Origin of the sequence: Streptomyces sp. NPDC091682, from assembly GCF_044756625.1 — a bacterium.
Taxonomy (GTDB): domain Bacteria; phylum Actinomycetota; class Actinomycetes; order Streptomycetales; family Streptomycetaceae; genus Streptomyces.
The window spans coordinates 1-55,194 of the sequence record NZ_JBIVTH010000024.1 but is presented as its reverse complement, the minus strand read 5'-3'; the positions used below and the strand labels follow the sequence as shown (position 1 = coordinate 55,194).

Below are 55,194 nucleotides of genomic sequence, written 5' to 3'. Positions count from 1 at the left end.
ATGTAACCGACCACCGGTTCCGCACTGACGATCCGCTCGCCGTCCAGGACGAGGCGCAGGCGCAGCACGCCGTGCGTGGAAGGGTGCTGGGGGCCGATGTTGAGCACCATGTCGGTGCTCTCCGCCGCTCCGCCGATACCGACCGTGGTCTCCGTCATGCGGGCATTGTCTCAGCCCTAGGGTGGACGCATGGAAACGGGGACGATGAGTGAGATGAGTGAGACGGGCGAACCCGCATGGGTCGGCCTACCGGGCGGGCTGCTGATTCTGCGGCGGACGCTGTTGCTGATATGGACGGTGCTGCTCGCCGTCGTGACCACCGTCGTACTGGGGCTGACGCTCGGCCTGCCGTGGGCTGCCCTCGGGGCGTTCTGGCTCGCGGTCCTGGCCTGGGGCTGGGTGCTCCTCGGCCGGAACTGGCGGTCCTGGCGGTACGCCGAGCGCGCGGACGACCTGCTGATCAGCCGGGGCGTGCTGTGGCGGAAGGAGACCGTGGTGCCGTACGGGCGGATGCAACTGGTGGAGGTCACCTCCGGTCCGCTGGAGCGGCGCTTCGGTCTGGCCTCCGTGCAGCTGCACACGGCCGCGGCCGCCACCGACGCCAAGATTCCCGGGTTGGTGCCGGTCGAGGCGGAGCGGCTGCGAGACCGGCTCACCGCCCTCGGCGAGGCAAGGTCGGCGGGCCTGTGAGCCCCGCCCCGGCCGACGGCGCCGGCGTACCCGCCACGGGCGGTCCTGCGGGCAGTCCCGCGAGCGGTTCCACAGTCGACCCCGCCGCCGATCCCACCACCGACCCCACCACCGACCCCACCACCGACCCCGCGAGCGGTTCCGTCGTGGAGCGCCGGTTGCACCCCTTCACCCCGCTGCGCCGCGCCTGGGTGCCGATCGCCGCGACCGTCGGCGTGATCGCCCAGCAGGGCGACCAGGCCGGGAGATGGGTGGCCGACCTGTCCGCCCTCCTGCGGGTGGCGGCGGTGGTGGGCCTGATCGTGGTCTTCGGCGCCTACGGATTCCTGAGCTGGTGGTTCACCCACTACGCCATCACCGACACCGAACTGCGCATCCGCAGCGGTCTCTTCTTCCGCCGCACCGCGCACATCCGCCTCGACCGGCTCCAGGCCGTGGACGTCACGCGCCCCCTCCTGGCCCGGCTGACCGGAGTCGCCAGCCTCCGGCTCGACGTCATCGGCACCGAGGACAAGGACCAGCTGTCCTTCCTCAGCGAGAAGGAGGCCGTCGCCCTGCGCGCCGAGCTCCTCGCCCGCGCGGCCGGTTTCGCCCCCGAGGAAGCCGTGAGCCTGGGCGAGGCCCCCGAGCGCGAACTGCTGCGGGTGACCCCGCGCGAGCTCCTCGTGTCCCTCTTGCTCAACCTGGGTGCCTGGGTCCTGCTGGTCCCGGGGCTCACCGTGCCGGTCGTCGTGTGGTGGCTCAGTTCCAGCCCGTGGGCGGCCCTGGTCTCCGTGCTCCCGATGCTCGGCGCGGTCTGGGCGGGCACCGCGGGCCGCTTCCTCACCGAGTACGACTGGCGGGTCGCCGAGTCCCCGGACGGGCTGCGGCTGGACCACGGCCTGCTGGACCGGGCCCACGAGACCGTGCCGCCGGGGCGCGTGCAGAACGTACGGATCGTGGAGCCGCTGCTGTGGAGGCGGCGCGGCCTGGTCCGCGTCGAGCTGAAGGTCGCCGGCTCGGACAACACGGTCCTGGTCCCGGTGGCCTCGCGGGACGCCGCCACCGCCGTCATCGCCCGGGTGCTGCCCGGGGTGGACCTGGCGGCCCTGTCTTTCTCCGGCTCCCCGCGGACCGGGTCCCGCTGGGTGGTCCCGGTGTGGTGGAAGGGCTACGCCCTGGCGCTCTCCCCGGAGGTGTTCGCCGCCCGGCACGGCCGCCTGTGCCGGCGTACGGACCTCGTCCCGCACGCCAAGGTGCAGAGCGTCCGCCTCACGCAGGGCCCCTGGTCCCGCGCCCGCGGCGTCGCCGACGTGCACGTGGACACCGGCGCGAACTGCACGGTCACGGCCAGGCTCCGCCCGGAGCCGGAGGCCGCGACCCTGCTGCACGCCCAGGCCGCCCGCTCCCGCACCTCCCGGGCCGCAGCCCGTCCGGACCGCTGGATGACGGGGGCGGGCGCGGACGCCTGAACCGGCGCCCGGCGCCGGGTGGCGACCGGATGGGCCCGGTAGTACGCTTTTTGTCGCCGAATTCGGGGATGAAGAACCGGGCCCAGGCCGCCCACCGTGGCCGTACACCTCGGGCCGCCTCTGATCGCGATCAGCACGCAGGGTGCCGTTGTGAATGCCATCGACAAGGCAATCGGAGCAGAAGCCCACTGGTTGATGGGTCGCGTCATGCCCCGCAGGTTCCTGGGCGAAGTCCGCAAGCACCTCCACCACGTGGCGCCCGATCGCGAGGACGAGCTGATCGACGCGATCCGCGCGCGGGCGAAGGAGATCGCCGACGCGGACGAGGACATGGCCACCGACGGACCGTCGAAGGGCGCGCTGCTGATCGGTGCCGTGGTACTCGCCGCCTTCGAGACGCTGGTCCCCCTGTTCGAAGGGGACCGCAGGCGCACGATCCGCTATCTCCAGCACGCGATGAGCCCGGTGCTGAGGCGCCCCTACGACATGGCCTTCTCGACCCTCAACGAGAGGGACCACGCGCTCGACAAGATCGAGAAGACCTGCCGAGTGATGGTGAAGCTCTACCCCGCCCACTTCGAGTTCGACTTCCAACGGCCGGGGCCGGGGCTCTTCGAGATGAACGTCAGACGCTGCTTCTGGCGCGACTTCTTCGCCCGTCACGACGCCACGCCCGTCACGACGGTGATGTGCGCGTTCGACGTGAACTTCATGAAGGCGATCGACCCCGCCGTCAGCGGACTGCGCGCCGAGCGCACCTCCCTGCTGTCACTCGGTGACAGCAGGTGCCGCTTCGCCGTCCTGGAGACCGACGACCCACTGAACGGCTACAGCGACGCGCTGGAGACGCGGTTCGTCGACGGCGGGGAGCGGGGCGGCTGACGGCCGCCGCGCCGCCCCCTCGATCACTCCCTACCCGGCTCCGCCGCCGCCCGCGCGGACCAGGCCCGTTTCGTACGCAAGGACCACCACCTGGACCCGGTCGCGCAGCCCGAGCTTGGTCAGGATGCGGCCCACGTGGGTCTTCACCGTCGCCTCCGACAGGACCAGCCGGGCCGCGATCTCGCCGTTCGACAGGCCCTGAGCCACCAGCAGCATGACCTCGCGCTCGCGCTCCGTCAGCCGCTCGATCTCCTTGTTCTGCGGCTCCTGCGTGGTCGTCGGCAACATCGGCGCGAAGCGGTCCAGCAGGCGCCGCGTCGTCGACGGGGCCACCACCGCGTCCCCGCTGTGCACCGATCGGATGGCTGCGAGCAGCTCGCCCGGCGGGACGTCCTTCAGCATGAATCCGCTCGCGCCCGCCTTCAGGCCCGAGAAGGCGTACTCGTCCAGGTCGAAGGTGGTCAAGATGATCACCTTCGGGTGCTCCTCCGGCTCGCAGATCCGCCGCGTCGCCTCCACCCCGTCCAGCCGGGGCATGCGGACGTCCATCAGCACCACGTCCACCTTCGTGGCCCGCAGCACCTCCAGCGCCTCCAGGCCGTCGCCCGCCTCGGCGACCACTTCCATGTCCGGCTGGGCGGCGAGCACCATACGGAAACCGGTGCGCAGCAGCACCTGGTCGTCGACCAGCATCACGCGGATGGACATCAGTTACCTCGTCCTCGTCATTTCTTCTTCAGGGGCAGCAGTGCGCTGATCCGGAAGCCGCCACCGGGCCGCGGCCCCGCGTCCAGGGTTCCGCCGACCATACCGATCCGCTCGCGCATGCCGATCAGCCCGTGCCCGGCGCCGTCCGCGCCGCCGTCCTCGTACAGCTCGTGGGCCGCGCCCCGGCCGTTGTCCTCGACCAGCAGGCCGAGCCCGTCGTCGAAGTAGACCAGCCGGACGGTGGCCTTCGCGTCGGGGCCGCCGTGCTTGCGGGTGTTGGTCAGCGCCTCCTGCACGATCCGGTACGCCGTCAGCTCGACCCCGCTGGGCAGCCGCCGCGGGGCGCCCTCGACCTCGAAGTCCACCGCGAGCCCGGCCGTCCGGACCTGCTCGACCAGGACCTCGATCTGCTCGACGTCCGGCTGGGGCACGTAGTCCTCGGACTCCTGCGGCTCGCCGGTGCGCAGCACGCCCAGCAGCCGCCGCATCTCGGCCAGCGCCTGGCGCCCGGTGCCGGAGATGGTCTGGAGGGCTTCCTTGGCCTGTTCGGGGGCCGCGTCCATGACGTACGCCGCGCCGTCCGCCTGGACCACCATCACCGAAACGTTGTGCGCGACGACGTCGTGCAGTTCGCGGGCGATCCGGGCGCGCTCGGCGGCCACGGCCACCTTGGCCTGGGCCTCGCGCTGGTTCTCCAGGCGCTGGTTCCGTTCGACGAGCTGGGCGTAGTAGGCCCGGCGGGTGCGCAGGGAGTCGCCCAGTACCCAGGCGAGGGCGAAGGGGACCATGGCGAACAGCGTGAAGAGGACGTTGTCGCGGAAGCCGCCCCTGTCCACCTGGAAGCGCAGGGCGTACAGGGGGGAGGCGAGGAAGCCGATGGCGAGCGCGGTACGGGACATCCGGCGCGAGACCTCGGCGGAGGCGGCGACCGTGTACAGGATGATCAGCATCGCGAGGTCGGCGTTGTTCACCTCGGTATGGGTGATCAGCTTGTAGACGCCGGTGCCGACGGCCAGCCAGAACATCGGCTGCGTCCACTTGCGGCGCAGGGCCACCACGAGGCTCATCGCGACCACGGCGGGGACGGCGAGCAGCCGTGCGCTGGTGCTGCTGAAACTGTCGTCGGCGACTTGCAGCATGCCGATCCCGAAGAGGAAGACAGCCCAGAAGCTGTCGACGCCCGTCGGGTGTCTGCGGAAGAAGTCGTAGAGGCGCTGCACGTAACCCAGAGTAGGGAACGCAGATAGGTGCTGGAGTCAACCAGAGGTTCGAACCTGACGCCGGGGGCGTACTCCCCAAGGTGGACGGAAGCTTAGCCTTTGTCCGGTGAGCTCTCAGGGTGAAGGCGTGACTCCGGTCCGGTGGCGCAGTGCGATGGAGGCCGCGTTGTACGGGCCCGACGGCTTCTACGTGCGGCCCGGCGGGCCGGGTCCCGCCGGGCACTTCCGTACCTCCGTGCACGCCTCGCCGCTGTACGCCGCGGCCGTGGCCCGGCTGCTGCACCGGGTGGACGCCGAGCTCGGGCACCCGGCGGAACTGGACCTGGTCGACGTCGGGGCGGGGCGGGGGGAGCTGCTGGTCGGGGTGCTCGCCGCGCTGGATCCGGGGACGGCCGCGCGGGTGCGCCCGTACGCCGTGGAGCGGGCGGAGCGGCCCGCCGGGCTCGATCCGCGGATCCGTTGGGTCGCGGCCCCGCCCGAGGGGACGACGGGGCTGCTCTTCGCCAACGAATGGCTGGACAACGTGCCGCTGGAGGTCGCCGAGGACGGTCGCTACGTGCTGGTCGCCCCGGACGGTACGGAGAGCGCGGGCGGCCCGCTGGAGGCCGCGGACCGGGCCTGGCTGGAGGAGTGGTGGCCCGGCGGCGGCCGCGCCGAGATCGGCCGGGCCCGCGACGAGGCCTGGGCGGCCGCCGCCGGGACCCTGGCACGGGGCCTGGCGGTGGCGGTGGACTACGCCCACACCCGGGGCGCAAGGCCCCCCTACGGAACCCTGACGGGCTTTCGCGGCGGTCGGGAGGTCCCGCCGGCGCCGGACGGCTCCTGCGACGTCACCGCCCACGTTGCCCTGGACTCCTGCGCGGGGCCGGGAGCCGTCCTGCTGACCCAGCGCGAGGCCCTGGCCGCGCTCGGCGTCTCGGGCGCCCGGCCCCCGCTGGCCCTGGCCTCCACGGACCCGTTGGCCTACGTACGGGCCCTGTCCTCGGCCGGCGAGGCGGCGGAGCTCACGGACCGCGCCGGGCTGGGCGCCTTCATCTGGCTGGTCCAGCCGGCCGGCATCCCGGCCCCGGCGTGGCCGGTCGCCGCGGGCCGGGCCTGATCGACGGGACACCCGGCCCGGCCGGCCCGGACTAGCTCGGCCCGGGGGGTGGGGTCGGCGGCGGCGAGGACCCGACGCACGGAGGGCCGGGATCCGCTGCGGGATCCCGGCCCTTCTGTTGATCTGCCTGCCCGCGCGCCTACTGCGTCAGCTCGTCGTGGCCCTGGTGCAGGCCGCCACCGCTGCCCGTGCCGCCCGTCGGCTGCGAGACGACCGGCTTCGACAGCGGGGCCAGGTCGAAGGCGTAGTGGCCGACCGCGTCCGCGATGACGTCGACGTTGATGTCGAGCGCCTTCTGGTCGATGTTGGTGATGTCGTCACCCTTGCCGTGGTAGTTCACGTCGTAGGCGACGCCCGCCTGGCCACCGAACTTCGCGGCCTGCTCCGCGGTCTTGATGCCCTCGGCGCCGGTGAAGGTGCCGCCGGACGGGATGCCCACCTCGATGAAGGGGCCGTAGTCCGAGCGGCCCGAGAAGTCCGTGCCCTCGTGCGGGATCTTCTTCGAGTCGAGGAAGTCGTTGATCCCCTTCTCCAGCTGGGCGGAGCCCTCCGGGCCGGGGCCCGCGCCGGTCGCGTCCGAGTCGTCGCCGTCGTAGACGAAGTACGCGGCGTTCGGCGAGGCGATCATGTCGAAGTTCAGGTACAGCTTGATCTGCTTCTTCTGCGCGTCCGTCAGCCCGGCGACGTACGCCTCGGAGCCGAGCAGGCCGAACTCCTCCGCCGACCACCAGGCGAACTTGACCTTGTTCTTGATCTTCGACTGGCTGCTCGCGAGGCGCTGCGCGACCTGCAGGATGCCGGCCGATCCGGAACCGTTGTCGTTGATGCCGGGGCCGGCCGCGACCGAGTCGAGGTGCGAGCCGAGGAAGACGGTGTTGTTCTCGTCGCCGCCCTTGGTCTCGGCGATGACGTTGTACGTCTTGCGGTTCTCGCGCAGCTGCCGGATGTCGAGGGTGACCTCGACCGGGCCGGCCGCGGCCTCGGCCGCGAGCTTCTCGCCGTCCTCCTGGGTGATGCCGCCCGTCGGGACCTTGCCGACGTTCGGGTCACCGAGGGTTCCGTTCAGGGCGCCCGCGGTGTTGTTGTAGATGATCGCGCCGACCGCGCCGGCCGCCGCCGCGTTGGCCTGCTTCGCCGCGAAGGTGCAACCGCCGCGCTTGACCAGGGCGATCTTGCCGGTGAAGGTGCCGGAGGCGAAGTCGCCGGGCTCGCAGCCGTTCGTCCCGTCCGCGTCGACCGGGGCGACCGCGACGCCGGCGGTCACACCGCCCTCCGGGCTGTTCGCCGTGTACGACATCAGGTGGATCGGTACGTCGCGCTGGTTCGCGCCGCCCACCGTCAGCTTCTCCTCGATGGTTTCGACGTACACGAAGTCGAATTCGTTCTTGGTGACCTTGTAGCCGGCCGCCTTCATCACGGCCTCGATGTACTTGGCCGACTGCACGTGCCCCTTGGACCCGGCCGCGCGGTTGCCGTTGTTGTAGTCGGCGAGCGACTGCAGGACCTTGAGGTGGTTGTAGGCGCCCTTGCCGGTCGCTTCCTTGACCAGCTTCTTGGCGAGCGCGTCACCCCGGGCGGCGTCGCTCTGCGGGCTTCCGGTGGCTCCGGCCGGTCCGGCCAGCAGCAGCGGCGAGACGAGGGCTGCGGCTGCCAGGGCGGCGGTTGCTGCGGCTATACGGCGTGAGGGCATGAAGGTCCTTCCACGGCAAAGGCGAGCAGGGCAGGGCGGAGCAGGGCACAGCGGGGCGGAGCGTGGTGGTGCGCGTGAGCAGAAGTGGTGCGCGTTACGTGGGGGATCGGTGGACGCACGTTAGACAGCAAGTGGCCACCATGGCCAGAGTTTTCGCCGATTCCGGTTTATGAATTCCGTATATCGGTGAGTCTGGGCCGCCCAAATCAAGCCAAACGAACGCCGGTTGGTCCTAGCGGAGGATGCCCTCGATGAATTCCGATCCGATGCGTGCGACCGCCGGCAGGTCCAACTGGTGCTGGGCGTAACGGCCCTGACGCCGGGTGTGCATCAGCCCGGCCTTCTTCAGGACGGCCAGGTGGCGCGAAACCTCCGGCGCGGTGATCCCGTACACGGTCGCCAGCTCGCTCGTCGTGAACGGGGCCCGGGCCAGGCTCCGGCACAGCATCATCCGCATCGGGTGCGCCAGCGCCTCCATCCGCCGCTGGAGCAGCTCCACCGAGCCGGGCTCGGAGGCCAGTTCGGGGGAGCCGAGCGGATAGTGGACCACCGGCCGCCAGCCCGGCGCGTGCAACACCAGCAGGTGCGGCCAGCCGAAGTTGGTCGGTACGAAGACCAGGCCGGCGCCTATTCGGGGATCGGTCGCGGTCGTCGATCCGTGGACCATCTTGTCCGCGGTGATGGTCGTGCCGCCCGCGTCGACGCTCAGCGCCGCTGAGACCTCCTTCAGCACGGCCGGCAGCCCCTTGCGGCGCAGCACCTCCGTCTTGTGCCGGGCGTCGGCGCTCTGCCCGGGCTCGACGCGCTTCCACGTCTCGGCGAAGAAGGCCTCGTCGCAGTCCTCCAGGAGGCGTCGCACCCACACCCGGACGGCGGCCGTGTCGTCGAGGAGCCGCATGGAGAAGTCCAGCTGGCGCGGGCCGCGCGCGGCGGCCGTCTCCAGCGCCTTGGCCCGCGCCGCCGGGTTGGCCAGCGGCGAGGAGGACGGGCCGCCCTCGTTGTAGAGCGCCAGCCAGCACTGCTCCAGGGCGGCCCGCACGAACCGCTCGTCGTCGAGGCGGTCGAGCACGTCCAGCGCCTCGGCCAGCGTCGCGGCCGGCCGCCCGGTTCCGCCGGGCAGCCCGGCGAAGGGCATGAAGATGTCGGAGAACGAGCTCCGCCACATGAAGTCGGCCTCCAGCAGCCGGTCCGCGAGGCACGGATCGAGCGAGGCGGTGGTGGCGGTGGTCCAGGAGGCCAGCCCCGGGTGGTGCGCGGGCTGGGAGAGCGCGTGCAGGGCCATGCAGAGCTCGGCGAGCGGAGAGGGCGCGAAAGTGATCCGCTCGGTGGGCAGGCCTGCGATGTCGATGGTGACGCTCATCAGGCCATTCTGTCGTTCCGCGCGCGCCGGGGACGCCGGGGCGACCTGCCGGGCCCTGCCGTACGGGTGGCCGCGGTCGGTTCGGCGCGGCGGCCGGACGAGTGATCGTTTGTGGCCGCGGGGGCGCTTTAGGGCCGTCGATTGACGGGGAACGTTAATTGTCGTGCGCGACGCCGCCGACGGGGTGAGGCTTGGTTCATGACCGCCATCGAGCAGTACATGATCGACACCTACCGGGCCTCCCAGCAGGGCGCCCCCATGCCCCCGCCGCCCGGGCGCGACGACGTCGCCGTCGTGCGTTCGCTGCGCACGTACGAGCAGGCCAGAGCCGTCCTGGACGGCAGATCGGGTCGCCACCCCTGGCGCGCCGCCCTGCGCCGGATATTCGTCCGCCCGCGGGCGTGCTGACCCCCGGGCGGCCTCCTCCCTGCATCTTCATAGACTCCGGACCACCCGAGCCCTGCCTTGCGTGCGGAAGCCGAGCGCGTGGCGATAGATCTCGGGCATGCGGTAACGCCCGTCGATGTCTCGGGCCAGTACACCCCACTGCCCCAGGGCTTCGACGTCGTCGGCCGTCAGTTCCACGTCCGCCGCGTCGAAGGGCATCTTCACGGAGTCCGAAAAAGTCGACATGCGCCTCAGCAGCGCTCCGAGCAGCGGATTCTCCTGGTTGATCTCCTCTACCTTCGCACGGCTGCACGCGCTCAGGGCGCGCCGCATGGCCACCGGGGTCAGCAATCTGTCCGGCCATTTCGCATCGCCCACGGAAGCGAGCGCCGCCTCGCGCACGAAGCGGACGACATCGCGAGCCTGAATCTGTTCGTTGAAGTCTCCAAGGGCGACCGGAACCCATCGTTCGGTCCACGCCTCGCGGGAGTTGTCGGTCCCGAGCTTCGCGCCCCAGAGGGGGAGGAGTGCCTGGACGATCTCGTCGTAGCCCATGTCGGCGATCGGAAGATCGGCGGTCGGCAACGCCTCAGCGTTCATCGCCAGCCACAGTGGCAGCCGGAGGGCGTCCTCGGTGTTCCAGCGCAGCTCATAGGGTGCGTAGCGGTCGAGGAACTGGCCGAAGTTCTGCCTGATCGCCGCGCGTACCAAGTCTTGGCGGACGAAGATCACGAGGCCGAGCGAGCGATGGCGAAGCCGACGGAGCCAGGCCGGAACCTCGATCAGCAGCGTCCGCAGCGCGATGCGCCTTGGTTCCGCCTCCAGTGACTCCAGCCAGTCCTCCAAGCCGTCGATGACGAAGAGGCAGGCCCCAGAGGGGTCCAGAGTCCGCTCGATGAGGAATTCCTCAGCGGGTTCACCCCGTTCGGCGCCTGCCGACCATGCCAGACACTCCAGCCAGCGCAGCCGCCAGAACTCCGGATCATCGGAGCGCTTGTCCTTGAGTGCGGCGTTCAGGTGGCTTCGGATCTCGTCCGCGGTGACGCCTGGCCCCCGTGCCGCGCGGTCCCTGAGCTCCTGCGGCGACACCACTCCCGCCTGAGGCTCAGCGATGTTGGCCGGGTCCAGAACAGGGATCACGATCGCTCGCCGTTCCACGTTCTGCCCGTTCTCCCGGGCGAACGCCTCCCAGGTCCCCGCAGTGCACATCCTGGCGAAGGTGAACGTCTTACCCGCACCTTTCGCGCCGACGACGACCGCGATCGGAAGGTCGGTGCTGTGATCCGCGATAAGTCGGCGTACCGGCTCGGTGGTGAGGAATCCGAGCCCCGAATCCATACCGCGCTGCTCGGCGAAGACGAGTCGGCGTGCGGTGCTCTCCAAGGCACGCCGTCTGTCGTCCAGCGTGGCCCGCCCCTCGGAACGAGGCGGGGCGGTCGGCACGACGCTTGGGGTGAATTCGGTGAGCAGACCGGGGAGACCACAGCGCCGGATCACCTCCACCACAGCGTCCCAGCTGCGGGGAAGCGCCAGCAGCTCCTCGCGGAACGGACTCAGCACAGGCTCGGTCAGGACCTGCTCATCCACTGCCAGATCCTCGGGCGTGTACTCGTCAGAAATCATGCCGGGCAGGACGATCGTGGACGACAGCGCTGCGGAGAGTCCCCTGCGGGCTTCTTCGGCATGGGCGTCATGGATGTCGAGCCGGTACTGCGTCACGATCGCGGCAGGGGTGGGATCCGTTCCCACCACTGCCGGGGACTGAGCCCCGAGCTGCTGGATCATGGCTTCGGTGCCTTGCAGGGACTGACTGCTGATCGTAGTGACGAACACCCGCATCACACGGGGGTCCAACAGGATGGGCGCTGCGAGCTCCGAAGCTCCGGCACGGAGGTCCAGTACGACGGTGTCGGCCTCGGCGGCGTTGGCGAGGGCTACCAGGGACTCACTGAGGAAGTACGGCGAGCGGTCCTCGGTCAGCAGGTCGGCGGGCCCGATCCGGGGCGGACCGAGCCGCACGCGCCGACTGGCCGGAAGGACTGTCACGCGTCCTGTCCCGGGATAGCGCGAGACCCGCTGGTTGGGCAGGTAGGCGGCGGCGATTTCCACCGCCTGCGTGGGGTCGCCCTGCCGTGAGGAGTGCAGGAGGGCGAGGAGGTCCTCGTACGCGATGTCGCAGCGGCCCCCTTGCGCCTGGTACATCCAGGTGATGCCAGGCGCCTCCAGGTCGGCGTCGACGAGAAGGACGTGCTGTCCTTGGGAAGCGAGGAGATCGGCCAGCGCCACCGCGTGCAGTGTGCGTCCCACGCCGCCCTTGAAGGAGTGGAAGGCGGTGAGCTGCTTGCCACCGGCGAACTGTGAGACCTCCGGGCGGGGGAGCGCCTCGCTCAGAGCCGAGGTGACACGGCGCTCGCTGAGCTTTGGGCGGCGGTGGGGGAGTACGCCGGAATCGGCGGCTTCGACCAGGCGCACGGGAAGGGACTGGGGGGCGTTGGCCGTCGGCCGGTCCAGGGCGAGTTCCAGGCCCATTCCGTGTTCGGCAGTGGATCCGAGGCCGAACTGTCCGTCCAGCCATTCGTGTACAGCGGCGGTCCCAGTACCCGGGAGGACTGTCAGCTCCAGCCCATCCCACCAGGCGTCGACCTCCAGCAGCCACTGCGGCCACTGGCCCTCCACAGCAGCTTCCGTAAGTCGGGAATCGATGTCGACCCAGGTGAAGAGCTTGCCGGTCATAGCGCTCAAGATCCCTTCCTGGCGTCCTCCACCAGTGACTTCAGAGCTTCCACCGCCGCTTTCTGATCATCGGCGCGCAGTTCTGCACCATAGCGCCATGCTTCATGCAACTCGTGGCTCTCGATCCAGGCGCCGTTCTTGTGCCGATGGCAGCGCAACGGGTCCGGCCCAGGGGCGGGGTCCTGGAGGTTCAAGGCCTTGGCCAAGCGGCGCAGATTGTGCGTCCGCAGGTCGCTGGGTAAGGAGGAAGTGTCCTCGCAGCGCAGAACCCAGCGCAGCACCTCAGCCTTCAATCCGCACTCGGCAGCGTAGAAGAGCAGCAGGCCGCTGACCGCGTTCTCCCCCGCCTGCTCGGCGGCCTCCCCCTGCTTGGCGAGTCGCTCGCGACTCCGGCGCAGCTCGCTCACGCCCACGTCCACCATCGCGCCAGGCTACTTGCGGTGAGTGAAGAGGCGGGCAGGTTTCTCGAGATCCTTCCTCAAACGGCGCCGGGGTTCTTCATGGCTTGGAGGAAGGCCGACCAGGCGGCCGGGGAGAGAGTGAGGAAGGCCTCGCCGGGATCTGCGCTGCCGGCCACGTTCACGGCCGCGCCGGGTCCGGCTGTCGCGACGTGTACGCAGGCCTCGCCGGTGCCGCAGTAGGACGACTTCTGCCAGCTGGGAACGGACATTGAGGTCTTCCCTTCACAGGGTGCGCAGGATGTTGTGGATGAACTGGCTGCTCTCCTCCCGGCCGAGGGTCATGGCCTCCATGCGGTCGAGGAGGAGCCGGTATCCGCCCAGTCGAGCCTCGGCATCCACCAGTGCCGGACCGTGGGACTGGTCCAGGTGGACCGTGTCGAGCTGTGGCACGGGACCGTGGGCGTAGTAGATCGACTGGCCGGCACCGGGGAACGATCCTGCGTCGAAGGGGATCACCAGGATGCGGACCTGGCTTCGTTGCCCCATCTCCATGAGGTGGGCGAGCTGCCCCTTGACGACGGTGCGTCCGCCGAACTGCATGCGCAGGGCCGCTTCGTGGATGATCGCGGTGTAGGGAATGGGGTCGCTCCGGTAGAGCACGTCCTGCCGCTTGATCCGGTGGGACACCCGGTGCTCGACCTCGGGTGGGGTCAGCTCCGGCACCACCTGTCGGAAGACTTCCCGTGCGTGGTCCGCTGTCTGCAGAAGGCCCGGGACATGAGCGGTGTAGGCGGCGCGCAGCGCCAACGCGTGGTGCTCAAGTTCGGCCAGGTCGAGGAGGCTGGGAGGCAGGGCCTCCCGGTATTGGTCCCACCAGCCGTTCGTGCGGTCGGCTGCCATTGCGGCCAGCGCCTCCACGAGCTGAGGGTCGCAGACCGAGTAGACGCGTGCCATCGCACGAACGCGGTCAGGGCTCACTCCGAACCTGGCCGTCTCCACATTGCTCAGCTGGCCCGAGCTCGTGCCGATCGAGGCCGCGGCCTCGGTGGCAGTCATACCGGCCCGCTCGCGGAGTTTGCGCAGCTCAGCCGCCAGCCGGGCACGACGGGCCGTCGGGGCGGGGCGAGCGACCATGTTTCACTCCTCACTCACACGAGGGAATTCCGGATCGAAGACCTTGGATTCACGCAAAGAATCTTTGGCGCCCTTTAATCTGGTGCGCAGGCCACCTCACCCGGAAGTACCCCGTTCGACGGAGCGGCGCGGTCACCGGGCAGCAAGTGCAACGCGACCAACACCCCTCCGTGATCGGAGACTTCCATGCCTGCCACCGTATCTCCGGCGTGGGCCTACAGCCTGCAACTCCCGCAAGATCCCCGTGCTCCCGCCCTCGCCCGCCAGACCCTGCGCGCCGTGCTCCGCACCCACGCGATGGGTGAACTCGTCGAGACGGCCGAGCTGTTGGCCGGGGAGCTGATGGCCAATGCCTACCTCTACTCCGACGGCCCGTACACACTCCAGCTGCGGGCTATGGGGTCCACTCGGCTGCGGGTCAGCGTCTGGGACAGCAATCCGCACATCCCGCCGCCCTTCGGAGCGGACTCCCCCGGCGGCACACCGCCGCCGGACGCCGAGCGAGGCCGCGGGCTCTTCCTCGTACAGGCGTACGCCGCCAACTGGGGCGGGTATCCGCTCGGCGGGACGGGGCTGTACGGGGACGCCGGGGGAAAGCTGCTGTGGGTCGAAGTCCATGCCTGACCGGGCCGGGACCGTACGAACGGAGTACGGCCCCTCTCCCGGTACCGGTCTACGCGAAATTCGGCGCGTTGCGCTCGTACACCAGCCGCAGCCCGATCAGCGTCAGCCACGGCTCGTGGTCGTCGATCACCGAGGACTCGCCCAGCACCATCGGAGCCAGCCCGCCGGTGGCGATGACCCGCACGTCGTCCGGGTCGCCGTGCGGTCCCGCCAGCTCCTTCGCCATCCGCGTCACGACCCCGTCGACCTGCCCCGCGAAGCCGTAGACCACGCCCGACTGCATCGCCTCGACCGTGGACTTCCCGATCACGTTGCGCGGCCGCGCCAGCTCGATCTTCCGTAGCTGGGCACCCCGTACGCCGAGCGCCTCCATCGAGATCTCGATGCCCGGGGCGATCACCCCGCCCACGTACTCACCCCTCGCGGACACCGCGTCGAAGGTGGTCGCCGTACCGAGGTCGACCACGATCGCCGGGCCCCCGTAGAGCTCGACCACCGCGACCGCGTTCACGATGCGGTCCGCGCCGACCTCCTTCGGGTTGTCCATCAGGATCGGCACGCCCGTCTTGGTGCCGGGCTCCACGATCACCGCGGGCACGTCGCCGTAGTAGCGGCGGGTCACCTCGCGGAGCTCGTGCAGGACCGACGGCACCGCCGAGCAGATCGCGATGCCGTGGATGCCGTCGCCCAGCTCGCTGCCCAGCATCGGGTGCATGCCCATCAGCCCCTGCAGGAGCACGGCCATCTCGTCGGCCGTGCGCTGCGGGTCGGTCGAGATGCGCCAGTGCTCGACGATCTCGGCACCGTCGAACAGCCCCAGGACCGTGTGGGTGTTGCCCACGTCGATGGTGAGGAGCACGGGTTACACCGCCTCGCGCAGATCGAGCCCGATGTCCAGGATCGGCGAGGAGTGGGTCAGCGCGCCGACCGCCAGGTAGTCCACGCCGGTCGCCGCGTACGCGCGGGCCGAATCCAGGGTCAGGCGGCCCGAGGACTCCAGCACCGCGCGGCCGGCCACCAGGGCCACGGCCTCGGCGGTCTGCTCGACCGTGAAGTTGTCCAGCAGGATCAGGTCGGCGCCGGCCTCCAGCACCTCGCCGATCTGCTCCAGCGTGTCGACCTCGACCTCGATCGGAACCTCGGGGAAGGCCTCGCGCACGGCCTTGAACGCCTGGGCGACACCGCCCGCCGCCACCACGTGGTTGTCCTTGACCAGCGCCGCGTCCGCGAGCGACATCCGGTGGTTGACGCCGCCGCCGCAGCGCACCGCGTACTTCTCCAGCGAGCGCAGGCCCGGCGTGGTCTTGCGGGTGTCGCGGACCTTCGCCGAGGTGCCCTCCAGCACGTCGGCCCAGCGGCGGGTGGCCGTCGCGATGCCCGACAGCCGGCACAGGATGTTCAGCGCGCTGCGCTCCGCCGTGAGCAGGTCACGGGTGCGCGAGCGCACGGACAGCAGCAGCTGCCCGGCCACGACGGAGTCGCCGTCCTCCGCGTGCCGCTCCACCTCGAAGGCCTCCGTGCAGACCACGGAGAACACGGCCTCGGCGATCCGCAGACCGGCCACGACACCGTCCTCGCGCGCGACGAAGTCGGCGACGGCCTCGGCCTCCTCGGGCACGGTCGCCACCGTCGTCACGTCCACGCCGCCGTCCAGGTCCTCGGACAGCGCCATGTGCGCGATGTCCTCGACCTCGATCGGGTCCAGGCCGGCGTCGGCGAGCAGCTGCGCCAGCGCCGGGTCCAGGCCGCTCTCCTCGCCGTCGCCGCAGGCGCAGTCGTCGCCGCAGCCGCCGTCGTTCTGGTCGATCAGGGGAAGTTCGGGGGTGCTCACGGTCACTGCTCCAGGCTCGGGGTGCTCAGGGGGTGCACGGACGGGAAGTCCGCGGAGTCGGTGGGTACGACGACCAGGGCGCGCTTCTCGGTCGCCGAGAGCCGGACGACGAGATGGCGGCGCCAATGGGCATCGTCCCGCTCGGGGTGGTCCTCGCGCCAGTGGCAGCCGCGGGTCTCCACGCGCCGCTGCGCCGCGGCGACCAGGACCCGTGCCACGCACAGCAGGTTCGTGGCCTCCCAGGTGTCCACGCCCGGCTCGGCGGTCTTGCCGTGCGCTTCGAGGTCGTTCAGGGCGGTGGCGTACAGCGCTTCGAGGGCGTCGGCCGCGGCACTGAGCGAGTCGGCGGAGCGGAGCACGCCCGCGCCCTCCGTCATGATCCGCTGGACCTCGTACCGGGCCGCGCCGGGCTGCAGCGGGCCGGTCGCCGGGACCGGTATGCCCGGGCCGCTGCCCGCGGGCCGCTCGGCGACGATGTCCTCGGCGATCCGCTCGGCGAAGACCAGACCCTCCAGCAGCGAGTTGGAGGCCAGCCGGTTCGCGCCGTGCACACCGGTGCAGGCGACCTCGCCGCAGGCGTACAGGCCGGGGACGGTGGTCCGCCCGTGCAGGTCGGTGCGGACGCCGCCGGACGCGTAGTGCGCGGCGGGCGCCACCGGGACGGGCTCGGTCACCGGGTCGATGCCGTGGGAACGGCAGGCGGCCAGGATGGTCGGGAAGCGCTGCTCCCACATCTGCGCGCCGAAGTGCCGGGCGTCGAGGTACATGTGCTGCGCGCCCTGCTCCAGCATGCGGCGCATGATGCCCTTGGCGACGATGTCGCGCGGCGCCAGCTCGGCGAGCTCGTGCTGGCCCTGCATGAAGCGCACGCCGTCCGCGTCGACGAGGTACGCACCCTCGCCCCGGACCGCCTCCGACACCAGCGGTTGCTGTCCCTCGGCGTCCGGGCCGAGGAAGAGCACCGTCGGGTGGAACTGTACGAACTCGAGGTCGGAGACCTCGGCGCCGGCCCGCAGCGCGAGCGCCACGCCGTCACCGGTGGACACCGACGGGTTGGTGGTCGCGGAGAAGACCTGGCCCATGCCGCCGGTCGCGAGGATCACGGCGGGCGCGTGCACGGCGCCCACCCCGTCGTGCTGGCCCTCGCCCATGACGTGCAGGGTGACACCGGCCGTACGACCCTGCGCGTCTTGCAGCAGGTCCAGGACGAGGGCGTTCTCCACGGTCTCGATGCCCGCGGCCTGGACGGCCTCGACGAGCGCCCGGGAGATCTCGGCGCCGGTGGCGTCGCCGCCCGCGTGCGCGATCCGGCGGCGGTGGTGTCCGCCCTCGCGGGTCAGCTCTATCTCGCCGGTCTCCGTCGAGGTGTCGAAGACCGCGCCGGCGGCCATCAGCCGCCGTACGGCGTCGGGGCCCTCGGTGACGAGCAGCCGGACGGCCTCCTCGTCGCACAGGCCCGCACCGGCGACCAGCGTGTCGTCGAGGTGCTGCTCCGGGGTGTCGCCCTCGCCGAGGGCCGCGGCGATACCGCCCTGGGCCCAGCGGGTGGAGCCGTCGTCGAGCCGGGCCTTGGTGACCACGACGGTACGGCGGCCCCCGGCGGCGCAGCGCAGCGCGGCCGTCAGGCCCGCCACGCCGGAACCGACGACCACGACGTCGGCGTCGAGGGACCAGCCGGGGGCCGGGGCGTGCAGCCGTATGCCGGTGCCTTCGCCTGCCCCGTCCGACGGGATGCCTCTGCCTGGGGTGCTCACGAGTGTGCTCCGAATTCCAATGGGATGTTGTCGATCAGCCGGGTCGAGCCCACCTTCGCGGCGACGGCCAGCACGGCCCGCCCGGTGAAGTCCGGACCGGTCTCGGTGAAGTCCAGCGGGTCCACCAGCGCCAGGTAGTCCAGCGCGAGCGGCGGCTCGTGGCGGCCCGCCTCGTCCAGGACGTGCAGCGCGGCGGCCCGTACGGCGTCCGGCAGACCGGCGCTGGCCACCGAGACGGCGTGCGCGTCGGCGGAGGCGCGGATCTCGCCGAGGCGGGCCAGGGCGGTGGCCCGCTCGTCGCTGGCCGGGGAGGCCTCGGCGCGGGCGCGCAGCGCCGCCTGCGCGGCGAGCCGGTCGCGGCCGGCGAACAGGGCGCGGGACAGCGCCAGGGCGGTGTGCCGCTCCGCGGGGGAGAGGTAGCGGTTGCGGGACGACAGCGCGAGCCCGTCCTCCTCGCGGACGGTCGGTACGCCGACCACCTCGACGGGGAAGTTCAGGTCGGTCACCATCCGCCGGATCAGGGCCAGTTGCTGCGCGTCCTTCTGGCCGAAGAGGGCCAGGTCGGGGCGGGTGAGGTGGAGCAGCTTGGCGACGACGGTCAGCATCCCGTCGAAGTGCCCCGGGCGGGTGGCCCCTTCGAGCCGCTCGCCCATCGGGCCGGCGCTGATCCGCACCTGCGGGTCGCCGCCCGGGTAGACCTCGTCGACCGCCGGGGCGAACACGGCGTCGGCACCCGCCCCTTCGGCGATCCGCAGATCGGCATCGAGGGTGCGGGGGTAGCGGTCGAGGTCCTCGCCGGCCCCGAACTGCAGGGGGTTGACGAAAACGGTGACGACGACCTGCCCGCCCGGCCCGGCCTGTTCGCGGGCCGTGCGGATCAAGGTGGCGTGGCCCTCGTGAAGGGCGCCCATGGTCATCACCACGGCCCGGCGGCCGGTGCGCGACAGCTTGTGCAGCTCCTCAGCGGTGTGCAGCAGCAGGTCGGTCACTGGTCGCCCCCGTCGGACTCCGTGTCGGCGAGCACACCGAGGAGGTCCTCGGCGAGCTCGGGCTTGAGCAGCCCGTGCGCGAGGGCCCGGTCCGCGGTCGTACGGGCCATCGCCAGGTACCCGGCGACCGCGGCGGGCGCGTGCCGCCGCAGCTCCGAGACGTGCGCCCTGACCGTACCGGCGTCCCCGCGGGCCACCGGCCCGGTCAGGGCGGCGTCACCGGAGCGCAGGGCGTTGTCCAGGGCCGCGCCGAGCAGCGGGCCGAGCATCCGGTCGGGGTGCTCCACCCCGGCCTTGGCCAGCAGCTCCATGGCCTGGGCGACCAGCGTGACCAGGTGGTTCGCGCCGAGGGCCAGGGCCGCGTGGTAGAGCGGCCGGTTCTCCTCCCGGATCCACTCGGGCTCCCCGCCCATCTCGATGACCAGGGCCTCGGCGGCCAGGCGCAGCTCCTCGGGGGCGGTGACCCCGAAGGAACAGCCGGCGAGCCGCTGCACGTCGACCTCAGTGCCGGTGAAGGTCATCGCCGGGTGCAGGGCCAGCGGCAGGGCGCCCGCGCGGCGCGCGGGGTCGAGCACGGAGGTCCCGTACCGTCCCGAGGTGTGCACCAGCAGCTGTCCCGGCCGGACCGCGCCGGTCTCGGCGAGGCCCTCCACGAGGGACGGCAGCGCGTCGTCGGGGACGGTCAGGAGCACCAGGTCGGCCAGCTCCAGCACCTGCGCGGGCGGTACGAGCGGCACGTCGGGCAGCATCCGCTCGGCCCGGCGCACGGACGTGTCGGAGACTCCGGAGACGGCGACGGGCCGGTGCCCGGCCTGCTGGAGCGCACACGCCAGCGCGGGACCGACGCGGCCGGCACCGACGACGCCGACGGCGAGCCGGGCAGGGCGTGGCTGCTGTGATGAATTCACGCGGGGGAGGCCCTTCCGTTCCAGTCCGCGGGGGTACCGGACGATACGCCGCCATGCTAGCTCCTGGGGCAGTTGGCCGGTCGGCGGCGACAGGAGCGAGGATCTTTCCCCATGAGTGATGACAGCGAGGACACCGAACGTACGAAGCGGCTGGTCGCGGCCTGGCGCGGGGCGGAGCGGAGGCTGTCCCGCAGCCTGCTGGAGCCCACCGTGGGGGAGCTGCTCGGCTCGCTCGCCGATGCTCCGTACGACATGGACGGGCCGGCCGATGTCTACGGCGACGGGGTCGTCACCGCACTGGAGCGCAAGGTCGCCGAGCTGCTCGGGACCGAGGACGCGGCGTTCTTCCCCACCGGCACGATGGCCCAGCAGATCGCGCTGCGGTGCTGGGCGGGCCGGACCGGGAACCCGGTGGTGGCCCTGCACCCGATGAGCCATCCGGAGCGGTGGGAGGGAGACGCCCTGTCGACGGTCTCCGGGCTGCGGGTGACGCACCCGACCACGGAGGCCCGCCCGCCGTCGGCCGCGGACGTCGAGGCGCTCCGGGAGCCCTTCGGCACGCTGATGGTGGAGCTGCCCCTGCGGGAAGCGGGCTTCCTGCTGCCCACCTGGGAGGAGCTGGAGGCGCTCACCGAAGCGGCCCGGGAACGGGACGCGGTCGTCCACTTCGACGGGGCCCGGCTGTGGGAGTCCACCGTCCACTTCGGCCGCACCCTGCCCGAGATCGCGGGCCTCGCGGACTCCGTCTACGTCTCCTTTTACAAGTCGCTCGGCGGCCTCAGCGGGGCGGCCCTGGCGGGGCCGCGGGAATTCGTGGAGGAGACCCGGGTCTGGCGGCACCGCTACGGCGGCCAGATCTTCCGGCAGTTCCCGCAGGCCCTCTCGGCGCTCGTCGGACTGGAACGGGAACTGCCCCGGCTGCCGTCTTACGTGGCCCAGGCGCGGCTGGTGGCCGGGGCGCTGCGCTCGGCGTTCGCGGATTCGGGGGTCCCGTGGGCCCGGATCAACCCGGAGGAGCCGCACACCCACCAGTTCCAGGTGTGGCTCCCGTACGAGGCGGACCGGCTGACGGAGGCGGGCCTGCGACAGGCCGAGGAGACGGGCACGGTCCTCTTCCGCCGCTGGTCCGCCGACGGCCCGCCGGGCCTCGCGGTGACGGAACTGGAAATCACGCAGCCGGGACTGTCCTGGACGCAGTCCGACGTCCACGAAGCGGTTTCGGCCTTCGTGGCCCGCATCTAGGGGGCGCCTTGCGGATCCGGCCCGGAACCCCAGCCTCGCCGGCGTTTGAGGCGCGGGGTCCGGGGCGGGGCCCCGGGAAACGGCGAAAGGGCGGGGCGGGGACGAGCCCGCGCAGCGGTACCCGTCCCCCCCCGGGAGGGAAGCGGCGAAACACCGAATTCCCGAAAGGCACCGGCGCGAGCCGGCCGCGGCGTTACCGTCATTGACGGCAATTACCGGCCACCGTGCCCGGAGGAGACACCATGACCGCTCAGCCCGCGTGGCGGAAGTCCTCGTTCTGCAGCGAGGGCGACGCCTGCGTCTACGTCGCCACCGCCCCCGGAGCCCTCGTCAAGGTCGCCGACCGCGCCGACCCCGCGCACCTCGTGCTCGCCACCACCCAGGCCGCCTGGGCCGACTTCCTGCGGGCGGTCAAAGAGACCGGCTGAGGTACCCGCCGAGCGCGCCACACCCGCAATACAGGGGATTTTGTCCGATTAGCGCGTATCTTCGGCCCATGCCCACGCCCTACGGATCCCGCGGCGGCATGGCGTTCAGTGCCGCTGAGCTGCACCTGCTCAGGCGCCTCCTCGCCCACGCCCTTCAGTCCTCCTCGGCCCCCCTGGCGGCCGAGGAGGTCCAGGACTGCCTGCGCCTCGCGCAGTCGGTGGACGAGGCGGTCCAGGAGGCGGGTCGGCTCAGAGCGTTCCTCCTCGCGGACCTCGCCCGCTACCGCGGCGCCCTGCCCGGCAGTCTCTCCGGCTACCTGGAGCTGCTGCAGGACGCCCTGGCCGCCGGGTACGAACCGGAGCCCGACGACCTCGCCGCCCTGCGCGCGCTGCGCGCCAATCCGGTCGCCGCCGCCCTACTGGAACGGGTCCGGACGGTCGCGGAGCGCTCCGTGCGCAGGCGGCTGTCGACGGCCCCGGCGCCCCGCACCCGGCTGCTGGCCCTGGCCGGCGGCAAGGAGCAGGACGAGCCGCCGGCCCGCCCGGCTCCGCACCCCAAGGAGCCGCCCCGCCCGGAGCGGCCGATTCCGACCCCTGGTGAGGTGTTCCCGCCGCGCCGCAAGCCCAGCCCGCCCCCGGCGGCCGGGCTGGCCGCCGGGTAGCTACGCTGTGGGGCATGGACTATGTCTCCGCGCTCGTGCCCCCCTTCGTGATGGCCGTGTTCTTCATCGCTCTCGTCATGACGATCGTGAAGAGCCAGGGCGGTTCCAACAAGGCCAAGGAGGACGCGGCGGTCGATGCCGTGCTCGCCCGGGCCGAAGCCACCCAGCAGCAGCAGAAGTAACCTTCGGGGCGTACGGCTTCACTGGCCGTGCGCCCGTTTTTCTGGCGCGTTGCCGAGCGAGTAGCCAGGCAATTCAGCACAAGCCGCACTATCGTGCTGGTGTGCCTCGCCCCCTGGGAGAACTCGAAGACGCCGTCATGACGCGGGTGTGGCAGTGGAACCGCCCGGTCACCGTGCGAGAAGTACTGGAAGACCTCCAGCAGGAACGGTCCATCGCGTACACCACGGTCATGACCGTTATGGACAATCTCCATCAGAAGGGCTGGGTGCGCCGGGAAGCCGAAGGCCGCGCCTATCGATATACGGCGGTCTCCACCCGCGCCGCCTACTCGGCCGCACTGATGAACGAAGCCTGGTCGACGAGCGACAACCCCGCGGCCGCCCTCGTGGCCTTCTTCGGCATGATGTCCGCGGAACAGCGGGAAGCCCTCCGGGACGCCGTGCGGGTCGTCCAGTACGACGACGAGTCGGGCGCCGACGCCGCCCCCGAACCCCCCGCTCCGCCCGTGGCCGAGGGGGAGTCCGACGAGCGCCCGCAGGAGCCGGGGCGATAACGTCCGCAGCCATGGGAGAGTTTTCCACTGCACATGCAGAAACAGTGACGATCCGCCGTGCCCGGACGCGTGATGTTCCCGCGCTGCGCCGCCTCCTCGACCAGTACGTGCAGCAGCGGATCCTGCTCGACAAAGCTCCGGTCGTCCTTTACGAGGACATCCAGGAGTTCTGGGTCGCGGAACGCGACTCCGACGGCCAGGTCGTCGGCTGCGGCGCTCTCCACGTGATGTGGGAAGACCTTGCCGAAGTGCGCACTCTCGCCGTCGATCGGGGCTTGAAGGGCGCCGGAGTCGGGCATCAGGTACTGGAGCAGTTGTTGCGCACCGCCCGCACCCTCGGGGTGAGCCGGGTTTTCTGCCTCACCTTCGAAGTCGAGTTCTTCGCGAAGCACGGCTTCGTCGAGATCGGCGAGACACCGGTCAAGACCGATGTCTACATGGAGCTGCTGCGTTCCTATGACGAGGGTGTCGCCGAGTTCCTCGGTCTCGAACGAGTGAAGCCGAACACCTTGGGCAACAGTCGGATGCTTCTGCACCTCTGATCGATGGCCTCAGCTTTTCCGGCGCTCTGCGCACCTGTGGCCTATGTCCGAATCGCGTACGTTTCCCGCCCTGTTGCGGTCTCGAACCTCTCACCGGGGGTTTGTGTTTTCCAGGCAAAAGCGGTTTCCTTTCCGCGTACTGCTTTTCGATGAAAGGAAATCCCGGTGGCACAGAAGGTTCAGGTCCTTCTTGTCGACGACCTCGACGGCGGCGAGGCGGACGAGACGGTGACGTTCGCTCTGGATGGCAAGACCTACGAGATCGACCTCACCACCGCCAACGCTGAAAAGCTCCGCGGTCTGCTCGACCCGTACACCAAGGGCGGCCGGCGTACCGGTGGCCGCGCGTCCACCGGCCGCGCCAAGGGCCGCACGGCCGTGGCGTCCGGCAACCCGGACACCGCGGAGATCCGCGCCTGGGCGAAGTCCCAGGGCCTCAGCGTCAACGACCGCGGTCGCGTGCCGCAGGAGATCCGCGACCAATACGAGAACCGGGGCTGACCCGTCAGGGACTGACCCGGCCGGCCCGCGAGGGAGGCCCGGCCACGGCGCTCCGCAGGGGCGTACGGCGCCGGAGCCGCGCGCGGTGACATTCCGTCGCCGCCGCGGAGACCAGGCGCACGAGATCGGGCCCGGCGCCCACCCGCCCGGGACCGGCGCCCTGTCCGGGACCGGACAGGGCAGGCAGAAGTGCCTCGCACCCCTGCTCGGGGGGCCGTAGCCACACGGCGGCCCCCCGGGGACTCCCGTCCCGTACGCAATGCCCCGGCGGCACCGGGGCGGTGATCCGGCCACCCGCACCCAGGGCGGCGAGATCGAGGGCGACCCCGCCCCACTCCAGCCAGTCGAGCAGCCCGTCGAGCTCCTCTGCGCTCCCCGCGGCCACCAGGAACCGCATCCGGCGCCCCATCAGGGCCACCGGGCCCGTGGCGACCGGCCTGCGCAGCAGGGCGGCCCCCGCGTCGGACGGCAGCTCCAGCACGTCGAACCGGCTCCCGGTCGCGAGCTGGGCGGGCGGCCCGCCCAGGACGGTCCAGCCGAGCACTCTCCGGTACCAGGAGGCGCACGCGTCCTCCTCGGGCGCCGGGCGGGGCGGCGGCACGGTCGACGGGGCGAGCGACGGGACGGTTACGGCCATGTCCGGAGCAACTTCCGAAAGGCCGCAGGGTTACGCTCAATGTGACACACCGCACTCACCGTCATGCGGAGCGTAAACATCCGTGGAGTACGGAGTCCACATTCGAGGCGCAACTGTGTTCGCCCTTAGCTGAGGGAACCGGTGGCGCCCGCATGGAGTGTCAGTCCTTACGGGTAAGACATTCCTAGTGGATCGGGGCGACACGCTGATTTGACGGGCATCCGTTCGCCGTCGGCGTACACGCATGACGGGTATCTGCCTGGCCTGCGGGAACATCGTCTCGCACCATCGAGTTGGAGCAGTTGTCGGCTCTTCAAGCCGGTTTTCCCGCTGATGCAGGGGTGAGCCGCGGACGGATGTCGGCAGTTGGAATGAGCTGTCCCGCCCCGCGGGACTAGCATGCGGAAGGACAGGCGGGGACCGACCCCGAACTGCCCGACCGCTCTGAGGAGCGATAAACGATGTTCGAGAGGTTCACCGACCGCGCGCGGCGGGTTGTCGTCCTGGCTCAGGAAGAAGCCCGGATGCTCAACCACAACTACATCGGCACCGAGCACATCCTCCTGGGCTTGATCCACGAGGGTGAGGGTGTCGCCGCTAAGGCCCTGGAGAGCCTCGGGATTTCGCTCGAGGCTGTTCGCCAGCAGGTTGAGGAGATCATCGGTCAGGGGCAGCAGGCCCCGTCCGGCCACATCCCCTTCACCCCGCGGGCGAAGAAGGTCCTGGAGCTGTCGCTCCGAGAGGCCCTCCAGCTCGGCCACAACTACATCGGCACCGAGCACATCCTGCTCGGCCTGATCCGCGAGGGCGAGGGCGTCGCCGCCCAGGTCCTCGTGAAGCTGGGCGCCGATCTCAACCGAGTCCGGCAGCAGGTCATCCAGCTGCTCTCCGGCTACACCGGTGGAGGCAAGGAGTCGGCCACGGCCGGCGGCCCGGCCGAGGGCACGCCCTCGACCTCGCTCGTCCTGGACCAGTTCGGCCGCAACCTCACCCAGGCTGCTCGCGAATCCAAGCTCGACCCGGTCATCGGGCGCGAGAAGGAGATCGAGCGGGTCATGCAGGTGCTGTCCCGCCGTACGAAGAACAACCCGGTCCTCATCGGCGAGCCTGGCGTCGGCAAGACCGCCGTCGTCGAGGGCCTGGCCCAGGCGATCGTCAAGGGCGAGGTTCCCGAGACGCTCAAGGACAAGCACCTCTACACGCTTGACCTCGGCGCCCTGGTCGCCGGTTCCCGCTACCGCGGTGACTTCGAGGAGCGCCTGAAGAAGGTGCTCAAGGAGATCCGCACCCGCGGCGACATCATCCTGTTCATCGACGAGCTCCACACCCTCGTGGGTGCGGGCGCCGCCGAGGGCGCGATCGACGCCGCCAGCATCCTCAAGCCCATGCTGGCCCGTGGTGAGCTCCAGACCATCGGTGCCACGACGCTCGACGAGTACCGCAAGCACCTCGAGAAGGACGCGGCCCTCGAGCGCCGCTTCCAGCCGATCCAGGTGGCGGAGCCTTCCCTCCCCCACACGATCGAGATCCTCAAGGGCCTGCGCGACCGCTACGAGGCCCACCACCGCGTCTCCATCACGGACGAGGCCCTCGTCCAGGCGGCGACGCTGGCGGACCGGTACATCTCGGACCGCTTCCTCCCGGACAAGGCGATCGACCTGATCGACGAGGCCGGCTCCCGGATGCGCATCCGCCGGATGACCGCGCCGCCGGACCTCCGCGAGTTCGACGAGAAGATCGCGGGCGTGCGCCGCGACAAGGAGTCGGCCATCGACTCCCAGGACTTCGAGAAGGCGGCTTCTCTCCGTGACAAGGAGAAGCAGCTGCTGGCGGCGAAGACCAAGCGCGAGAAGGAATGGAAGGCCGGCGACATGGACGTCGTCGCCGAGGTCGACGGCGAGCTCATCGCCGAAGTCCTCGCGACCGCGACCGGCATTCCCGTCTTCAAGCTCACCGAGGAGGAGTCCTCGCGACTGCTCCGCATGGAAGACGAGCTCCACCGTCGGGTCATCGGTCAGAAGGACGCCATCAAGGCGCTCTCTCAGGCGATCCGCCGTACCCGTGCGGGTCTGAAGGACCCGAAGCGCCCGGGTGGCTCGTTCATCTTCGCCGGTCCGTCCGGTGTCGGTAAGACCGAGCTCTCCAAGACGCTCGCCGAATTCCTCTTCGGTGACGAGGACGCGCTGATCTCCCTCGACATGTCGGAGTTCAGTGAGAAGCACACGGTTTCCCGCCTCTTCGGTTCGCCCCCCGGCTACGTGGGCTACGAAGAGGGCGGCCAGCTCACCGAGAAGGTGCGCCGCAAGCCGTTCTCCGTCGTTCTCTTCGACGAGGTCGAGAAGGCCCACCCGGATATCTTCAATTCCCTTCTCCAGATCCTGGAGGACGGTCGTCTGACCGACTCCCAGGGCCGGGTCGTGGACTTCAAGAACACGGTCATCATCATGACGACCAACCTGGGTACCCGGGACATCTCGAAGGGCTTCAACCTGGGCTTCGCGGCGCAGGGTGACACGAAAAGCGGCTACGAGCGGATGAAGGCCAAGGTCAACGAAGAGCTCAAGCAGCACTTCCGGCCCGAGTTCCTCAACCGTGTCGACGACACGGTCGTCTTCCACCAGCTCACCGAGGAAGACATCATCCAGATCGTCGACCTCATGATCGCCAAGGTCGACGAGCGCCTGAAGGACCGCGACATGGGCATCGAGCTGAGCGGCGACGCGAAGCTCCTGCTCGCCAAGCGCGGCTACGACCCGATCCTGGGTGCCCGGCCGCTGCGCCGGACCATCCAGCGCGAGATCGAGGACATCCTGTCGGAGAAGATCCTCTTCGGCGAGCTGCGTCCCGGTCACATCGTGGTCGTCGGCAAGGAGGGTGAGGGCGAAGACGCCAAGTTCACCTTCCGCGGCGAGGAGAAGTCGGCCCTGCCCGACCTCCCCCCGATCGAGGCCACGGGCTCCGGCCCGGACCTGTCGAAGGGCGCGTGACCCTCACGGGGCGCTAGGAGTACGAAGGGGCGGCCCCGGGACTGAGAAGTCCCGGGGCCGCCCCTTTTCCGTGTCCCGCTCCCAGGCCGAAGCCGGTGAGGGTGCTGTGGCGCCGGGCCGGTTGCTGCGGGGAGCAGGACTCGAAGGCGGCCCTCCTGGCCCTCCTGGCGCTCCGGGCCGCCGGGCCAAGGCCCGTGGATCCGGGGCGGACGGTCTCGACGCCGGGGAGGTCAGGTCACCCAGCGCCTGCAGGGCGCCGCGGGTCCGGCCCCACGGGCACGAAACCCCTAGTGACCTGGGTCGCAAACGGTCCTGGCCCCGGTGACAAGCCGCACAGGACAAAACGGACGTACTAGGCCGTTTCGTAGATCGAAAACGCCCTGTCGCGGGACCTTCGTCCCTGGAAGGGGCCGTCAACGGGGCGCGTCACACGGGCGCCGCTACGAGTTCCGCTAGTAATCGGGACATTTGGGGAAGTCCCGGGGCACGGGTTACCAAAGATGAGCCAGCCCGGCACTCGCTCGATCGTGCCGGGTCACTTCATGCCTCTGAGAGGCGTGAAACCCCCCTTGTCCCCGGCCCCGGAGGTCTGCACATGTTCGCGAAGCGCGTCTACACCCGTCGTACCCGTATCGCTGTCGGCACCACCGCTCTCGGTGCCGTGCTGGCCCTCGGGGCGGGCACGACCGCCGCGTTCGCAGACGCCCCGCAGGCCGCCCCCGCCGCCAAGGCCGCCGGTGCCGCGGGCGCCTCGAAGACCGGTCTCTGGGACAAGCCGCTGGAGAAGTACACGCTGTCCGCAACCTTCGGCAAGGGCGGCAACATGTGGTCCCACAAGCACTCCGGCCAGGACTTCGCCGTCCCGGTCGGCACCCCGGTCAAGGCCGCGGCCGCCGGTACCGTCGTCAAGGCGGGCCCGAACGGTGGCGGCGACGGCCCCGCGTACGGCAACGCCATCGTGATCAAGCACGCGAACAACACGTACTCGCAGTACGCGCACCTCTCGAAGATCCAGGTCAAGATCGGCCAGAAGGTCAACGCCTCGCAGCGGATCGCCCTGTCCGGCAACACCGGCAACTCCAGCGGCCCGCACCTGCACTTCGAGATCCGCACCACCCCGAACTACGGCTCGGCCGTCAACCCGGTCGCCTTCCTGCGCACCAACGGCGTCACCGTCTGACCCGTCCCGACCGCAGCACCCGCAGCACCCGTCGTACCGGCCGACCCGCCCTGCTCACCGATCAGGTGAGCAGCCAGGCATGGGTCGGCTTCGGCGATGGTTCGAGCTTCCCCTCCTTGTACCCGGCGGCCTGCTCCTCCGTGAAGGCCATGTCGTAGGTCTTGATGCTGTGCAGGGTGCCCTGCCACGGACCGGTCCAGATGTCGTGGTGCTTGGACCGGCCGAGCTGGAGCGGACCCGGGGCCTGCCAGATGGGCGGCACCGGGGTCTCCCCGGCCTTCTTGCCGTCCACGTACAGGGCTATCGCCTTCTTCTCGGCGTCGTAGGTGGCCATCAGCAGCGTGGGCGTCTTCACCATGCTGAGCCCCTCGGCGGCGACCGTCCGCGTGGTGGCCGCGGCGCCCTTGTCGCCCGTCTGCACGCGGAAGATCCAGGCCTGCTTGCCGTTCACCTCGTTCACGCCCAGCTCGAAGGAGAACGACTCCCCGTCACCCTGGCTCATGATGATCCGGGAGCCCTTGGCGGCGGAGTTGTAGGCGCGGGCCGTGACGGTGAAGCTCTTGGTCACGTCCACGACCGGTTCGGCGGACTGCCCCCACGAGTTCCCGTTGCCCTTGCCGATGACCTGGAAGCGCTTGCCCCGCGGGCCGACCTTGAGGTCGGGGCCGAGCCGGATCCCCATGCTGCCGTAGCTGTCGCGCAGCAGCGTGTCGTCGCCCGCGACGGTCGCGGTGTAGGCGGCGGGCCCCTTCGAATCATCCGGCTCGGGCGAGGCGGAGGCCGAGTTCGCGGGCTGGGCGTCCTGTCGGTCCTCGTCGCCGCCCAGCAGGAAGAACGTTCCACCGCCGGCCAGCAGCGCGAGCACGATCACCCCGCCGCCCAGCGTCCACAGCCGCTTCTTGCGCCGCTCGGCCGCGGAGCGGTCGGCCATGGCCTCCCAGTCCGGCTGCTGCGAAGCGCCGGGCAGGTCCGGACCGGCCAGCCTCGTGAATCCCGGCTGGGCCGGGGGCGGAGCCCACTGACCGCCTCCCGCGTCCTGCTGGTAGCCCCCCGGGTCCGGTGCGTAGCCCCCCGGGTCCTGCTGGTAACCGCCCCCCGGGTTTTGCTGGTAACCGCCTCCCGCGTCCTGCTGGTAGCCCCCCGGGTCCGGTGCGTAGCCCCCCGGGTCCTGCTGGTAACCGCCTCCCGCGTCCTGTGGGTGGCCGCCTCCCGGGTCCTGCTGGTAAGGGTTCGGCTGCTGCCCCGTTTGCGGGTAGCCGTAGCCGGCGGACGGGGTCGGGTAGCCGTAGCCGCCCTGCGCGGGCGGTCCCGGCGGGAACCCGTATCCGCCGCTCCCGGGGGCGGGCTCGGGCTGCGGGTGGCTCGGGGGATTCGTACCGTCGGTCATGCCACGGATGCTAAGTCACGGACTCCCGGGCGGATACCGCCCGGTACCCGTCGCGCCCGACCCGCCCGACCCGCCCCGGTTCAGTCCTGCGGCAGTTTGAGGATCGGGAAGCTGCCCGTCGTCGTCGGCGCGTGCTCCGGAAGCCACAGGACCGCCACCGCGCCCGCCGCCGCCCCCTCACGCTCCGAGCCGCCCCGGGCGGCCACGTTACGGAAGGTCAGCCGGGCGCCCAGCACCCGCGCCTGGCCCTCCGCAATGGTCAGCCCCAGCCCGTGCCCCACACCCGCGCGGTCCGTGGACCCGGTGCGGAAGCGGCTCGGCCCCTCGCGCAGCAACGCCTCGGGGAAGCCCGGCCCGTGGTCGCGTACCCGTACGACCCGTCCCTCGACGTCGACCTGGATCGGCGGCTGCCCGTACCGCGCGGCATTGGCCAGCAGGTTCCCCAGGATCCGCTCCAGGCGGCGCGGATCGGTGCTGACGATCTCGTCCGCGACGACCCGTACGGTCGCCTCCGGCATCAGCGACGCCACCCGCCGGCTCACGAACTCGCCCAGCGCCACGTCCTGGAGCTCCGCCCGTTCCGACGCACTGTCCAGCCGGGCCACCTCCAGCACGTCCTCCACCAGCGCGCGCAGGGCCTGGGCCCGGTCCCGCACCAGCTCCGTCGGCCGCCCCGGAGGCAGCAGTTCCGCCGCCGTGAGCAGGCCCGTCACCGGAGTCCGCAGTTCGTGCGCGATGTCCGCGGTCACCCGCCGCTCGGCCTCCAGCCGTTGCTGGAGGGCGTCCGCCATGGCGTCCACGGCCCGCGCGAGGTCGTCCGTCTCGTCCCGCACGACACCGCCGACCGCATCCCGTACGCGGACGTCGGGATCGCCGTGCGCCACCCGCTGCGCGGCGGCCGCGGCCTTGCGCAGCCGGCGCGAGATCTGCCCGCCGATGAGCACGCCGAGCGCCGAGCCGCCGATCACGGCGGACAACCCGCCGATGACCAGGGCCCGGTCCAGGTCGGGGATCAGATTGGCGCCCTCACGGAACGGCGTGTGCAGCGACAGGACCTGCCCGTTCCCGAGCGGTACGGCGGCCCACACCTCGGCCGCCCCGCGCGGGCGCTCCTGGATGTAGGTCCCGCGCCGTCCCGACTGCGCCTTGTGCCGCAGTTCGGCGGGCAGTTCGGGGTCGTTGACCTTGGCGCCCATGGGAGGCTTGCGCCCGGCGTCGGCATTGCGCGAGATGAACTGCACGCGGTCCAGCTGTACTTCGCGGGCGCTCTCCAGCATCGACACGCGGGCAGCACTGTGCACCACCAGGCTCAGGGCGATCGTGACGAGGGCGCCCACGGAGGCGATGGCGACGGTGATCTTCCAGCGGATCCCCGTGCGCAGGGTGAACCGCCTCATGCTTTGAGCTTGTATCCGAAGCCCCGGACCGTTTCGATCCGGTCCTGGCCGATCTTGGTGCGCAGCCGCTGGACGTGGACGTCCACGACGCGGGTGTCGCCGCCCCAGTCGTAGTCCCAGACCCGCTCCAGCAGGCGGTCGCGCGACAGCACGGTGCCGGGTGCGGAGGAGAACTCCAGCAGCAGCCGCATCTCGGTCGGGGTCAGGGCCACCGCGGCGCCCGCCCGGCGGACCTCCATGCCCTCGGTGTCCACCTCCAGGTCACCGAAGGAGAGCACCCCGCGCTCGGGGTCCGAGCCGTTGTCGCCCGCGTTCGTTCCGCCGTTCTGCGGGCCGCCGGAGTGGTCGAAGCGGCGCAGCACCGCGCGGATCCGGGCCACGAGCACGGATCCGTCGAAGGGCTTGGTGACGTAGTCGTCGGCGCCCGCCTCCAGGCCCAGCACCACGTCGATGGAGTCGGCGCGCGCGGAAAGCATGATCACCGGGACGGTGGACTCGTCGCGGATGCGGCGGCACAGGCTCACGCCGTCCATGCCCGGGACCATCACGTCCAGCAGGGCGATGTCGGGCCGGTTCGCGCGGAAGGACTCCAGTCCGGACAAGCCGTCGGGCATGGCCGTGACCACGAACCCGTCGCGCTCCAGCGCCAGGGTCGTGGCCTCACGGATGACGTCGTCGTCCTCCACGAACAGGACATGGGTCTCGGCCATGCGGGAGCCTCGCCTCGGTTCTTCTGTGCTCGGTCGTGCTCAGTTCTTCTGACTCGTGACCGGGGCGGGCTGGACGCCGCCGTCGACCACGTTGCTGTACTCCGAGTGAACTCGGTCCTGCTCGGCGAACCCCTCCCCGTTCCAGCGGTACGTGATCACGTCCTCGCCCGACGGATAGGCGAGCGTGTCGCTCTTTCCGTAGACCTGCTTCGTGACCACCAGGTCGCCCCGGTCGATCTCCGCGTAGACGGGTGGCTGCTCGTCCGCGAACACATTCTCGTACGTCGTTCCGTCCGACCGGTACACGTAGGTTCCGCGACCCAGGGCGTCGGCGCAGGACAGGACGTTCACCACGATGTCCACGACGGGGCCGCCGGTGATCTTCCCGTAGCTCACGTCCACCGGGTACTCCTTGCCCGAGCAGGGCTTGAGGTCCCGTTTGACCTCGGTGCTGACCTTGGGGTCCTTCATCAGCAGCGTGACGGGGTCGACCTTCTTCAGCGGCCGGCCGGACGCGCCCGAGACGGAGTCCTCGGGCGCGGGCCCCGAGGGCGTGGCCTTGGCCACGGCTTCGGTGCGGGCCGGGCCGCCGTCGCGCAGGCCGGTGCCGCCCGTGGCGCACCCGACCGCGAACACGGCTGTGCCGACGAGGACGACCGCCCCCGCCGACATCAGCACCAGAGAACTTCCGGACAAACCTTGGCCGTTCAGGCCGCGCACCGCTCACGCCCCTCGTACCGCATGGTGTGGTCACCGCGCTCCAGCGCACGCATGTCCAGATCCCGGCTCTCCAGCTCCTGCCGAAGACGGGCCAGCGCGCGGTGCAGAGTGCTCTTCACGGTTCCCGCCGACATTCCGAGCGCCGCGGCCGTTTCCTCGGTGCTCATCTGCTCCCAGTGTCGCAGCACGACCACGCTGCGCTGCTTGGGAGCGAGAACCTTGAGGATGTCCATGAGGAGGGCGCGGTCGGCGCGCTGGTCGGAGCCGTCCTCGACGGAGGCGTCGGGGAGCTGCTCGGTGGGGACCTCTTCGAGCTTGCGGGCGCGCCACCACTCCGTACGGGTGTTGATCATGACCCGGCGCAGGTAGGCGTCGGCCAGGGACTTGTCGGCGATGCCGTCCCAGCGGCCGTAGGTGCGTACGAGCGCGGTCTGCAGGAGGTCCTGGGCGTCGGTGGGGTCCGGGACCAGGCGCCGGGCGCTGCGCAGCAGCGCGTCCTGCCGAGTGCGTACGTACTCCTCGAATCCGAGTACCTCGCCGTGCGCCATCTCAGACCGCCTCCACCCGTTCAACCGCTCATCCCCGTGTCCTACGGATTCGAAGGTACGGAGGGGTTGTCACGGGCCTGTGCGAGCCAGCCTTCGGTGGGCGCACGGACACCCATAGGTTGTGTAACAACCGCCGTGAGCTGCGGTTTCCCGGCAACAAGCGGAATCTCAGAGTCAGTTTTGGTCAGGGCCGCGGGACGGTCCGCAGAACGCTCTGGGGGGCGCCCTGGGGAGCACTCTGGGGCAGGGCCTGCGGGAGCCGGTAGAAGCCTCCGGCCAAGGGCTCCACCAGCCCGTCGGCCACCAGCCCGTCCAGCGCCCGGGCCCGCTGCACCGGCTCGTCCCAGACCGTGTCGAGCACCGCCTGCGGAACCGCGCCCACCGCCTCCCTGAGCACGGCGAGGAGCTTGCCCCGCACCTGCCGGTCGGTGCCCGCGTACGTCTGCCCGCGCCGCGGTGGACCCTCGTGCGCCGGCTTCCCGGCGAGCCGCCACGCGCACAGCCCGGCCACCGGACAGCGCGCGCAGTCGGGGCTCTTGGCGGTGCACACCAGCGCCCCGAGCTCCATCGAGGCCGCCGCCCAGCGGGCCGCGGTGCCCTCGTCCTCGGGCAGCAGGGCCCGGGCGAGGCGCCGTTCGGCGGCGGTCGTCGCGTTCGGCGGGTACTCGACCCCGGTCGTGGTGCGCGCGAAGACCCGGCGGACGTTCGTGTCGAGGACGGCGTGCCGCTGCCCGTACGCGAAGGAGGCCACGGCCGCCGCCGTGTACTCGCCGATCCCGGGCAGCGCCATCAGCTGTGCGTGGTCCTGCGGTACGTCGCCGCCGTGCCGGTCCGTTATCGCCACGGCCGCGCCGTGCAGCCGCAGCGCGCGGCGCGGGTAGCCGAGCCGGCCCCAGGCCCGTACGGCTTCGCCGGGGGCCTCGGTGGCCAGGTCCGCGGGGCGGGGCCACCGGGCGAGCCACTGCTCGTAGACCGGCAGGACCCGGCTGACGGGCGTCTGCTGGAGCATGAACTCGCTGACCATGACCCCCCAGGGGCCGGCCTCGGGGCGGCGCCAGGGCAGGTCGCGGGCGTGCTCGTCGAACCACGCGATCACGGGGGAGTGCAGCGCGTGGGAGGAGTCGGGGGATGCGGCCGTGGAGGAAGCGGGAGATGCAGTCATGGCAGACGGCATCCTGGCACGTTTCCCCTCCCGCGGCGCGCCGGACCGCGATCGGTGAACCAGATGACGGCCGGGATGCCGCCCGCCCGGGCGGCGGTGACGACCGCACCCGTCGGACCGGCGAGCGCGAGGACGGCGAGGGCGGCGACCGAACCGCCGAGCAGCAGGCCGAACGCCACGTCGTGCGGGTGGTGCACGCCGACGAAGACCCGGGAGAAGGCCATCAGCAGCGCGAGCGGCACGGTCAGCGGCGCGAGCCGGCGCACCGCCAGGGCCAGCGCCACGGTGGCTGCGCCCGCGAGGGCCGCGTGGTTGCTGGGGAACGACCCGTCACCGGGCCCCGGGCACGGCACCAGCGGGGCCGCGGCTCCGACGACGGCCCGGCAGGGCCGCTCCTCGTCCACCGCGTACTTCACGAACTCCGACGCGCCGTACGCCACGGCCGTCGCCACTGGCGCGAGCAGGGCCAGCGCCACCAGACGGGCGCCCCGGCCGCGCGAGCGCCACCAGACGGCCGCGAACAGCACCCCGAAGAGGAGCAGCCCGTACGTCGTCCAGATCTCGAAGGCCGATTGCACCCATGAGGGTGTCCGGTGGGCGAAATCGGTGATGGCGCGGTAGGGGCCGGAGCCGTCGGAGCTGTCCATGCTCACCGAACGTACTCAAGGCGGACTAATCTCCACATCAACCCTTTGGCCAGATCTCGACGCCCCCGATTGCGCCCGCAGGATGATCATCGGCAAATCAAGTCCTCTGTGCGGCATGTGGGGCACTGATCGGGTCGCGAACTCTCGTAAGGTTCCGTCCGTGGGATCTCTGCGCAATCCGGTCGGGCCGCTCCCCTCCTCCATCTACTGGCGACGGAGGGCTGTGCTGGCTTCCGTTGTCGCGCTCCTCGCGCTCCTCGCCGTATGGACCGTCAGTTCCGGTGGGGGGAGGACGAGTACGAACGGAAAGGGCCAGGGCGGCCCCGACCCCGTCACCTCGATCACCCCGGGTCCGGCCGGTACCGGCCCCGCGATCAGTGCGGCCCCCGGTGGGCGCCCCGAGTCGGGCAGCGGCGGCAACAGCGGCTCCGGGGGCGGCTCCACCGGCGGCGGGGGCAAGAACGGCGAACCGGGCGGCGGCACGGGCTCGAACGGCAGCTCAGGTTCCGGTTCCGGGTCCGGTGGCGCCGCGGGCGGCCCGGCCCCGGTCCCGGCGGACTCCCCGCTCCCCACGTGCGCGCCGGGTGCGCTGCAGTGGGAGGTCAAGAGCGTGAAGAACGAGTACGAGGCGAACGAGAAGCCGCGCCTGGAACTGGTCGCCCGCAACACCTCAGGAACCACCTGCAAGATCGACCTCGGCCCGAAGCAGGCCGTCCTGACCATCCTCCAGGCGAGCAGCAGCAAGGCGGTCTGGTCCTCGGCGGACTGCCCGGCGGGCGCGGGCAACGCCTTCTTCCGCCTCCCGGCGCAGGGCGAGACGAAGCAGTCGCTGGACTGGGACCGCAGGTTCAGCGCGGCCGACCAGTGCCAGACGCCTCCGGCGGGGTCCGCCGCACCCGACACCTACGTGGTCGAGGTCAAGGCTCCCGGCATGCCGGTGGCCCGCACCTCGTTCGTCCTCAAGCAGGACTAGCCTCTTCCGGCAGCGGCGCACACACTCCCGGCCCCGCCGGCGCTTCAGGCGCGGGGTCCGGGGCGGCGCCCCAGCAATGGCGCGCACGCCGAACGGGCAGCGGAACGAGGGCGGTCGGCCGAGCGAAGCCGCAGGCTGAACGCAGGCTAGACGTACCGCTCCAGGATCGACGACTCCGCCAGCCGGGACAGGCCCTCGCGGACGCTCCGCGCACGGGCCTCGCCCACCCCGTCCACCGTCTGCAGGTCGTCGACGCTGGCCGCGAGCAGCTTCTGCAGTCCGCCGAAGTGCTCCACGAGCCGCTCGATGATCGCGCCGGGCAGCCGCGGCACCTTCGCCAGCAGCCGGTACCCGCGCGGCGACACCGCCGAGTCCAGCGTCTCCGGCGAGCCCGTGTACCCCAGTGCCCGCGCCACGATCGGCAGCTCCAGGAGCTCCGGATGCGTCAGCGCGTCCAGCTCCGCCAGCGCCTCGTCCACCGTGCGGGAACGCTTCGCCGTCGGTTCCGGCACGTAGTCGCGGATGACGAGCTCACGCTCCTGCTCGATCCCGACCGTCAGCTCGTCCAGTTGCAGCGACAGCAGTCGCCCGTCCGTGCCCAGTTCGACCACGTACTCGGCGATCTCGGTCGCGATCCGGCGGACCATTTCCAGCCGCTGCGCGACCGCCGTCACGTCGCGCACCGTGACCAGGTCCTCGATCTCGAGCGCCGACAGCGTGCCCGCGACCTCGTCGAGGCGCAGCTTGTACCGCTCCAGCGTGGCCAGTGCCTGGTTCGCCCGCGACAGGATCGCCCCGGACTCCTCCAGGACCCGCCGCTCCCCGTCCACGTACAGCGCGATCAGTCGCATCGACTGCGACACCGACACCACGGGGAAGCCGCACTGCTTGGAGACGCGGTCGGCCGTACGGTGGCGCGTGCCCGTCTCCTCCGTAGGGATCGACGCGTCCGGCACCAGCTGCACTCCGGCCCGCAGGATCTTGGTGATGTCCTTGTCGAGGATCAGCGCGCCGTCGAGCTTGCACAGCTCGCGCAGCCTGGTCGCGGTGAACTCCACGTCCAGGACGAAGCCGCCGGTGCACATCGCCTCGACGCTCTTGTCCATACCGAGGACGATGAGCCCGCCGGTGTTGCCGCGGACGATCCGCTCCAAGCCGTCGCGCAACGGCTGACCAGGTGCGACCGCGCTCAGCGAGGCGCGCATCATGGCCTCCTGCTTGGAGCTCGCACCCGACTTCCCGGATGCTGCTGCCCCGTCCTTGGCTGCCACTGCACTCCTCCGGTCGCGGGTTGCGCCGCCCAGCGCCGCGGGCACGAGGACGTGCGTACGGCCGGGCGGACCAGCACAAAGTCTACCGGCGCGCGCTACGGCCCCGCCGTGGCTTGGCCAGGTAGGGCCCGGGCGGGGCCCGTGCGGACGCCCTGACCAGGGGATCGTCCCCGGGTCTTCCCCCGGATCTTCCTTCTGGGCCTTCCCTCGGGGCCACCCCCGGGTCCTCCCCCTGGGGCTACCCCGATGGCTTCCACAGGTCTTCTGCAGGTCTTCCGCAGGTCTTTCCCCGGGCCGGCTACTCCGCGGACCGTTCCTTGGCCGGCGTACGCGAGCGGCCGCGCGGCAACACCCTTAGCGCGTCACCCATGTCGGCCACCTCGATGACCTTCATTCCGGCCGGCACCTTCCCCGGGTCCGCCGGGACCAGCGCGTGCGTGAATCCCAGCCGGTGCGCCTCCGCGAGCCGCCGCTGCACGCCGGTCACCCGTCGCACCTCGCCGGCCAGGCCGACCTCACCGATCGCCACGAGGTTCTTCGGCAGCGGGACGTCACTGGCGGCGGAGGCCAGCGCGAGCGCGATCGCCAGGTCGGCGGCCGGCTCGGTGAGCTTCACCCCGCCCACGGTGGCGCTGTAGATGTCGCGCTTGCCGAGCGCCGTGATCCGGCCGCGCTGCTCCAGCACCGCCAGCATCATCGACACGCGCGAGGTCTCCAGGCCCGAGGTCGTGCGCCGGGGGGAGGGGATCTGGGAGTCCACGGTCAGCGCCTGTACTTCGGCGACCAGCGGACGCTTCCCTTCCAGAGTCACCGTCAGGCAGGTGCCCGGAACGGCCTCGGCCCGCCGGGTCAGGAACAGCCCGCTCGGGTCGGCGAGCCCGGTGATCCCCTCGTCGTGCAGCTCGAAGCAGCCGACCTCGTCGGTGGCCCCGTACCGGTTCTTGATGCCGCGCACCAGCCGCAGCCGGGCGTGCCGGTCGCCCTCGAAGCTCAGCACCACGTCGACGAGGTGCTCCAACAGACGGGGACCGGCGATGGCTCCGTCTTTGGTCACGTGGCCGACGAGGAGGGTGGCCATCCCGCGCTCCTTGGAGGCGCGGATCAGCGCTCCGGCGACCTCGCGCACCTGGGCCATGCCGCCGGGCGCACCGTCGATCTCGGGGGAGGCGACGGTCTGTACGGAGTCCAGGATCAGCAGGGAGGGCTTCACGGCGTCGAGATGACCGAGGACGGCGGACAGATCGGTTTCGGCGGCGAGGTAGAGGTGATCGCTGAGGGCGTTGATCCGGTCGGCCCGCAGGCGCACCTGGCTGGCCGACTCCTCGCCGGTCACGTACAGCGTCCGGTGCTCGTCACTGGACGCCTTCGCCGCGACGTCCAGCAGCAGGGTCGACTTGCCGACGCCGGGCTCGCCGGCGAGCAGCACGACGGCACCGGGCACGAGCCCACCGCCGAGGACGCGGTCCAGCTCGTCCACGCCGGTGCTGCGGGCGGTCGCGGTCCGGCCGTCGACCTGCGCGATCGGCAGGGCGGCGGTCGAGACCCGGCCGGCGGCGGTGGTCCGTACGGCGGGCGCGCCCATCTCCTCGACGGTGCCCCAGGCCTGGCATTCGGGACAGCGGCCGAGCCACTTCGCGGTCGTCCAGCCGCAGTCGGTGCAGCGGTAGGACGGACGGTCCTTGGCGGATGAACGAGCGGTGCGGGCAGCCATGCCGTTCACGGTAACCGCCCGCACCGACAGGCCGGACCGGGGTCCCGGTCGGGGGGCGCGGAGGGTGCGGAGGGTGCGGCGGACCGAGGCGGCAGGCCCCGCCGGTCCGACCACGTCAGGGCATGCGTCAGCACCTCACCGATCTGTTCACCCGTAAGGGCTAAAAGTGGCGAAGGCTTCCAAGGCCTTACCAGCGCGCCGCCTACGGTCGCCAGGTGAACAGCAGCAGCCAGGCACACTCCTCAGCGCGCACCGGCGCACACCGGGCGCACGGGCACTCGCCCCACGGGGCCGAGCAGGCGCCGCCGTTCCGGCACGAGCCCTACCTGGACGGCCTGTTCACGTACTGCCTGTCGGTCCTGTGCGACCACGACACCGCGACCGACGTGCTCGGGGACGTCCTCGCCGTGGCCGAGCGGCACCCCGGTCGCTGCCCCGACGAGGGGCACCGGCGCGCCTGGCTGTACGCACTCGCCCGCTGGGGCTGCCTGCACCGGCTGGCCGATCAGCGGCGCGCGCGCCAGGGAGCGCATTCTGCTCGGCGTGCGCCGGCGCATGTTGAGCGTGACCGTGCGCCGGGTGATCCGGGTGATGACATGCCACCCGACCCCGGCCAGGACGCCCATCGGCCCCTTGACGTGAGCGCCTACCGCCGTACGGAGCTGGCCCGGCTCGCCTGGCCCGAAGCCGCCGGCACCACACCCGAGCAGCGCGAGGCCCTCGAACTCGCCGTCCGCCACCGGCTCGGCGTCCCCGAACTCGCCGCCGTCCTCGGCACCCCCGCGGCCGCCGCCCGTGAGCTGCTCTCCGGAGCCGCCTGCGAGGTGGAGCGCACCCGGGCCGCCCTCGCCGTCGTCGAGACCGGCAACTGTCCCGTCGTCTCCCGGCTCACCGGCGACGACGGCGAGGGCGACCGCAACGTCCTGCTCTCCAGCACCCTGCGAGCCGAGCTCGTCCGTCACGTCGACGACTGCCCCCGATGTCGGCGCGTCGCCGAACGCGTGGGCGCCGCGGGCCCCTGGCCCGGCTCCGGCGGCATCAACACCGCCGCGCTCCCCCTCGTACCCGCCCCTCGCACCGCCGTTCACGCCGCGATGGTCCGTTCCGGCCGGGGCCGCGGCCGAGGGCCCGCCCCACGCTTCGACCGCACCGGCTTCCCCATGGACCCGAAGGACCGTGCGGCCCGCCGGGAGCGGCTGCGCGCCCGGGTGGTGACCACCACCGTGGTCGCCACCGTCGTCGCCGCCCCGGTCCTGGCGCTGTGGGCGGCGTACCGGGGCGGACCCGACACCGGCGAGCCCGGCGGCGACGCCACCCGCATCTCCGCCAGCGAGTCCGAGCTCCCGACCGCACGGACCGACGGCCGCCCGCTGACCGCCTACGAGAACACCGGGAACGCGGCCACCACCACCAGTGGACCCGGCTTCGCCCAGAGCGACACCACCTCCGACGTCTCCGTCGAGGTCATCAGCAGCGGCCCGCCCGCGACCCCCGACCACCCCGGCGGTGCCGGCCGCCTCACGGTGGCCGCGTCCGCACAGGGCGCCGTCACCCTGCTCACCCTCACCGCTTCTGGCGGTGCCCCCGTGGACTGGCGGCTCTGGTCCGACGCCCCCTGGCTGCGCGCGAGCCGCACCGCGGGCACGCTGGCCCCAGGAGAATCGGTCACCCTACGGATCACCGTGGACCCGGAGGGCCAGCCGGTCGGCGCCTGGACGGCCCGCGTCGGGGTCGACCCGAGCGGCGCGGTGGTCTCCATCCAGGGCCGCGGCCGCCCCGCAGCGACGCCCGCGCCCACCCCGGACCCGACGCGGCCCGCGACCCCGGAGCCCTCGCCGGACCCGACGCAGCCTTCCACCCCGTCGCCGTCCCCGACGGAGCCGACGATCCCGCCGCCGTCCCCGACGCCCGAGCCGTCCCCGACGGAGGGCTCAGGCGGAACGGTTTCCCCCGCGCCGGACCCGGCCCCGTCGGCATCGCCGGGGCCCTGAGGGGCCCGAGGGGCCTGAGGGGCCTGGGTCAGGCAGGATCCGCGGGGTGCGGGGCCATCGGCAGCAGCGAGGACAGCCGCGCCTCGCACAGCTTCACGAGTTCGGCGTAGCCCTCCTTGCCCATCAGCTCCGTCAGCTCGGGGCGGTACGACACGTACACCGGCTCGCCGGCACCGTGCGCGGAGGTGGCCGACGTGCACCACCAGTGCAGGTCGTGGCCGCCGGGCCCCCAGCCGCGGCGGTCGTACTCACCGATCGACACTTGCAGCACGCGCGTGTCGTCCGGCCGGTCGATCCATTCGTAGGTCCGGCGGATCGGCAGCTGCCAGCAGACGTCGGGCTTGGTCTCCAACGGCTCCCGGCCCTCCTTCACCGCGAGGATGTGGAGCGAGCAGCCCGCCCCGGCGGGGAACCCCGGCCGGTTCAGGAAGATGCACGCGCCGTCCCAGCGGCGGGTCTGCTTCTCCCCGTCGTCGTCGTGCTGCGTCCACCCGCTCTCGCTGCCGACGTCGTGGAACTGCCACAGCTCGGGCGTCAGGCGGGCGACGTGCTGCGCGACGCGCTTCTCGTCGTCCTCGTCGGAGAAGTGCGCGCCGAGCGTGCAGCAGCCGTCGTCGGCCCGGCCCGCCTGGATGCCCTGGCAGCCGCTGCCGAAGATGCAGGTCCAGCGGGAGGTCAGCCAGGTCAGGTCACAGCGGAAGACCTGCTCGTCGTCGGCGGGGTCGGGGAACTCCACCCAGGCCCGGGGGAAGTCGAGCCCCTTCTCGTCGCCCGCGACCGCGGCCTTGTCCCTGCCACCCTTGGCGTTGGCCTTCGCCTTGGCCCTTGCCTTTGCCTTGTCGGTGTCCTTGCCCGCGTCCTTCTGCGACCGGGTCTTGTTGGCCTTCTTCGTATTTGGCACAAACCCAAGCCTATGCGCCCCTTACTCAACCCCCGAGTCTTCCTCGCAGTAGCGTTTCCCCCTATGAGACTCGGTGTGCTGGATGTGGGTTCGAATACGGTCCATCTGCTGGTGGTGGACGCGCACCCTGGTGCGCGCCCGCAGCCGGCGCACTCGCACAAGGTGGAGATGAGGCTGGCGGAGCTGCTCGACGAGCGCGGCGCCGTCACTCCCGAAGGCGTCGAGCGTCTCGTCTCGGTGATCCGCGACGCGGTCCAGGCGGCCGAGGACAAGGGGTGTGAGGACGTCCTCCCCTTCGCGACCAGCGCCGTACGCGAGGCCACGAACGCGGACGAGGTCCTCGCGCGGGTCAAGGCCGAGACCGGTGTCGACCTGCCGGTGCTGAGCGGCGAGGACGAAGCCCGGCTCACCTTCCTCGCGGCCCGCCGCTGGTTCGGCTGGTCCGCGGGGAAGCTGCTGGTCCTGGACATCGGCGGCGGCTCGCTGGAGATCGCGTACGGCATCGACGAGGACCCGGACGCGGCCGTCTCGCTCCCGTTGGGCGCGGGCCGCCTCACCTCGGGCTGGCTCCCGGGCGACCCGCCGGACGCGCTGGACATCCGGGCGCTACGGCGGCACGTGCGGGCGGAGATCGCCCGGACGGTCGGCGAGTTCCGCCGCTTCGGCGCGCCGGACCACGTGGTGGCCACCTCGAAGACCTTCAAGCAGCTGGCCCGCATCGCGGGCGCGGCCCGCTCGGCGGACGGCCTGTACGTGCAGCGGGACCTGAGCCGCAAGTCCCTGGAGGAGTGGGTCCCGCGCCTGGCGGCGATGACCACGGCCCAGCGCGCGGCCCTCCCGGGCGTCTCGGAGGGCCGGTCGAACCAGCTCCTGGCGGGAGCGCTGGTGGCGGAGGCCACGATGGACCTCTTCGGCGTGGAGGAACTGGAGATCTGCCCGTGGGCCCTGCGCGAGGGCGTGATCCTGCGCAGGCTGGACCACATGCCGGCACCGGGGGCGTGAGGGCCGGGGCGGCTCCGGCGGGCGGGAGCCTCTTGATCGGCGTCGGGGACGTGTTCGGGGTTTCCCGTCAGTCCCATCGTCCTTCCGGGTCGGGCCGGGCGGATGCCTTCAGGCGCGGGGCGGTCGAAGACGCCCTGCCCGGTCGGGCGTGAAGGGGTGCGACCGGCAGGCGGGGCCCATCGACACCGGCCCCGGGTCGGGGAGCGCGCTCCGTCGCCACGCGCTCCTCGCGTCTCAGCGTCTGACGGCCGTCTTGGGTCGGGCTCGGGCCGTCCCGGGTCGCCGTCCGCTTCTGGTCGACCGCGTCCGGCGGTCGCTCCGGGTACGGCCCGGCCGGGCCGTGGTCAGAGGGTGAGGAGCCGCACGAGCACCACCGTCATCGTGCCCGCGGTGAAGATCGACCCCAGCACGGTGGCGAAGAGGTCCATCCACCTCATGTCCCAGCCCTCGATCTCGAACCGGTCCGGCCTTTCCGGGTCGTACCGCACCGTGACCTGCGCCCCCACGCGGAAGGCGCTTGGGACCTTTCCGCGGCCGAACCTGGAGGCGTGTTCGCAGGCCCGCCCGTCCCGGTCCGTCCAAGCGGCAACCGGGGCGTAGAACTTGGTGCCTTCGTCGCTGCGCGAGATCTTGTGACGGACGATCCGAGCCCGGGCATCGACGCCGTGGCGGCGAACCGAACGGCTGTAGCGCAGGCCGTAGAGGCCGAAGGCGAGGAAGAGGACGCCGATCGTCAGGGGGATGAGGGAAAAGAGCCATTCGCGTCCCATGATCAATGCGACGCCTGCGCCGACGTGTTGGTTGCGGCTGGAGCGATAGTCCTGCAGCGGACGTTGCGCAGTGGAGCCGCGGCAGCGGGAGCGGGCGACGCCACGGACCGGCTCCCTGCCCCAAGCGCCCCGGCTCGCAACAGGTCGTCGGTGGGCCGCCCCCGTGGCCTGCGTCACGGTCACCCCCGCTCCCGGGCCCGTACCCTGTCCTCGTGGCAGAACCAGTTCGTGTCCCGACCGCGAAAGTCGCCCTATCCACAGCCTCGGTCTATCCGGAGTCGACGGCGACCGCCTTCGAGATCGCCGCGCGCCTCGGTTACGACGGCGTCGAGGTGATGGTCTGGACGGATCCGGTCAGTCAGGACATCGAAGCCCTGCGCCGGCTGTCGGACCACCACGGGGTGCCGATCCTGGCCGTGCACGCGCCGTGTCTGCTGATCACCCAGCGGGTCTGGTCCACCGATCCGTGGACCAAGCTGCAGCGCGCCCAGGCCGCGGCCGAGCGGCTCGGGGCGAGCACCGTGGTCGTGCACCCGCCCTTCCGCTGGCAACGCCAGTACGCGCGGGACTTCGTCACCGGCATCTGGCGGATGGCCGACGAGACCGACGTCCGGTTCGCCGTGGAGAACATGTACCCGTGGCGCTACCGCGACCGCGAGATGCTCGCCTACGCCCCCGAGTGGGACGTGACGAAGGACGACTACCGCCACTTCACCGTCGACCTGTCGCACACCGCGACCGCCCGTACCGACGCCTCCGCGATGATCGACCGGATGGGCGACCGGCTCGCGCACATCCACCTCGCCGACGGGAACGGATCGGCCAAGGACGAGCACCTGGTCCCGGGCCGCGGGACGCAGCCCTGCGCCGAGCTGCTGGAGGGCCTCGCGCGGACCTCGTTCGACGGGCACGTGGTGATCGAGGTCAACACCCGCCGGGCGATGTCCTCCGCCGAGCGCGAGGCCGACCTCGCCGAGGCGCTGGCCTTCACCCGCCTGCACCTCGCCACCGCCAGCACCGAGCGCGACGGGGCCCGCCGGCCGTGACCGATGCCCCTGACGCACCCAAGCCGCGCCGCCGCGGCCCCGGCCGGCCCCGGCAGGACGAGGCCGACGACGGCCCCGGCACCCAGGAGCGCATCCGGCTCGCCGCCCGCGAGGTGTTCGCGGAGCGCGGGTACGACAAGACGTCCGTGCGCGGCATCGCGAAGGTCGCCGGCGTGGACCCGGCGCTGGTGCACCACTACTTCGGCAGCAAGGACGACCTGTTCGCCGCGGCCATCGAGATCAGCATGGAGCCGGCCCTGGTGGTCCCCGCCGTCGTGGGGGAGGGGCCGGACGGCATCGGAGAGCGTCTGGCGCGCTATTTCCTCGGCGTCTGGGAGAACCCGGCCACCCGGGCACCGCTGCTCGCGGTGATCCGGTCCGCGCTGACGCACGAGGCCGCCGCGAAGGTGCTGCGCGGGCTGGTGCTGCGGCGGGTCCTGGAGCGGGTCGCCGCAGACCTCGACGTCTCCGACCCGACCTTCCGTGCCGAGCTGGCCGCCTCCCACATGGTCGGCATCGCGATCCTGCGGTACGTGGTCCAGGTGGAGCCCCTCGCCTCCGCCGACCCGGAGGAGATCGTGGCCCTCGTGGCGCCCACGCTCCAGCGGTACCTGACCGAGGAATGAGCCCGCCGTCCCGGCATCCGGACACGGTGTCCGGATCGCGGGCGGTGGGCGTAGCCTCGTAGCTGAGCCATATCCGCAGTCGCGGCTGACCGTACAGCCGCTCTCATGGGGAGTGAAACCGCATGCCCGAGCTGAGGTCCCGCACCGTCACCCACGGCCGCAACATGGCAGGCGCGCGTGCGCTTATGCGCGCGTCGGGCGTAGCGAGCGCGGACATCGGCAAGCCGATCGTCGCGGTCGCCAACTCCTTCACCGAGTTCGTCCCCGGTCACACCCACCTGGCCCCCGTCGGCCGCATCGTCTCCGACGCCATCCGTGCCGCCGGTGCGATCCCGCGCGAGTTCAACACCATCGCGGTCGACGACGGCATCGCCATGGGCCACGGCGGCATGCTGTACTCCCTGCCGTCCCGCGACCTGATCGCCGACAGCGTGGAGTACATGGTCGAGGCGCACTGCGCCGACGCGCTGATCTGCATCTCCAACTGCGACAAGATCACCCCCGGCATGCTGATGGCCGCCATGCGCCTCAACATCCCGGTCGTCTTCGTCTCGGGCGGACCGATGGAGGCCGGTCAGGCCACCCTCGTCGACGGCACCGTCCGCAAGCTCGACCTGATCGACGCCATGGTCGACGCCTCCAACGAGAACGTCTCGGACGCGGACGTGCTCCGCATCGAGGAGAACGCCTGTCCGACCTGTGGCTCCTGTAGCGGCATGTTCACCGCCAACTCGATGAACTGCCTCGCCGAGGCCATCGGCCTGGCCCTGCCCGGCAACGGCTCGGTCCTCGCCACGCACACGGCCCGCCGCGCCCTGTACGAGGACGCCGGCCGCACGGTCGTGGAGATCACCAAGCGCTACTACGAGGACGGCGACGAGTCCGTCCTCCCGCGCAGCATCGCCACCCGCGAGGCCTTCGAGAACGCCATGGCCCTCGACATCGCGATGGGCGGCTCCACGAACACGATCCTGCACCTGCTGGCCGCCGCGCAGGAAGCGGGCCTGGACTACGACCTCACCGACATCGACGCCGTCTCGCGCCGCGTCCCGTGCCTGGCCAAGGTCGCGCCGAACGTGGCGCCCGGCGGCACGTACTACATGGAGGACATCCACCGCGCCGGCGGCATCCCCGCCATCCTCGGCGAGCTGCACCGCGGCGGTCTCCTCAACAAGGACATCACCACCGTCCACTCGGACGGCCTGGAGGACTGGCTCGCGAAGTGGGACGCCCGCTCCGGCACGGCCAGCGACACGGCGATGGAACTGTGGCACGCGGCCCCCGGCTGTGAGCGCTCCGCCACCGCCTTCTCCCAGTCCAAGCGTTGGGAGACCCTCGACCTCGACGCCGAGGGCGGCTGCATCCGCTCGGTGCAGCACGCGTACTCCAAGGACGGCGGCCTCGCCGTGCTGCGTGGCAACATCGCCGTCGACGGCTGCGTCGTGAAGACCGCCGGCGTCGACGAGTCGATCTGGACGTTCGAGGGCCCGGCGGTCGTCTGCGAGTCCCAGGACGAGGCCGTCGACAAGATCCTCAACAAGCAGATCAAGGAGGGCGACGTCGTCGTCATCCGCTACGAGGGCCCGCGGGGCGGCCCCGGCATGCAGGAGATGCTCTACCCGACCTCCTTCCTCAAGGGCCGCGGCCTCGGCAAGTCCTGCGCCCTGGTGACGGACGGCCGCTTCTCCGGCGGCACCTCGGGCCTGTCCATCGGCCACGCCTCCCCGGAAGCGGCCTCGGGCGGCACCATCGCGGTCGTCGAGGACGGCGACCGGATCCGCATCGACATCCCGAACCGGTCCATCGAGGTCCTCGTCGACGAGGCCACCCTGGCGGCCCGCCACGCGGCCCTCGGCGGCGTCTACGCCCCGAAGAACCGCGAGCGCAAGGTCTCCGCAGCCCTGCGCGCCTACGCCGCGATGGCCACCAGCGCCGACAAGGGCGCGGTCCGCGACGTCTCCCTCCTGGGCTGACGACCGACCCGGCCGGCGCCCCCGCACCCTCCGGTGCGGGGGCGCCGGCGTCTCACCAGGCGCCGGGATCCCCTGCGGCCACCGCGAACACTGACCCGTCGGGCGCCCCCGTGAACACCCGCCCACCGCCGACCGCGGGCGCGGGCAAGGTGGAGGTGTACTTGGCGCTGGTGTCGGCCATGCGCGGCTTCGTCTGTCCCGCAGCACGCCCGTTGGCCGCGTCGAAGGCCAGGAGCCGCCCGTCCGGGGTCATCAGGAACACCCGGCCGTCGGCAAACACCGGTCGGGAGGCCACGGCCACGCCCGTCTCCAGTCGCCACTGCTCCTTGGCCGCTCCGACCGCGACCAGCGTGCCCGAGGTCCCGAAGAGGTACACGGTGCCGTCCTGGCCCACGGCCGGTTCCGCGTCGTAGACCGGCGCTGTCAGTTGCACGCGCTGCACCCCGTGCCCCGCCAGGTCGGCGCGCACGACCGCGCCGGTCCGGGAGGACGCGTCGAGGTCCAGCAGGTACAGCCCGCCCTGCGCCACGCCGACCGGGCGCAGCCGCCCCGCCGTCCGGAGCTGCCAGCACACCGTCCCGTTCGACGGGTCCACCGCGGCGAGTTGGGTCGACCCGCTGTCGCTCCCGGGTGTCGCCACGTACAGCCCCCCGGGGGCTCCGGGCTCGTCCGTGCCGCCCCACCACTCGGCACCGGCCCCGCCGATCTGCTGGGTCCAGCGCGGCGTGCCGGTGGCCGCGTCCAGGGCAGTGACGCTGCCGGTCGGTCCCAAGAGCAGGACCTGCCCGCCCGCTGTCACCACCTGTGTGACGCCCGGCAGCTTCCGCCTCCAGGTCTCCGTTCCCGTGCCCGGGTCCAGCGCCTGGAGGGTCTCGTAGTCCGGCGCCACGACGAGGACCTGCCCGCCCGCGTGTAGCGGCGCACGGAGGGCCTTCGTCCGGGGCGCCTCGGTGGTCGCCTCCACCGCCCACAGGGTCGTGCCGTCCGCGGGGTTCAGGCGGGCCGCGACGAGGCCCGGACCGGCACAGTAGAGGGCCTGCGACTGCCAGGAGCAGGCTCCGATCCGGCTGCCCGTACCGGGCTTCCCCAAGGGGACGGCCCAGGGCGCGAAGCTCTTCTGCGGTGCAGGATCAGCCTGCGCGGCGATCTGGCCGGGGTGTCCGCCGTCCGTTCCGAATTGCCAGTACCCGCCGACTGCGGCAGCGCCAGTGAGCAGCAGCCCGACCCCGATCCCGACGGCCAGGCGGGCCCGGCGTCCGGCGGCCGTCCCGGGTTCGACGGCGCTCCGTACCCGCTGGTGCGTGATCTGCTCCGAGTCGGCGGGCTGCCGCTGCCGGGGGACGAAGGCCTGGGTTTCCTCGGCCGTCGGGTACGCGATCGCCCGCATCTCGGCGATCAGCTCCTCGGCGGTGGGCCGCTGCTCCGGATCCTTCGCCAGGCACCGGGCGACGAGCGGTACGAGCCGCCGCGGCAGCCCGGTCAGATCGGGCTCGCTGTGCACCACCTGGTACGCCACCAGGTAGTGGCTGTCCGAGTCGAACGGTCCGTGCCCCGTCGCCGCGTGCACGAGCACGGACCCCAAGGCGAAGACGTCGGCGGCCGTCCCCACGTCCCGCGGTCGTTGGAACTGCTCGGGCGCCATGTACGGCGGAGTGCCGATCAGCTTCCCGGTCTCGGTCCGCAGGTCGCTGTCCGCCGGACGCGAGATCCCGAAGTCGATGACCCGCACGCCGTCCGGAGCCATCAGCACGTTGCTGGGTTTCAGGTCCCGGTGCACCACTCCGGCCCGGTGGATGTCCCGCAGGGCCTCGCTCAGGCCGGCGGCGAGCCGGGCGAGTTCCACGGGGTCGAGGACGTGTTCCCGTACCCGTTCGGCGAGCGTCGGCGCGTCGATGAACAGCGTTGCCATCCAAGGCCGTTCGGCATCGGGGTCGGCATCCACCACGGGCGCGGTGAATGCCCCGCTCACCCGCCGTGCGGCCGCGACTTCCTGGCGGAACCGAGCCCGGAACTCCGGATCCACCGCGTGCTCGGCGTGCACGATCTTGACGGCGAGTTTCAGCCCCGAGTCGGACGTGGCCAGATGGACGACGCCCATCCCTCCGGAGCCGAGCACCGATTCGAGCCGGTACTGCCCGGCGTACTCCGGAAAGCCCACGTAGTCCGCGCGCAGCGAATGCACCGCTCACCACCCCCGTCGGAGCCTAGTCGATGACCCCTGCGCATCTTCAAGGTCCTGCTACCCTGCGCGAGTTGCGCAGTGCAACAGCCATGGGGGGAGATTTTGCATGTCAGTTGAGAAGGATTCCAGCCAGATCCAGAGCGCGGCCTCCGGTTCCGGCTACCCGATGTTCCCGGTCGCTCCCGGCGCCCGGCTGAACGTCCGCAACGGGCCCGGCACCAACTACCCGATCATCGAGGTCCTGCCGCTCGGAGCGATCGTCTCGCTCCGTTGCCAGTGCGAGGGCACCACCGTCTCGGGTCCGTACGGCACGACGGACATCTGGGACTGCGTCGGCAACGGCCGGTTCGTCTCCGACGCGTACGTGAGAACCGGCAGTGACGGCTACGTCACCAACCAGTGCGGCTGACCGTCCCGGAGCGGGCCCGGCGATCGGCGGGCGGCGCGGCGCGCCCGGCGTGTCCCGGCGACCCGTCTGACACGTGAGACACACCCGGCCCGACCGGCCCGGCGAGGGATAATCGCTGACGTGAGCGACGACCAGCGAGACCAGACCCACGCCGAGCCGGCCGAGCCGGCCGCGGTGCCCGCAGGCCCGCAGCCCGAGCCGATCCCGTTCTTCGGCACCACCTGGGTCGAGCACGACGGCGGCTACGCGCTGCGCCGCGTCGCTCTCGCCATCGGCTCGCTGGCCACCGCCATCGCCTCCGCCATGATGCTCCGCTTCGCCTACGAGGGCCTGGAGATCGGCAACGTCGGCCCCTTCCTCAGCATCTCGGTCGTCATCCTCTTCGCGATCGCCAGCTCCATCGCCTTCACCAAGACCTGGGCCTCCTACAGCAGTCGCCCCGCCCCGTCCTCCGACGAGGCCGCCCTCAAGGGCCTCAAGGCGATCGGTTTCATCGGCTCCCTGATCGCGTACTTCCTGCGCTGCCTCGGCGAGGCGCCGGGCGAGAAGCTCCGCCGCGCCGAGTACGAGCGCGCCCGGGCCGAATACGCACGCCGCCGCAGCACCCGTACGGGGAACCCGGCCGCCCGCCGGTCCAAGCGCAAGAAGTAGCCCGGCGCCGCTCGCGGCGGCGCAGCAGCAGGAGACAGCCCGCATCCATCCCGGCGATTGACGGCACGGCACCGCCAGGAGCATTATTCATCACATGATGAATAACCAGGCCGAGGGAGACCCGGCCGCCGTCCACGCCCGGGACCTCACCGTCCGGCGCGGCACCGGCCGCACCCTCCGCACCGTCCTCGACTCCCTCGCCTTCGACGTCCCCCGCGGCCGCATCACCGGCCTCCTCGGCCCCTCCGGCTGCGGAAAATCCACCCTCATGCGCGCCGTCGTCGGCACCCAGGCCCACGTCACCGGCACCCTCGACGTCCTCGGCGACCCCGCCGGCCACCCCCGGCTCCGCTCCCGCATCGGCTACGTAACCCAGGCGCCCAGCGTCTACGACGACCTCACCGTCCGACAGAACCTCGACTACTTCGCCGCCGTCCTCGACCCCGGCCGCGCCGCCGCCGACCGCCGCGCCGCCGCCGTCACCCGCGCCATCACCGACGTCGACCTCACCAGCCGCGCCGGCGTCCTCGCCGGCAACCTCTCGGGCGGCCAGCGCAGCCGCGTCTCCCTCGCCGTCGCCCTGCTCGGCACCCCCGAACTCCTCGTCCTCGACGAACCCACCGTCGGCCTCGACCCCGTCCTGCGCCGGGACCTGTGGAACCTCTTCCACGACATCACCGCCACCCGCGGCGCGACGATCCTCGTCTCCTCCCACGTCATGGACGAGGCCGAGCGCTGCCACGACCTGCTCCTCATGCGCGAGGGCCGCATCCTCGCCCAGGACACCCCCGACGCACTGCGCACCCGTACCCACGCCACCACCGTCGAAGAGGGCTTCCTGCGCCTCGTCGACGAAGCCAATGCCAATGCCAACGCCGAAGCCGCCGCCGCCAACGTCACCGCCATCCGGGAGCAGACCCGATGAACGCCGCCCGCACCGCCGCCACCGCCGCCCGCGTCCTGCGCCAGCTCCGCCACGACCCGCGCTCCATCGCGCTGATGCTCCTGATCCCCGTACTGATGCTCACGCTGCTGCGCTTCGTCTTCGACGGCAGCCCCAAGACCTTCGACGGCATCGGCGCGTCGCTCCTCGGGATCTTCCCCCTCATCACCATGTTCCTGGTGACCTCCATCGCCACCCTGCGCGAACGCACCTCCGGAACCCTGGAACGCCTCCTCGCCATGCCGCTCGGCAAGGGCGACCTCATCGCCGGCTACGCCCTCGCCTTCGGCGCGGTCGCCGTCCTCCAGTCCCTGCTCGCCACCGGCCTCGCCCTCTGGGCCCTCGGCCTCGACGTCGTCGGATCCCCCTGGCTGCTCCTCCTCGTGGCCCTCCTCGACGCCCTCCTCGGCACCGCGCTCGGACTCTTCGTCTCCGCCTTCGCCGCCTCCGAATTCCAGGCCGTCCAGTTCATGCCGGCGGTGATCTTCCCCCAGCTGCTCCTGTGCGGCCTCTTCGCCGCCCGCGACACCATGCACCCCGTCCTCGAAGGACTCTCCGACGTCCTGCCCATGTCCTACGCCGTCGACGGCATGACCCAGGTGCTCACCCACACCGACATGACCGCCGACTTCGTCCGCGACGCCGCGATCGTCGCCGCCTGCGCCCTGTTCGTCCTCGCCCTCGGCGCGGTCACCCTCCGCCGCCGGACGCCTTGACACCTACGGGCCTGACCGCACTCCGGACAGCGCCTCCCGCTTCCCCGCCCGGGTGCAAGGATGAGGACGTATACGTAGCTCACGCGCAAGAACTGTTCGGCGAGGTGGATCGGGAATGACCCAGACAGTCGCAGTCCTCGGTACCGGCAAGATCGGCGAGGCCCTGCTCAGCGGAATGATCCGCGGCGGCTGGCCCGCCTCGAAGCTCCTCGTCACCGCCCGCCGCACCGAACGGGCCGAGGAACTGCGCACCCGCTACGGGGTCGAGGCCGTCTCCAACGCCGAGGCCGCCAAGCGCGCCGACACCCTCATCCTCACCGTCAAGCCCCAGGACATGGTCAAGCTCCTCGACGAGCTCGCCCCGCACGTCCCCGCCGACCGCCTGGTCATCAGCGGCGCCGCCGGCGTCCCCACCGCCCTCTTCGAGGAGCGGCTCGCCCCCGGCACCCCCGTCGTCCGCGTCATGACGAACACCCCCGCGCTCGTCGACGAGGCCATGTCCGTCATCTCCGCAGGCAGCCACGCCACCGCGGCGCACCTCGCCCACACCGAGGAGATCTTCGGCAGCGTCGGCAAGACCCTGCGCGTTCCCGAGTCCCAGCAGGACGCGGCCACCGCCCTCTCCGGCTCCGGCCCCGCGTACTTCTACTTCCTCGTCGAGGCCATGACCGACGCCGGCATCCTCCTCGGGCTGCCCCGCGCCCAGGCCCACGACCTGATCGTCCAGGCTGCCATCGGCGCCGCCGTCATGCTGCGCGACAGCGGCGAACACCCGGTCAAGCTCCGCGAGGCCGTCACCTCCCCGGCCGGCACGACGATCAACGCCATCGTCGAACTGGAGAAGCACGGCGTGCGCGCCGCCCTCATCGCCGCCCTCGAAGCGGCCCGCGACCGCAGCCGCGAGCTCGCCTCCGGCAACAGCTAAGACGTCCGTACGGTGGGGTCCCGCGGCAAGCGGGGCCCCACCCGTCACGGCTCCAGCAGCCCGATGGCCCGGTACGCCCGGTCCACCACCGGCCGCGCCAGCTCCCTGGCCCGCCCGGCACCCTCCCGCAGCACCTTCTCCACCTCGGCCGGATCGCCCGCCAGCTCCGCGTGCCGCTCCTGTACGGGCCGCAGCAGTTCGACCACCGCGTCGGCGACGTCCCGCTTCAGCGCCCCGTAGCCGCTGTAACCCTCGGAGAGCAGGGCCGGATCACCCCCGGTACACGCCGCCAGGATGTCCAGCAGATTGGCGACTCCCGGCCGCGCCTCCCGGTCGTAGACCACCCCGTCGTCCCCGCTGTCGGTGACCGCCCGCATCACCTTCTTGCGCACGACCCCGGGCTCGTCGAGCAGATAGACGATCCCGGCCCCGCTCTCGTGGGACTTCCCCATCTTCGACGTCGGATCCTGCAGGTCCATGACCCGCGCGGCCACTGCCGGAAGCGTCGCCTTCGGCACGGTGAAGGTGTGCCCGTACCGCTGGTTGAACCGCACCGCCAGGTCCCGGGTCAGCTCGACGTGCTGCCGCTGGTCCTCCCCGACCGGCACCTCCTGCGCGCCGTACGCCAGGATGTCGGCCGCCATCAGCACGGGATAGGTGAGCAGCGACAGCCGCACGCCCTCCCCGGAGACCTGCGCCTTCGCCGCCTTCTCCTTGTACTGGATCATGCGCCGCAGCTCCCCGTCGGTGGCAGTGCACTCCAGCAGGTACGCCAGCCGGGTGTGCTCGTCGACGTGGCTCTGCACGAAGAGGGTGCACCGCTGCGGATCCAGCCCGGACGCCAGCAACAGCGTCGCCGCCTGCCGGCTGAGCCTTCGTACGCGCGCCGGCTCGTGCTCGACGGTCAGCGCGTGCAGATCGACGACACAGAACAGCGCGGACTCGGGCGTCAGGTCGGCTTCGACCCACTGCCGCACGGCCCCCAGGTAGTTGCCCAGCGTCAGGTGCCCGGTGGGCTTGATCCCGCTGAAGATTCTCGTCGTCGTCATGTCCTGCTCTCCCTGTGTGTGAGTGGTGCCGGTGGCCACCGCGCCGGGCGACCGAGCCACTCCCGGGAGGGGAGAAACGAAAACGGCCGCCGTAGCGGCGGCCGTGAGCGCATGCGTGCTCGCGTGAAGGTCGGCCGCCGTCAGGCGGCCCACCAGCAAAGGCTGAGCGTGAGCGCATGCGTAGTCATGGGTCCAGCGTAGACCGAAGGGGCTGAAGGCGGAGGGAGTTTGGCGGATCCCGCGCGGCGGGCCAGTTGGGGGTTGACACTGGTGTGCCCGGTCCGTAAGGTTCTTCGAGTTGTCCGAAGTGAGCGCCGACCCCGGTCGGTCCCCGGACAGCCATCCCGCACTACACATTCGAACGAACGACGCACTCCGTCGTCTCGTTTTCATGCGTATTTGCGAATGAGGAATCCGCGTTCCAGGACGCAGCCGCCGATTAGGTTCGGAGGCAAGGAATCCGCTACTGTCTCACTCGTCGAAAGGGCCTAACAGCCCGGAGGACAAGCCCCGCTGACTGGGGGTCAGGCCCGAAAGGATCTGATAGAGTCGGACTCGCCGGAAAGGGAAAGCGCGAAAGCGAAAACCTGGAAAGCGCCGAGGAAGTCGGACACGAAAGAGTCTGATAGAGTCGGAAACGCAAGACAGCAGAACGAAAGCCCGGAGGAAAGCCCCAGCGGATGTCGCGGGGGTGAGTACAAAGGAAGC

Annotated in this window: 54 protein-coding genes (1 of these 54 only partly in view); 26 read left to right on the top strand and 28 right to left on the bottom strand. The window is 71.4% G+C overall.

Annotation, left to right across the window (positions count from 1 at the left end; translation table 11 throughout):
• Window positions 1–158 carry the beginning of an NADH-quinone oxidoreductase subunit D gene (locus tag ACIQK6_RS36180; RefSeq protein WP_189744048.1) on the bottom strand. The gene continues 985 nt to the left of window position 1, outside the view, so 158 of the gene's 1,143 nt are visible here — the first part of the coding sequence; it begins with the start codon at window positions 156–158; its stop codon lies beyond the left edge, outside the window.
• A 31-nt stretch (window positions 159–189) separates the two neighbouring features.
• On the opposite strand from ACIQK6_RS36180, the gene ACIQK6_RS36175 reads away from it, so the two are divergent.
• The 3 genes from ACIQK6_RS36175 to ACIQK6_RS36165 all read left to right on the top strand — a co-directional run bounded on the left by ACIQK6_RS36175 (window position 190) and on the right by ACIQK6_RS36165 (window position 3,023).
• Entirely contained in the window at window positions 190–690 is a 501-nt protein-coding gene (locus ACIQK6_RS36175; RefSeq protein ID WP_329099826.1) for a PH domain-containing protein, read from the top strand.
• A complete protein-coding gene (locus ACIQK6_RS36170; protein ID WP_402696755.1) occupies window positions 687–2,141 on the top strand; it encodes a PH domain-containing protein in 1,455 nt (484 codons plus the stop codon). The genes ACIQK6_RS36175 and ACIQK6_RS36170 overlap by 4 nt, the downstream gene beginning before the upstream one ends.
• A gap of 207 nt (window positions 2,142–2,348) precedes the next feature.
• Entirely contained in the window at window positions 2,349–3,023 is a 675-nt protein-coding gene (locus ACIQK6_RS36165; RefSeq protein ID WP_402696754.1) for an L-2-amino-thiazoline-4-carboxylic acid hydrolase, read from the top strand.
• Window positions 3,024–3,053: 30 nt separating this feature from the next.
• On the opposite strand, the gene ACIQK6_RS36160 is transcribed toward ACIQK6_RS36165, so the two are convergent.
• Both ACIQK6_RS36160 and ACIQK6_RS36155 read right to left on the bottom strand, forming a co-directional pair.
• Complete coding sequence (locus ACIQK6_RS36160; protein ID WP_189744054.1) at window positions 3,054–3,731, bottom strand: response regulator transcription factor; 678 nt, start codon at window positions 3,729–3,731, stop codon at window positions 3,054–3,056.
• 17 nt (window positions 3,732–3,748) lie between these two features.
• The gene (locus ACIQK6_RS36155) at window positions 3,749–4,951 is read right to left on the bottom strand and encodes a sensor histidine kinase (RefSeq protein WP_329099824.1); all 1,203 of its coding nucleotides are present in this window, start codon (window positions 4,949–4,951) and stop codon (window positions 3,749–3,751) included.
• Between the two features lie 154 nt (window positions 4,952–5,105).
• On the opposite strand from ACIQK6_RS36155, the gene ACIQK6_RS36150 reads away from it, so the two are divergent.
• Complete coding sequence (locus ACIQK6_RS36150; RefSeq protein ID WP_402696784.1) at window positions 5,106–6,050, top strand: SAM-dependent methyltransferase; 945 nt, start codon at window positions 5,106–5,108, stop codon at window positions 6,048–6,050.
• Window positions 6,051–6,189: 139 nt separating this feature from the next.
• Here the strand turns inward: ACIQK6_RS36150 and ACIQK6_RS36145 are convergent, their stop codons facing one another.
• Both ACIQK6_RS36145 and ACIQK6_RS36140 read right to left on the bottom strand, forming a co-directional pair.
• Complete coding sequence (locus ACIQK6_RS36145; protein WP_329099823.1) at window positions 6,190–7,740, bottom strand: M28 family metallopeptidase; 1,551 nt, start codon at window positions 7,738–7,740, stop codon at window positions 6,190–6,192.
• 232 nt (window positions 7,741–7,972) lie between these two features.
• The gene (locus tag ACIQK6_RS36140; protein ID WP_402696751.1) at window positions 7,973–9,100 is read right to left on the bottom strand and encodes a DUF5937 family protein; all 1,128 of its coding nucleotides are present in this window, start codon (window positions 9,098–9,100) and stop codon (window positions 7,973–7,975) included.
• A gap of 198 nt (window positions 9,101–9,298) precedes the next feature.
• On the opposite strand from ACIQK6_RS36140, the gene ACIQK6_RS36135 reads away from it, so the two are divergent.
• A complete protein-coding gene (locus ACIQK6_RS36135) occupies window positions 9,299–9,508 on the top strand; it encodes a hypothetical protein (protein ID WP_329099821.1) in 210 nt (69 codons plus the stop codon).
• Between the two features lie 27 nt (window positions 9,509–9,535).
• Here the strand turns inward: ACIQK6_RS36135 and ACIQK6_RS36130 are convergent, their stop codons facing one another.
• Genes ACIQK6_RS36130 through ACIQK6_RS36115 form a run of 4 tightly spaced genes read right to left on the bottom strand, consistent with a single transcriptional unit; the run spans window position 9,536 to window position 13,755 of the window.
• Entirely contained in the window at window positions 9,536–12,220 is a 2,685-nt protein-coding gene (locus tag ACIQK6_RS36130) for a KGGVGR-motif variant AAA ATPase (protein ID WP_402696750.1), read from the bottom strand.
• A 5-nt stretch (window positions 12,221–12,225) separates the two neighbouring features.
• Entirely contained in the window at window positions 12,226–12,642 is a 417-nt protein-coding gene (locus ACIQK6_RS36125) for a hypothetical protein (protein WP_351148330.1), read from the bottom strand.
• A gap of 56 nt (window positions 12,643–12,698) precedes the next feature.
• Window positions 12,699–12,890 carry a DUF397 domain-containing protein gene (locus ACIQK6_RS36120; protein WP_402696748.1) on the bottom strand — a complete coding sequence of 64 codons (192 nt, stop codon included), beginning with the start codon at window positions 12,888–12,890 and terminating at the stop codon, window positions 12,699–12,701.
• Window positions 12,891–12,903: 13 nt separating this feature from the next.
• Window positions 12,904–13,755 (bottom strand): helix-turn-helix transcriptional regulator, encoded by an 852-nt coding sequence (locus ACIQK6_RS36115; RefSeq protein WP_402696747.1) that lies wholly within the window; start codon window positions 13,753–13,755, stop codon window positions 12,904–12,906.
• Between the two features lie 186 nt (window positions 13,756–13,941).
• On the opposite strand from ACIQK6_RS36115, the gene ACIQK6_RS36110 reads away from it, so the two are divergent.
• Complete coding sequence (locus ACIQK6_RS36110) at window positions 13,942–14,379, top strand: ATP-binding protein (RefSeq protein WP_402696746.1); 438 nt, start codon at window positions 13,942–13,944, stop codon at window positions 14,377–14,379.
• Between the two features lie 49 nt (window positions 14,380–14,428).
• Here the strand turns inward: ACIQK6_RS36110 and ACIQK6_RS36105 are convergent, their stop codons facing one another.
• Genes ACIQK6_RS36105 through ACIQK6_RS36085 form a run of 5 tightly spaced genes read right to left on the bottom strand, consistent with a single transcriptional unit; the run spans window position 14,429 to window position 19,861 of the window.
• Complete coding sequence (locus ACIQK6_RS36105; protein ID WP_402696745.1) at window positions 14,429–15,238, bottom strand: type III pantothenate kinase; 810 nt, start codon at window positions 15,236–15,238, stop codon at window positions 14,429–14,431.
• 3 nt (window positions 15,239–15,241) lie between these two features.
• A complete protein-coding gene (nadC, locus tag ACIQK6_RS36100; protein WP_329099814.1) occupies window positions 15,242–16,210 on the bottom strand; it encodes a carboxylating nicotinate-nucleotide diphosphorylase in 969 nt (322 codons plus the stop codon).
• A 2-nt stretch (window positions 16,211–16,212) separates the two neighbouring features.
• On the bottom strand, window positions 16,213–17,964 hold the full coding sequence (locus tag ACIQK6_RS36095; RefSeq protein ID WP_329099813.1) for an L-aspartate oxidase: 1,752 nt from the start codon (window positions 17,962–17,964) through the stop codon (window positions 16,213–16,215).
• Window positions 17,961–18,953, bottom strand: coding sequence for a pantoate--beta-alanine ligase (panC, locus tag ACIQK6_RS36090; RefSeq protein WP_402696742.1), 993 nt, complete (start codon window positions 18,951–18,953; stop codon window positions 17,961–17,963). The genes ACIQK6_RS36095 and panC overlap by 4 nt, the downstream gene beginning before the upstream one ends.
• A complete protein-coding gene (locus tag ACIQK6_RS36085; RefSeq protein ID WP_329099811.1) occupies window positions 18,950–19,861 on the bottom strand; it encodes a DUF2520 domain-containing protein in 912 nt (303 codons plus the stop codon). Before ACIQK6_RS36085 ends, panC begins: the two co-directional genes overlap by 4 nt.
• Before the next feature lie 111 nt (window positions 19,862–19,972).
• On the opposite strand from ACIQK6_RS36085, the gene ACIQK6_RS36080 reads away from it, so the two are divergent.
• The 7 genes from ACIQK6_RS36080 (at window position 19,973) to ACIQK6_RS36050 (ending at window position 23,972) form a co-directional block, all read left to right on the top strand.
• Entirely contained in the window at window positions 19,973–21,103 is a 1,131-nt protein-coding gene (locus tag ACIQK6_RS36080; protein WP_329099810.1) for a beta-eliminating lyase-related protein, read from the top strand.
• A gap of 242 nt (window positions 21,104–21,345) precedes the next feature.
• Entirely contained in the window at window positions 21,346–21,531 is a 186-nt protein-coding gene (locus ACIQK6_RS36075) for a DUF397 domain-containing protein (RefSeq protein ID WP_329099809.1), read from the top strand.
• A gap of 98 nt (window positions 21,532–21,629) precedes the next feature.
• On the top strand, window positions 21,630–22,193 hold the full coding sequence (locus ACIQK6_RS36070) for a hypothetical protein (RefSeq protein WP_402696782.1): 564 nt from the start codon (window positions 21,630–21,632) through the stop codon (window positions 22,191–22,193).
• 14 nt (window positions 22,194–22,207) lie between these two features.
• A complete protein-coding gene (locus tag ACIQK6_RS36065; RefSeq protein ID WP_030009899.1) occupies window positions 22,208–22,375 on the top strand; it encodes a hypothetical protein in 168 nt (55 codons plus the stop codon).
• 101 nt (window positions 22,376–22,476) lie between these two features.
• Window positions 22,477–22,929 (top strand): BlaI/MecI/CopY family transcriptional regulator, encoded by a 453-nt coding sequence (locus ACIQK6_RS36060; RefSeq protein WP_329099807.1) that lies wholly within the window; start codon window positions 22,477–22,479, stop codon window positions 22,927–22,929.
• A gap of 11 nt (window positions 22,930–22,940) precedes the next feature.
• Window positions 22,941–23,471: an amino-acid N-acetyltransferase gene (locus ACIQK6_RS36055; RefSeq protein ID WP_030009901.1), complete on the top strand. Its 531-nt coding sequence runs from the start codon at window positions 22,941–22,943 to the stop codon at window positions 23,469–23,471.
• Window positions 23,472–23,636: 165 nt separating this feature from the next.
• Complete coding sequence (locus ACIQK6_RS36050; protein WP_329099806.1) at window positions 23,637–23,972, top strand: Lsr2 family protein; 336 nt, start codon at window positions 23,637–23,639, stop codon at window positions 23,970–23,972.
• Window positions 23,973–23,976: 4 nt separating this feature from the next.
• Here ACIQK6_RS36050 and ACIQK6_RS36045 read toward each other — a convergent pair whose 3' ends face one another.
• Window positions 23,977–24,609: an SCO3374 family protein gene (locus tag ACIQK6_RS36045; RefSeq protein ID WP_329099805.1), complete on the bottom strand. Its 633-nt coding sequence runs from the start codon at window positions 24,607–24,609 to the stop codon at window positions 23,977–23,979.
• 461 nt (window positions 24,610–25,070) lie between these two features.
• Between ACIQK6_RS36045 and ACIQK6_RS36040 the strand changes: the two genes are divergently transcribed.
• Window positions 25,071–27,596, top strand: coding sequence for an ATP-dependent Clp protease ATP-binding subunit (locus tag ACIQK6_RS36040; RefSeq protein ID WP_329099804.1), 2,526 nt, complete (start codon window positions 25,071–25,073; stop codon window positions 27,594–27,596).
• A 595-nt stretch (window positions 27,597–28,191) separates the two neighbouring features.
• Window positions 28,192–28,776, top strand: coding sequence for a M23 family metallopeptidase (locus ACIQK6_RS36035; RefSeq protein WP_402696739.1), 585 nt, complete (start codon window positions 28,192–28,194; stop codon window positions 28,774–28,776).
• Between the two features lie 61 nt (window positions 28,777–28,837).
• On the opposite strand, the gene ACIQK6_RS36030 is transcribed toward ACIQK6_RS36035, so the two are convergent.
• The 7 genes from ACIQK6_RS36030 to ACIQK6_RS36000 all read right to left on the bottom strand — a co-directional run bounded on the left by ACIQK6_RS36030 (window position 28,838) and on the right by ACIQK6_RS36000 (window position 35,347).
• Window positions 28,838–30,163 carry a LamG-like jellyroll fold domain-containing protein gene (locus ACIQK6_RS36030; RefSeq protein ID WP_402696737.1) on the bottom strand — a complete coding sequence of 442 codons (1,326 nt, stop codon included), beginning with the start codon at window positions 30,161–30,163 and terminating at the stop codon, window positions 28,838–28,840.
• An 80-nt stretch (window positions 30,164–30,243) separates the two neighbouring features.
• Window positions 30,244–31,560 carry a two-component system sensor histidine kinase CseC gene (gene cseC, locus ACIQK6_RS36025; RefSeq protein ID WP_329099801.1) on the bottom strand — a complete coding sequence of 439 codons (1,317 nt, stop codon included), beginning with the start codon at window positions 31,558–31,560 and terminating at the stop codon, window positions 30,244–30,246.
• A complete protein-coding gene (gene cseB / locus ACIQK6_RS36020; RefSeq protein ID WP_329099800.1) occupies window positions 31,557–32,270 on the bottom strand; it encodes a two-component system response regulator CseB in 714 nt (237 codons plus the stop codon). Before cseB ends, cseC begins: the two co-directional genes overlap by 4 nt.
• Window positions 32,271–32,309: 39 nt before the next feature.
• Entirely contained in the window at window positions 32,310–32,942 is a 633-nt protein-coding gene (locus ACIQK6_RS36015; protein WP_329107742.1) for a hypothetical protein, read from the bottom strand.
• Window positions 32,943–32,977: 35 nt separating this feature from the next.
• Window positions 32,978–33,538, bottom strand: a complete 561-nt coding sequence (locus ACIQK6_RS36010; protein ID WP_030010715.1) for a SigE family RNA polymerase sigma factor — start codon at window positions 33,536–33,538, stop codon at window positions 32,978–32,980.
• Window positions 33,539–33,722: 184 nt separating this feature from the next.
• Window positions 33,723–34,700 carry an A/G-specific adenine glycosylase gene (locus ACIQK6_RS36005; RefSeq protein WP_402696735.1) on the bottom strand — a complete coding sequence of 326 codons (978 nt, stop codon included), beginning with the start codon at window positions 34,698–34,700 and terminating at the stop codon, window positions 33,723–33,725.
• Entirely contained in the window at window positions 34,697–35,347 is a 651-nt protein-coding gene (locus tag ACIQK6_RS36000) for a phosphatase PAP2 family protein (protein WP_329099798.1), read from the bottom strand. The genes ACIQK6_RS36005 and ACIQK6_RS36000 overlap by 4 nt, the downstream gene beginning before the upstream one ends.
• A 223-nt stretch (window positions 35,348–35,570) precedes the next feature.
• Here ACIQK6_RS36000 and ACIQK6_RS35995 point away from each other — a divergent pair, with 223 nt between their 5' ends.
• Complete coding sequence (locus tag ACIQK6_RS35995; protein ID WP_402696732.1) at window positions 35,571–36,320, top strand: hypothetical protein; 750 nt, start codon at window positions 35,571–35,573, stop codon at window positions 36,318–36,320.
• Between the two features lie 146 nt (window positions 36,321–36,466).
• On the opposite strand, the gene disA is transcribed toward ACIQK6_RS35995, so the two are convergent.
• Window positions 36,467–37,591 (bottom strand): DNA integrity scanning diadenylate cyclase DisA, encoded by a 1,125-nt coding sequence (gene disA / locus ACIQK6_RS35990; protein WP_266603467.1) that lies wholly within the window; start codon window positions 37,589–37,591, stop codon window positions 36,467–36,469.
• Window positions 37,592–37,889: 298 nt separating this feature from the next.
• On the bottom strand, window positions 37,890–39,302 hold the full coding sequence (gene radA, locus ACIQK6_RS35985; protein ID WP_329099796.1) for a DNA repair protein RadA: 1,413 nt from the start codon (window positions 39,300–39,302) through the stop codon (window positions 37,890–37,892).
• A gap of 215 nt (window positions 39,303–39,517) precedes the next feature.
• On the opposite strand from radA, the gene ACIQK6_RS35980 reads away from it, so the two are divergent.
• Complete coding sequence (locus ACIQK6_RS35980) at window positions 39,518–41,293, top strand: BACON domain-containing protein (protein ID WP_329099795.1); 1,776 nt, start codon at window positions 39,518–39,520, stop codon at window positions 41,291–41,293.
• A 28-nt stretch (window positions 41,294–41,321) separates the two neighbouring features.
• Here ACIQK6_RS35980 and ACIQK6_RS35975 read toward each other — a convergent pair whose 3' ends face one another.
• A complete protein-coding gene (locus ACIQK6_RS35975) occupies window positions 41,322–42,194 on the bottom strand; it encodes a hypothetical protein (RefSeq protein ID WP_402696729.1) in 873 nt (290 codons plus the stop codon).
• A gap of 63 nt (window positions 42,195–42,257) precedes the next feature.
• On the opposite strand from ACIQK6_RS35975, the gene ACIQK6_RS35970 reads away from it, so the two are divergent.
• On the top strand, window positions 42,258–43,196 hold the full coding sequence (locus ACIQK6_RS35970) for a Ppx/GppA phosphatase family protein (protein ID WP_329099793.1): 939 nt from the start codon (window positions 42,258–42,260) through the stop codon (window positions 43,194–43,196).
• 344 nt (window positions 43,197–43,540) lie between these two features.
• Here the strand turns inward: ACIQK6_RS35970 and ACIQK6_RS35965 are convergent, their stop codons facing one another.
• Window positions 43,541–43,966 (bottom strand): DUF3592 domain-containing protein, encoded by a 426-nt coding sequence (locus ACIQK6_RS35965; protein ID WP_329099792.1) that lies wholly within the window; start codon window positions 43,964–43,966, stop codon window positions 43,541–43,543.
• Between the two features lie 212 nt (window positions 43,967–44,178).
• Between ACIQK6_RS35965 and ACIQK6_RS35960 the strand changes: the two genes are divergently transcribed.
• The 3 genes from ACIQK6_RS35960 to ilvD all read left to right on the top strand — a co-directional run bounded on the left by ACIQK6_RS35960 (window position 44,179) and on the right by ilvD (window position 47,611).
• Window positions 44,179–45,012, top strand: a complete 834-nt coding sequence (locus ACIQK6_RS35960) for a sugar phosphate isomerase/epimerase (RefSeq protein WP_329099791.1) — start codon at window positions 44,179–44,181, stop codon at window positions 45,010–45,012.
• On the top strand, window positions 45,009–45,638 hold the full coding sequence (locus tag ACIQK6_RS35955; protein ID WP_329099789.1) for a TetR family transcriptional regulator: 630 nt from the start codon (window positions 45,009–45,011) through the stop codon (window positions 45,636–45,638). Before ACIQK6_RS35960 ends, ACIQK6_RS35955 begins: the two co-directional genes overlap by 4 nt.
• A 122-nt stretch (window positions 45,639–45,760) precedes the next feature.
• Entirely contained in the window at window positions 45,761–47,611 is a 1,851-nt protein-coding gene (gene ilvD, locus ACIQK6_RS35950; protein ID WP_329099788.1) for a dihydroxy-acid dehydratase, read from the top strand.
• Window positions 47,612–47,663: 52 nt separating this feature from the next.
• On the opposite strand, the gene ACIQK6_RS35945 is transcribed toward ilvD, so the two are convergent.
• Complete coding sequence (locus ACIQK6_RS35945) at window positions 47,664–49,793, bottom strand: serine/threonine-protein kinase (RefSeq protein WP_402696726.1); 2,130 nt, start codon at window positions 49,791–49,793, stop codon at window positions 47,664–47,666.
• A gap of 106 nt (window positions 49,794–49,899) precedes the next feature.
• On the opposite strand from ACIQK6_RS35945, the gene ACIQK6_RS35940 reads away from it, so the two are divergent.
• The 5 genes from ACIQK6_RS35940 to proC all read left to right on the top strand — a co-directional run bounded on the left by ACIQK6_RS35940 (window position 49,900) and on the right by proC (window position 53,437).
• Complete coding sequence (locus tag ACIQK6_RS35940; RefSeq protein WP_329099786.1) at window positions 49,900–50,202, top strand: peptidase; 303 nt, start codon at window positions 49,900–49,902, stop codon at window positions 50,200–50,202.
• Between the two features lie 120 nt (window positions 50,203–50,322).
• Window positions 50,323–50,853, top strand: coding sequence for a hypothetical protein (locus tag ACIQK6_RS35935; RefSeq protein WP_402696724.1), 531 nt, complete (start codon window positions 50,323–50,325; stop codon window positions 50,851–50,853).
• Window positions 50,854–50,947: 94 nt separating this feature from the next.
• Complete coding sequence (locus ACIQK6_RS35930) at window positions 50,948–51,778, top strand: ABC transporter ATP-binding protein (protein WP_329099785.1); 831 nt, start codon at window positions 50,948–50,950, stop codon at window positions 51,776–51,778.
• A complete protein-coding gene (locus tag ACIQK6_RS35925) occupies window positions 51,775–52,512 on the top strand; it encodes an ABC transporter permease (RefSeq protein WP_329099783.1) in 738 nt (245 codons plus the stop codon). The genes ACIQK6_RS35930 and ACIQK6_RS35925 overlap by 4 nt, the downstream gene beginning before the upstream one ends.
• 115 nt (window positions 52,513–52,627) lie before the next feature.
• A complete protein-coding gene (proC, locus tag ACIQK6_RS35920) occupies window positions 52,628–53,437 on the top strand; it encodes a pyrroline-5-carboxylate reductase (protein WP_329099782.1) in 810 nt (269 codons plus the stop codon).
• Window positions 53,438–53,481: 44 nt separating this feature from the next.
• On the opposite strand, the gene trpS is transcribed toward proC, so the two are convergent.
• A complete protein-coding gene (gene trpS, locus ACIQK6_RS35915) occupies window positions 53,482–54,486 on the bottom strand; it encodes a tryptophan--tRNA ligase (protein WP_329099781.1) in 1,005 nt (334 codons plus the stop codon).
• Window positions 54,487–55,194 lie beyond the last annotated feature (708 nt).

What these genes read in the sequence shown, in the direction of transcription:
- ACIQK6_RS36175 (WP_329099826.1), top strand. Translation starts at nt 190, where the DNA reads ATGGAAACGGGGACGATGAGTGAGATGAGTGAGACGGGCGAACCCGCA.
- ACIQK6_RS36165 (WP_402696754.1), top strand. Translation starts at nt 2,349, where the DNA reads ATGCCCCGCAGGTTCCTGGGCGAAGTCCGCAAGCACCTCCACCACGTG.
- ACIQK6_RS36160 (WP_189744054.1), bottom strand. Translation starts at nt 3,731, where the DNA reads ATGTCCATCCGCGTGATGCTGGTCGACGACCAGGTGCTGCTGCGCACC.
- ACIQK6_RS36150 (WP_402696784.1), top strand. Translation starts at nt 5,106, where the DNA reads ATGGAGGCCGCGTTGTACGGGCCCGACGGCTTCTACGTGCGGCCCGGC.
- ACIQK6_RS36145 (WP_329099823.1), bottom strand. Translation starts at nt 7,740, where the DNA reads ATGCCCTCACGCCGTATAGCCGCAGCAACCGCCGCCCTGGCAGCCGCA.
- ACIQK6_RS36140 (WP_402696751.1), bottom strand. Translation starts at nt 9,100, where the DNA reads ATGAGCGTCACCATCGACATCGCAGGCCTGCCCACCGAGCGGATCACT.
- ACIQK6_RS36135 (WP_329099821.1), top strand. Translation starts at nt 9,299, where the DNA reads ATGACCGCCATCGAGCAGTACATGATCGACACCTACCGGGCCTCCCAG.
- ACIQK6_RS36130 (WP_402696750.1), bottom strand. Translation starts at nt 12,220, where the DNA reads ATGACCGGCAAGCTCTTCACCTGGGTCGACATCGATTCCCGACTTACG.
- ACIQK6_RS36125 (WP_351148330.1), bottom strand. Translation starts at nt 12,642, where the DNA reads ATGGTGGACGTGGGCGTGAGCGAGCTGCGCCGGAGTCGCGAGCGACTC.
- ACIQK6_RS36120 (WP_402696748.1), bottom strand. Translation starts at nt 12,890, where the DNA reads ATGTCCGTTCCCAGCTGGCAGAAGTCGTCCTACTGCGGCACCGGCGAG.
- ACIQK6_RS36115 (WP_402696747.1), bottom strand. Translation starts at nt 13,755, where the DNA reads ATGGTCGCTCGCCCCGCCCCGACGGCCCGTCGTGCCCGGCTGGCGGCT.
- ACIQK6_RS36110 (WP_402696746.1), top strand. Translation starts at nt 13,942, where the DNA reads ATGCCTGCCACCGTATCTCCGGCGTGGGCCTACAGCCTGCAACTCCCG.
- ACIQK6_RS36080 (WP_329099810.1), top strand. Translation starts at nt 19,973, where the DNA reads ATGAGTGATGACAGCGAGGACACCGAACGTACGAAGCGGCTGGTCGCG.
- ACIQK6_RS36075 (WP_329099809.1), top strand. Translation starts at nt 21,346, where the DNA reads ATGACCGCTCAGCCCGCGTGGCGGAAGTCCTCGTTCTGCAGCGAGGGC.
- ACIQK6_RS36070 (WP_402696782.1), top strand. Translation starts at nt 21,630, where the DNA reads ATGGCGTTCAGTGCCGCTGAGCTGCACCTGCTCAGGCGCCTCCTCGCC.
- ACIQK6_RS36065 (WP_030009899.1), top strand. Translation starts at nt 22,208, where the DNA reads ATGGACTATGTCTCCGCGCTCGTGCCCCCCTTCGTGATGGCCGTGTTC.
- ACIQK6_RS36055 (WP_030009901.1), top strand. Translation starts at nt 22,941, where the DNA reads ATGGGAGAGTTTTCCACTGCACATGCAGAAACAGTGACGATCCGCCGT.
- ACIQK6_RS36045 (WP_329099805.1), bottom strand. Translation starts at nt 24,609, where the DNA reads ATGGCCGTAACCGTCCCGTCGCTCGCCCCGTCGACCGTGCCGCCGCCC.
- ACIQK6_RS36040 (WP_329099804.1), top strand. Translation starts at nt 25,071, where the DNA reads ATGTTCGAGAGGTTCACCGACCGCGCGCGGCGGGTTGTCGTCCTGGCT.
- ACIQK6_RS36035 (WP_402696739.1), top strand. Translation starts at nt 28,192, where the DNA reads ATGTTCGCGAAGCGCGTCTACACCCGTCGTACCCGTATCGCTGTCGGC.
- ACIQK6_RS36030 (WP_402696737.1), bottom strand. Translation starts at nt 30,163, where the DNA reads ATGACCGACGGTACGAATCCCCCGAGCCACCCGCAGCCCGAGCCCGCC.
- cseC (WP_329099801.1), bottom strand. Translation starts at nt 31,560, where the DNA reads ATGAGGCGGTTCACCCTGCGCACGGGGATCCGCTGGAAGATCACCGTC.
- cseB (WP_329099800.1), bottom strand. Translation starts at nt 32,270, where the DNA reads ATGGCCGAGACCCATGTCCTGTTCGTGGAGGACGACGACGTCATCCGT.
- ACIQK6_RS36015 (WP_329107742.1), bottom strand. Translation starts at nt 32,942, where the DNA reads ATGTCGGCGGGGGCGGTCGTCCTCGTCGGCACAGCCGTGTTCGCGGTC.
- ACIQK6_RS36010 (WP_030010715.1), bottom strand. Translation starts at nt 33,538, where the DNA reads ATGGCGCACGGCGAGGTACTCGGATTCGAGGAGTACGTACGCACTCGG.
- ACIQK6_RS36005 (WP_402696735.1), bottom strand. Translation starts at nt 34,700, where the DNA reads ATGACTGCATCTCCCGCTTCCTCCACGGCCGCATCCCCCGACTCCTCC.
- ACIQK6_RS36000 (WP_329099798.1), bottom strand. Translation starts at nt 35,347, where the DNA reads ATGGACAGCTCCGACGGCTCCGGCCCCTACCGCGCCATCACCGATTTC.
- radA (WP_329099796.1), bottom strand. Translation starts at nt 39,302, where the DNA reads ATGGCTGCCCGCACCGCTCGTTCATCCGCCAAGGACCGTCCGTCCTAC.
- ACIQK6_RS35970 (WP_329099793.1), top strand. Translation starts at nt 42,258, where the DNA reads ATGAGACTCGGTGTGCTGGATGTGGGTTCGAATACGGTCCATCTGCTG.
- ACIQK6_RS35965 (WP_329099792.1), bottom strand. Translation starts at nt 43,966, where the DNA reads ATGGGACGCGAATGGCTCTTTTCCCTCATCCCCCTGACGATCGGCGTC.
- ilvD (WP_329099788.1), top strand. Translation starts at nt 45,761, where the DNA reads ATGCCCGAGCTGAGGTCCCGCACCGTCACCCACGGCCGCAACATGGCA.
- ACIQK6_RS35940 (WP_329099786.1), top strand. Translation starts at nt 49,900, where the DNA reads ATGTCAGTTGAGAAGGATTCCAGCCAGATCCAGAGCGCGGCCTCCGGT.
- ACIQK6_RS35930 (WP_329099785.1), top strand. Translation starts at nt 50,948, where the DNA reads ATGATGAATAACCAGGCCGAGGGAGACCCGGCCGCCGTCCACGCCCGG.
- ACIQK6_RS35925 (WP_329099783.1), top strand. Translation starts at nt 51,775, where the DNA reads ATGAACGCCGCCCGCACCGCCGCCACCGCCGCCCGCGTCCTGCGCCAG.
- proC (WP_329099782.1), top strand. Translation starts at nt 52,628, where the DNA reads ATGACCCAGACAGTCGCAGTCCTCGGTACCGGCAAGATCGGCGAGGCC.
- trpS (WP_329099781.1), bottom strand. Translation starts at nt 54,486, where the DNA reads ATGACGACGACGAGAATCTTCAGCGGGATCAAGCCCACCGGGCACCTG.